Source organism: Pseudomonas sp. LBUM1660 (assembly GCF_059695935.1).
In genome coordinates this window covers 5365001-5421055 of the sequence record NZ_CP166795.1, presented here as the reverse complement: position 1 = coordinate 5421055, position 56055 = coordinate 5365001, and the positions used below count along the sequence as shown (strand labels likewise).

The 56055-nt window shown below is 59.4% G+C and carries 54 protein-coding genes and 4 tRNA genes (2 of these 58 only partly in view); 26 read left to right on the top strand and 32 right to left on the bottom strand.

What is annotated here, in order from left to right:
* Nucleotides 1-424: the 5' end (the start) of an outer membrane protein assembly factor BamD gene (locus ACA068_RS25155; RefSeq protein ID WP_497305544.1), read on the bottom strand. Its footprint begins 599 nt before the window's first position; the window shows 424 of its 1023 coding nt (coding positions 1-424); it begins with the start codon at nt 422-424; its stop codon lies off the left edge, out of view.
* Between the two features lie 151 nt (nt 425-575).
* Here ACA068_RS25155 and rluD point away from each other — a divergent pair, with 151 nt between their 5' ends.
* The 7 genes from rluD to ACA068_RS25120 all read left to right on the top strand — a co-directional run bounded on the left by rluD (nt 576) and on the right by ACA068_RS25120 (nt 5669).
* Nucleotides 576-1538: a 23S rRNA pseudouridine(1911/1915/1917) synthase RluD gene (gene rluD / locus ACA068_RS25150; protein ID WP_007942311.1), complete on the top strand. Its 963-nt coding sequence runs from the start codon at nt 576-578 to the stop codon at nt 1536-1538.
* Entirely contained in the window at nt 1535-2260 is a 726-nt protein-coding gene (pgeF, locus tag ACA068_RS25145) for a peptidoglycan editing factor PgeF (protein ID WP_497305542.1), read from the top strand. Before rluD ends, pgeF begins: the two co-directional genes overlap by 4 nt.
* Before the next feature lie 131 nt (nt 2261-2391).
* Complete coding sequence (clpB, locus tag ACA068_RS25140; protein WP_497305540.1) at nt 2392-4956, top strand: ATP-dependent chaperone ClpB; 2565 nt, start codon at nt 2392-2394, stop codon at nt 4954-4956.
* A gap of 298 nt (nt 4957-5254) precedes the next feature.
* Nucleotides 5255-5330 (top strand) — tRNA-Asn (locus tag ACA068_RS25135).
* Nucleotides 5331-5339: 9 nt separating this feature from the next.
* Nucleotides 5340-5416 (top strand) — tRNA-Pro (locus ACA068_RS25130).
* A gap of 5 nt (nt 5417-5421) precedes the next feature.
* Nucleotides 5422-5497: transfer RNA gene (locus ACA068_RS25125), tRNA-Lys, on the top strand.
* A gap of 95 nt (nt 5498-5592) precedes the next feature.
* Nucleotides 5593-5669: transfer RNA gene (locus tag ACA068_RS25120), tRNA-Pro, on the top strand.
* A gap of 163 nt (nt 5670-5832) precedes the next feature.
* Here the strand turns inward: ACA068_RS25120 and ACA068_RS25115 are convergent.
* From ACA068_RS25115 to ACA068_RS25095, 5 genes are all read right to left on the bottom strand, one after another.
* A complete protein-coding gene (locus ACA068_RS25115) occupies nt 5833-6228 on the bottom strand; it encodes an HvfA family oxazolone/thioamide-modified RiPP metallophore (protein ID WP_497305538.1) in 396 nt (131 codons plus the stop codon).
* Between the two features lie 313 nt (nt 6229-6541).
* Nucleotides 6542-7840 (bottom strand): NAD(P)/FAD-dependent oxidoreductase, encoded by a 1299-nt coding sequence (locus ACA068_RS25110; protein ID WP_497305537.1) that lies wholly within the window; start codon nt 7838-7840, stop codon nt 6542-6544.
* 60 nt (nt 7841-7900) lie between these two features.
* Nucleotides 7901-8074: a DUF3094 domain-containing protein gene (locus ACA068_RS25105; protein WP_497305536.1), complete on the bottom strand. Its 174-nt coding sequence runs from the start codon at nt 8072-8074 to the stop codon at nt 7901-7903.
* Between the two features lie 51 nt (nt 8075-8125).
* Complete coding sequence (locus ACA068_RS25100) at nt 8126-8653, bottom strand: MOSC domain-containing protein (RefSeq protein ID WP_497305534.1); 528 nt, start codon at nt 8651-8653, stop codon at nt 8126-8128.
* A complete protein-coding gene (locus ACA068_RS25095; RefSeq protein WP_007970534.1) occupies nt 8650-9276 on the bottom strand; it encodes a DUF1780 domain-containing protein in 627 nt (208 codons plus the stop codon). The genes ACA068_RS25100 and ACA068_RS25095 overlap by 4 nt, the downstream gene beginning before the upstream one ends.
* Before the next feature lie 130 nt (nt 9277-9406).
* On the opposite strand from ACA068_RS25095, the gene ACA068_RS25090 reads away from it, so the two are divergent.
* The 3 genes from ACA068_RS25090 to ACA068_RS25080 all read left to right on the top strand — a co-directional run bounded on the left by ACA068_RS25090 (nt 9407) and on the right by ACA068_RS25080 (nt 10838).
* The gene (locus ACA068_RS25090; protein WP_497305532.1) at nt 9407-9874 is read left to right on the top strand and encodes an FAD/FMN-containing dehydrogenase; all 468 of its coding nucleotides are present in this window, start codon (nt 9407-9409) and stop codon (nt 9872-9874) included.
* The gene (locus tag ACA068_RS25085; protein ID WP_497305531.1) at nt 9871-10560 is read left to right on the top strand and encodes an energy-coupling factor ABC transporter permease; all 690 of its coding nucleotides are present in this window, start codon (nt 9871-9873) and stop codon (nt 10558-10560) included. The genes ACA068_RS25090 and ACA068_RS25085 overlap by 4 nt, the downstream gene beginning before the upstream one ends.
* Before the next feature lie 62 nt (nt 10561-10622).
* Entirely contained in the window at nt 10623-10838 is a 216-nt protein-coding gene (locus ACA068_RS25080) for a hypothetical protein (protein ID WP_497305529.1), read from the top strand.
* Between the two features lie 3 nt (nt 10839-10841).
* Here the strand turns inward: ACA068_RS25080 and yacG are convergent, their stop codons facing one another.
* From yacG to pilB, 5 genes are read right to left on the bottom strand one after another with little or no spacing between them, the layout of a single operon-like run.
* The gene (gene yacG / locus ACA068_RS25075) at nt 10842-11042 is read right to left on the bottom strand and encodes a DNA gyrase inhibitor YacG (protein ID WP_497305527.1); all 201 of its coding nucleotides are present in this window, start codon (nt 11040-11042) and stop codon (nt 10842-10844) included.
* On the bottom strand, nt 11039-11662 hold the full coding sequence (coaE, locus tag ACA068_RS25070; RefSeq protein ID WP_282480270.1) for a dephospho-CoA kinase: 624 nt from the start codon (nt 11660-11662) through the stop codon (nt 11039-11041). The genes yacG and coaE overlap by 4 nt, the downstream gene beginning before the upstream one ends.
* Complete coding sequence (locus ACA068_RS25065) at nt 11659-12531, bottom strand: prepilin peptidase (protein WP_497305525.1); 873 nt, start codon at nt 12529-12531, stop codon at nt 11659-11661. The genes coaE and ACA068_RS25065 overlap by 4 nt, the downstream gene beginning before the upstream one ends.
* Before the next feature lies 1 nt (nt 12532).
* Nucleotides 12533-13750 carry a type II secretion system F family protein gene (locus ACA068_RS25060; protein ID WP_497305523.1) on the bottom strand — a complete coding sequence of 406 codons (1218 nt, stop codon included), beginning with the start codon at nt 13748-13750 and terminating at the stop codon, nt 12533-12535.
* A 2-nt stretch (nt 13751-13752) separates the two neighbouring features.
* A complete protein-coding gene (pilB, locus tag ACA068_RS25055) occupies nt 13753-15453 on the bottom strand; it encodes a type IV-A pilus assembly ATPase PilB (RefSeq protein WP_497305522.1) in 1701 nt (566 codons plus the stop codon).
* 225 nt (nt 15454-15678) lie between these two features.
* Here pilB and ACA068_RS25050 point away from each other — a divergent pair, with 225 nt between their 5' ends.
* Both ACA068_RS25050 and ACA068_RS25045 read left to right on the top strand, forming a co-directional pair.
* On the top strand, nt 15679-16092 hold the full coding sequence (locus ACA068_RS25050) for a pilin (protein ID WP_497305520.1): 414 nt from the start codon (nt 15679-15681) through the stop codon (nt 16090-16092).
* A gap of 314 nt (nt 16093-16406) precedes the next feature.
* Nucleotides 16407-16760, top strand: a complete 354-nt coding sequence (locus tag ACA068_RS25045) for a BON domain-containing protein (protein ID WP_497305518.1) — start codon at nt 16407-16409, stop codon at nt 16758-16760.
* Nucleotides 16761-17043: 283 nt separating this feature from the next.
* Here ACA068_RS25045 and ACA068_RS25040 read toward each other — a convergent pair whose 3' ends face one another.
* The 16 genes from ACA068_RS25040 to dksA form a co-directional block, all read right to left on the bottom strand.
* Nucleotides 17044-17340, bottom strand: coding sequence for a DUF2845 domain-containing protein (locus ACA068_RS25040; protein WP_497305517.1), 297 nt, complete (start codon nt 17338-17340; stop codon nt 17044-17046).
* Nucleotides 17340-20282, bottom strand: a complete 2943-nt coding sequence (locus ACA068_RS25035) for a DUF748 domain-containing protein (protein ID WP_497305515.1) — start codon at nt 20280-20282, stop codon at nt 17340-17342. The genes ACA068_RS25040 and ACA068_RS25035 overlap by 1 nt, the downstream gene beginning before the upstream one ends.
* A 116-nt stretch (nt 20283-20398) precedes the next feature.
* Nucleotides 20399-21415 (bottom strand): class I SAM-dependent rRNA methyltransferase, encoded by a 1017-nt coding sequence (locus ACA068_RS25030; protein WP_497305513.1) that lies wholly within the window; start codon nt 21413-21415, stop codon nt 20399-20401.
* A gap of 205 nt (nt 21416-21620) precedes the next feature.
* Entirely contained in the window at nt 21621-22493 is an 873-nt protein-coding gene (locus ACA068_RS25025; protein WP_497305512.1) for an oxygenase MpaB family protein, read from the bottom strand.
* Between the two features lie 66 nt (nt 22494-22559).
* Complete coding sequence (gene acs, locus ACA068_RS25020) at nt 22560-24497, bottom strand: acetate--CoA ligase (protein WP_497305510.1); 1938 nt, start codon at nt 24495-24497, stop codon at nt 22560-22562.
* 230 nt (nt 24498-24727) lie between these two features.
* Nucleotides 24728-26392: a glucose-6-phosphate isomerase gene (gene pgi, locus ACA068_RS25015; RefSeq protein ID WP_497305508.1), complete on the bottom strand. Its 1665-nt coding sequence runs from the start codon at nt 26390-26392 to the stop codon at nt 24728-24730.
* 224 nt (nt 26393-26616) lie between these two features.
* On the bottom strand, nt 26617-26997 hold the full coding sequence (gene panD, locus ACA068_RS25010; protein ID WP_003228271.1) for an aspartate 1-decarboxylase: 381 nt from the start codon (nt 26995-26997) through the stop codon (nt 26617-26619).
* A 187-nt stretch (nt 26998-27184) separates the two neighbouring features.
* Nucleotides 27185-28045, bottom strand: a complete 861-nt coding sequence (gene panC / locus ACA068_RS25005; protein WP_497305507.1) for a pantoate--beta-alanine ligase — start codon at nt 28043-28045, stop codon at nt 27185-27187.
* A complete protein-coding gene (gene panB, locus ACA068_RS25000) occupies nt 28042-28842 on the bottom strand; it encodes a 3-methyl-2-oxobutanoate hydroxymethyltransferase (protein WP_497305505.1) in 801 nt (266 codons plus the stop codon). Before panB ends, panC begins: the two co-directional genes overlap by 4 nt.
* Nucleotides 28843-29207: 365 nt before the next feature.
* On the bottom strand, nt 29208-29693 hold the full coding sequence (gene folK / locus ACA068_RS24995) for a 2-amino-4-hydroxy-6-hydroxymethyldihydropteridine diphosphokinase (RefSeq protein ID WP_497305503.1): 486 nt from the start codon (nt 29691-29693) through the stop codon (nt 29208-29210).
* A gap of 3 nt (nt 29694-29696) precedes the next feature.
* Complete coding sequence (locus ACA068_RS24990) at nt 29697-31097, bottom strand: polynucleotide adenylyltransferase PcnB (protein ID WP_497305501.1); 1401 nt, start codon at nt 31095-31097, stop codon at nt 29697-29699.
* Between the two features lie 800 nt (nt 31098-31897).
* Nucleotides 31898-33334 carry a sigma-54-dependent transcriptional regulator gene (locus ACA068_RS24985; RefSeq protein WP_497305499.1) on the bottom strand — a complete coding sequence of 479 codons (1437 nt, stop codon included), beginning with the start codon at nt 33332-33334 and terminating at the stop codon, nt 31898-31900.
* A gap of 22 nt (nt 33335-33356) precedes the next feature.
* Nucleotides 33357-36311 (bottom strand): sensor histidine kinase, encoded by a 2955-nt coding sequence (locus ACA068_RS24980; protein ID WP_219096111.1) that lies wholly within the window; start codon nt 36309-36311, stop codon nt 33357-33359.
* A complete protein-coding gene (locus ACA068_RS24975) occupies nt 36295-36471 on the bottom strand; it encodes a hypothetical protein (RefSeq protein WP_003176118.1) in 177 nt (58 codons plus the stop codon). The genes ACA068_RS24980 and ACA068_RS24975 overlap by 17 nt, the downstream gene beginning before the upstream one ends.
* A gap of 77 nt (nt 36472-36548) precedes the next feature.
* On the bottom strand, nt 36549-37445 hold the full coding sequence (gluQRS, locus tag ACA068_RS24970; protein ID WP_497305497.1) for a tRNA glutamyl-Q(34) synthetase GluQRS: 897 nt from the start codon (nt 37443-37445) through the stop codon (nt 36549-36551).
* A 194-nt stretch (nt 37446-37639) separates the two neighbouring features.
* Nucleotides 37640-38080, bottom strand: a complete 441-nt coding sequence (gene dksA / locus ACA068_RS24965; protein WP_007902025.1) for an RNA polymerase-binding protein DksA — start codon at nt 38078-38080, stop codon at nt 37640-37642.
* Nucleotides 38081-38413: 333 nt separating this feature from the next.
* On the opposite strand from dksA, the gene ACA068_RS24960 reads away from it, so the two are divergent.
* Entirely contained in the window at nt 38414-39586 is a 1173-nt protein-coding gene (locus ACA068_RS24960) for a pyridoxal phosphate-dependent aminotransferase (RefSeq protein WP_497305495.1), read from the top strand.
* Complete coding sequence (gene sfsA, locus ACA068_RS24955) at nt 39586-40299, top strand: DNA/RNA nuclease SfsA (RefSeq protein ID WP_497305493.1); 714 nt, start codon at nt 39586-39588, stop codon at nt 40297-40299. Before ACA068_RS24960 ends, sfsA begins: the two co-directional genes overlap by 1 nt.
* On the opposite strand, the gene ACA068_RS24950 is transcribed toward sfsA, so the two are convergent.
* Nucleotides 40296-40613, bottom strand: coding sequence for a Rieske (2Fe-2S) protein (locus ACA068_RS24950; protein ID WP_497305491.1), 318 nt, complete (start codon nt 40611-40613; stop codon nt 40296-40298). The genes sfsA and ACA068_RS24950 overlap by 4 nt on opposite strands.
* A gap of 165 nt (nt 40614-40778) precedes the next feature.
* Here ACA068_RS24950 and ACA068_RS24945 point away from each other — a divergent pair, with 165 nt between their 5' ends.
* From ACA068_RS24945 to ACA068_RS24930, 4 genes are read left to right on the top strand one after another with little or no spacing between them, the layout of a single operon-like run.
* Nucleotides 40779-41651 (top strand): heme/hemin ABC transporter substrate-binding protein, encoded by an 873-nt coding sequence (locus ACA068_RS24945; protein ID WP_497305489.1) that lies wholly within the window; start codon nt 40779-40781, stop codon nt 41649-41651.
* Complete coding sequence (locus tag ACA068_RS24940; RefSeq protein ID WP_497305488.1) at nt 41648-42685, top strand: FecCD family ABC transporter permease; 1038 nt, start codon at nt 41648-41650, stop codon at nt 42683-42685. The genes ACA068_RS24945 and ACA068_RS24940 overlap by 4 nt, the downstream gene beginning before the upstream one ends.
* Nucleotides 42685-43452, top strand: a complete 768-nt coding sequence (locus ACA068_RS24935; RefSeq protein ID WP_497305487.1) for a heme ABC transporter ATP-binding protein — start codon at nt 42685-42687, stop codon at nt 43450-43452. The genes ACA068_RS24940 and ACA068_RS24935 overlap by 1 nt, the downstream gene beginning before the upstream one ends.
* 19 nt (nt 43453-43471) lie before the next feature.
* Nucleotides 43472-44323 (top strand): ChaN family lipoprotein, encoded by an 852-nt coding sequence (locus ACA068_RS24930; RefSeq protein ID WP_497305485.1) that lies wholly within the window; start codon nt 43472-43474, stop codon nt 44321-44323.
* A 266-nt stretch (nt 44324-44589) separates the two neighbouring features.
* Here the strand turns inward: ACA068_RS24930 and ACA068_RS24925 are convergent, their stop codons facing one another.
* The 3 genes from ACA068_RS24925 to ACA068_RS24915 form a co-directional block, all read right to left on the bottom strand.
* Entirely contained in the window at nt 44590-44862 is a 273-nt protein-coding gene (locus ACA068_RS24925; protein WP_007971093.1) for a TfoX/Sxy family protein, read from the bottom strand.
* A gap of 243 nt (nt 44863-45105) precedes the next feature.
* Nucleotides 45106-45450, bottom strand: a complete 345-nt coding sequence (locus ACA068_RS24920; protein WP_497305483.1) for a pentapeptide repeat-containing protein — start codon at nt 45448-45450, stop codon at nt 45106-45108.
* Nucleotides 45451-45540: 90 nt separating this feature from the next.
* On the bottom strand, nt 45541-47097 hold the full coding sequence (locus tag ACA068_RS24915; protein WP_497305481.1) for a bifunctional aminoglycoside phosphotransferase/ATP-binding protein: 1557 nt from the start codon (nt 47095-47097) through the stop codon (nt 45541-45543).
* 118 nt (nt 47098-47215) lie between these two features.
* On the opposite strand from ACA068_RS24915, the gene mrcB reads away from it, so the two are divergent.
* From mrcB to ACA068_RS24900, 3 genes are read left to right on the top strand one after another with little or no spacing between them, the layout of a single operon-like run.
* Nucleotides 47216-49540: a penicillin-binding protein 1B gene (gene mrcB, locus ACA068_RS24910; RefSeq protein WP_497305479.1), complete on the top strand. Its 2325-nt coding sequence runs from the start codon at nt 47216-47218 to the stop codon at nt 49538-49540.
* Between the two features lie 16 nt (nt 49541-49556).
* Nucleotides 49557-50291 carry a tetratricopeptide repeat protein gene (locus ACA068_RS24905; RefSeq protein WP_497305477.1) on the top strand — a complete coding sequence of 245 codons (735 nt, stop codon included), beginning with the start codon at nt 49557-49559 and terminating at the stop codon, nt 50289-50291.
* Entirely contained in the window at nt 50291-50626 is a 336-nt protein-coding gene (locus ACA068_RS24900) for a YqcC family protein (RefSeq protein ID WP_497305476.1), read from the top strand. Before ACA068_RS24905 ends, ACA068_RS24900 begins: the two co-directional genes overlap by 1 nt.
* 18 nt (nt 50627-50644) lie before the next feature.
* On the opposite strand, the gene ACA068_RS24895 is transcribed toward ACA068_RS24900, so the two are convergent.
* On the bottom strand, nt 50645-51058 hold the full coding sequence (locus tag ACA068_RS24895; protein WP_497305475.1) for a DUF4124 domain-containing protein: 414 nt from the start codon (nt 51056-51058) through the stop codon (nt 50645-50647).
* Between the two features lie 399 nt (nt 51059-51457).
* Between ACA068_RS24895 and ACA068_RS24890 the strand changes: the two genes are divergently transcribed.
* From ACA068_RS24890 to msrP, 5 genes are all read left to right on the top strand, one after another.
* Nucleotides 51458-53182, top strand: a complete 1725-nt coding sequence (locus tag ACA068_RS24890) for an acetolactate synthase 3 large subunit (RefSeq protein WP_497305473.1) — start codon at nt 51458-51460, stop codon at nt 53180-53182.
* A gap of 2 nt (nt 53183-53184) precedes the next feature.
* Entirely contained in the window at nt 53185-53676 is a 492-nt protein-coding gene (ilvN, locus tag ACA068_RS24885; protein WP_003176102.1) for an acetolactate synthase small subunit, read from the top strand.
* A 48-nt stretch (nt 53677-53724) separates the two neighbouring features.
* Nucleotides 53725-54741, top strand: a complete 1017-nt coding sequence (gene ilvC / locus ACA068_RS24880; protein ID WP_007948647.1) for a ketol-acid reductoisomerase — start codon at nt 53725-53727, stop codon at nt 54739-54741.
* Between the two features lie 144 nt (nt 54742-54885).
* On the top strand, nt 54886-55743 hold the full coding sequence (pssA, locus tag ACA068_RS24875) for a CDP-diacylglycerol--serine O-phosphatidyltransferase (RefSeq protein WP_497305471.1): 858 nt from the start codon (nt 54886-54888) through the stop codon (nt 55741-55743).
* Nucleotides 55744-55806: 63 nt separating this feature from the next.
* A protein-coding gene (gene msrP / locus ACA068_RS24870) for a protein-methionine-sulfoxide reductase catalytic subunit MsrP (protein ID WP_497305469.1) crosses the window boundary here: on the top strand, nt 55807-56055 show its start. The gene runs 765 nt beyond the window's last position; only the first 249 of its 1014 coding nucleotides appear in the window; its start codon is at nt 55807-55809; its stop codon lies beyond the right edge, outside the window.

The window sequence follows — 56055 nt, the reverse complement described above, 5'->3', positions numbered from 1 at the left end:
AGGAGTCGCGGGCAGCACCCGGGTCACGCTTGGTCATGTCCAACGGCAGGAAGCGCGACAAGAGGCCGACGTCCTGGTCGAAAGAGGTCAGACCCTTGAGGTAGTAGGCATAGTCCACGTTCGGATGCTGAGGGTGCAAACGAATGAAACGCTCGGCGGCAGACTTGGCAGCCTCAGGCTCGGCGTTTTTGTAGTTGGCGTAAATGAGCTCGAGTTGAGCCTGATCAGCGTAGCGCCCGAACGGATAACGCGACTCCAGCGCCTTCAGCTTGGCTGTGGCGGCGGTGTAGCTATTGTTGTCCAGGTCGGTCTGAGCCTGCTGGTACAGCTCGACTTCGCTAAGGTTTTCGTCTACGACTTCCTTCGATGAGCAAGCAGCGGTCAATGCGAGGATGGCGATCAGCAGCAGGTGTTTCACTTGCATGGCGGCTTGCGTCCCTATGACGGCCGCTGTCTTGGGCGGGGCCGTCCTGTTATGATGAGCGCCCCGTTGAATAGCCTCGGGGCAAAAGACGCCGTATTTAACCACAAGCGCGCAGCCGAAACCAAAGGCTGTGCCGACGCCTAGTCTGAGCATGTCCGATAAAATTGAACTTCGCGCAGAGGTGCCGTCCGAATTGGGCGGCCAACGCCTCGATCAAGTCGCCGCACAATTATTCGCTGAGCACTCGCGCTCGCGCCTTTCCGCCTGGATCAAAGACGGCCGCCTGACTGTGGATGGGGCGGTTATCCGCCCGCGAGACATCGTTCATGGTGGCGCCATTCTTGAACTGACTGCCGAGCAGGAAGCTCAGGGCGAATGGATCGCTCAAGACATCGAGCTGGACATCGTCTATGAAGACGACGACATCCTGGTGATCAACAAACCGGCGGGCCTGGTGGTGCATCCTGCCGCCGGTCACGCTGACGGCACCTTGCTCAACGCCTTGCTGCACCACGTGCCGGACATCATCAATGTGCCCCGCGCCGGTATCGTGCATCGCCTGGACAAGGACACCACCGGTCTGATGGTGGTGGCCAAGACCATTCAGGCGCAGACACAGCTTGTCACGCAACTGCAGAGCCGCAGCGTAAGCCGGATCTACGAATGCATCGTGATCGGTGTGGTGACGGCCGGCGGCAAGATCAATGCGCCGATCGGTCGTCACGGCCAGCAACGCCAGCGCATGGCCGTGATGGAAGGGGGCAAGCAAGCCGTCAGCCATTACCGCGTGCTCGAGCGTTTCCGCTCCCACACTCACGTGCGGGTGAAGCTGGAAACCGGTCGTACTCACCAGATTCGCGTGCACATGGCTCACATCAACTACCCGTTGGTCGGAGACCCTGCCTACGGTGGTCGCTTCCGCATTCCACCGGCAGCCAGTGTGACCATGGTCGAATCGTTGAAGGCATTCCCGCGTCAGGCCCTGCATGCGCGGTTCCTGGAGCTGGATCACCCGACCACCGGAAAACGCATGAGCTGGGAATCGCCACTGCCGGACGATTTCGTCTGGTTGCTGACCCTGCTCAAGCAAGACCGTGAGGCGTTCATCGGATGAGTGACTGGCTGATTCCCGACTGGCCTGCGCCTGCCGGGGTGAAAGCCTGTGTAACCACCCGTGCGGGCGGCGTCAGTCTGGCGCCGTTCGACAGCCTCAACCTTGGCGATCACGTCGACGACAGCCCCGAAGCGGTTGCCGAAAACCGCCGTCGCCTCACCGATCATTTCTCTATTCGGCCGGCCTGGTTAAAGCAGGTTCACGGCGTTGTCGTGGCTCAAGCCGATCCAAGCCTTGTGGCCACTGCCGACGCAAGTTGGACCGCAACACCTGGTATTGCCTGCGCGGCAATGACCGCCGATTGCCTGCCGGCCTTGTTTTGCGACCGTGCGGGCACTCGCGTTGCAGCGGCCCATGCCGGTTGGCGTGGGTTGGCGGCGGGTGTGCTCGAAGCCACCCTCGATAGCCTCGATGTGCCACCAGAAGACGTGCTGGTCTGGCTCGGCCCGGCCATTGGCCCGCAAGCCTTTGAAGTCGGCCCCGAAGTACGCGAAACCTTCGTCGAACAATTGTCCGAAGCCGCCAAAGCCTTTGTCCCGAGCCAGAATGACGGCAAGTTCATGGCCGACATCTACGAGCTGGCGCGTTTGCGCCTGGCTGTACGCGGTGTCACCGCTGTGTATGGTGGCGGTTTCTGCACCGTAACCGATCCTCGCTTCTTTTCTTACCGCCGTAATCCTCAAACGGGTCGGTTTGCCTCCCTGATCTGGCTCGAACGCTAGACTTCTCTGATCTACATCAACTGTACGACGCTTGAATCTCCCAGAATCGACCACATCTAATGAGGTATCTGGCAGGTTTCTTCATTCAGGATGTTTTTATAGGTCCGGCCTGCTCAAAAGGAAGGTGACCCATGCGTATAGATCGTTTAACCAGCAAGTTGCAGTTAGCTCTATCCGACGCCCAATCGCTGGCAGTCGGCCTTGACCATCCCGGCATTGAACCCGCGCATTTGATGCAAGCCATGCTCGAACAGCAGGGTGGTTCGATCAAACCCCTGCTGATGCAGGTCGGTTTCGACGTCAACAGCCTGCGTAAAGAGCTGACCAAAGAGCTCGACCAGCTGCCGAAAATCCAGAACCCGACCGGCGACGTGAACATGTCGCAAGACTTGGCGCGCCTGCTCAACCAGGCCGATCGCCTGGCCCAGCAGAAGGGCGATCAGTTCATCTCCAGCGAACTGGTGCTGCTCGCTGCCATGGACGAGAACAGCAAGCTCGGCAAGTTGCTGCTCGGCCAGGGTGTGAGCAAAAAGGCTCTGGAAAACGCGATCAATAATCTGCGCGGCGGCGAAGCAGTCAATGACGCCAACCACGAAGAGTCTCGTCAGGCGCTGGACAAGTACACCGTCGACCTGACCAAGCGTGCCGAAGAAGGCAAGCTTGATCCGGTGATCGGCCGTGACGACGAAATTCGCCGGACCATTCAGGTGCTGCAGCGCCGCACCAAGAACAACCCCGTGCTGATCGGTGAGCCTGGCGTGGGTAAAACCGCCATCGCCGAAGGCCTGGCCCAGCGCATCATCAACGGTGAAGTGCCGGATGGTCTGAAGGGCAAACGCCTGTTGTCCCTGGATATGGGGGCGCTGATTGCCGGTGCCAAGTACCGCGGAGAGTTCGAAGAGCGCCTGAAATCGCTGCTCAACGAGCTGTCGAAGCAGGAAGGGCAGATCATTCTGTTCATCGACGAACTGCACACCATGGTTGGCGCCGGCAAAGGCGAAGGCTCGATGGACGCGGGCAACATGCTCAAGCCTGCGTTGGCGCGCGGTGAACTGCACTGCGTTGGCGCGACGACACTCAACGAGTACCGCCAATATATAGAGAAGGATGCGGCCCTCGAACGGCGCTTCCAGAAGGTCCTGGTGGACGAGCCGAGCGAAGAAGACACCATCGCGATTCTGCGTGGCCTCAAAGAGCGTTATGAGGTTCACCACAAAGTCGCGATCACCGACGGCGCCATCATCGCTGCCGCCAAGCTCAGCCATCGCTACATTACTGACCGTCAGCTGCCGGACAAGGCTATCGACCTGATCGACGAAGCGGCTAGCCGCATCCGCATGGAGATCGACTCCAAGCCGGAAGTCCTGGATCGTCTGGAGCGCCGTCTTATTCAGCTGAAGGTGGAATCCCAGGCGCTGAAAAAAGAAAGCGACGAAGCCGCGATAAAACGTCTGGAAAAACTCAAGGAAGAAATCGTCCGCCTTGAGCGTGAGTACTCGGACCTCGAAGAAATCTGGAATTCGGAAAAAGCCGAAGTACAGGGTTCTGCGCAGATCCAGCAGAAAATCGAACAGTCCCGTCAGGAGCTGGAAGCCGCGCGCCGCAAAGGCGACTTGAACCGTATGGCCGAGTTGCAGTACGGGATCATCCCGGACCTGGAACGAAGCCTGCAAATGGTCGATCAGCACGGTAAAAGCGAAAACCAGTTACTGCGCAGCAAGGTGACCGAAGAAGAGATCGCCGAAGTCGTCTCCAAGTGGACCGGTATTCCGGTGTCGAAAATGCTCGAAGGCGAGCGCGACAAGCTGATGAAGATGGAAAGCCTGTTGCACCAACGTGTGATCGGCCAGGACGAAGCGGTGATTGCCGTTTCCAACGCGGTGCGGCGTTCCCGTGCCGGGTTGTCCGACCCGAATCGCCCGAGCGGTTCGTTCATGTTCCTCGGCCCGACCGGTGTCGGTAAAACCGAGCTGTGCAAGGCGCTGGCCGAGTTCCTCTTTGATACGGAAGAGGCGATGGTGCGGATCGACATGTCCGAGTTCATGGAGAAACATTCCGTGGCCCGACTGATTGGTGCGCCACCGGGCTACGTGGGCTATGAAGAGGGCGGTTACCTGACCGAGGCGGTGCGTCGCAAGCCTTACTCGGTGATCCTCCTGGACGAGGTCGAGAAGGCCCACCCGGATGTGTTCAACATCTTGCTGCAAGTACTGGAAGATGGCCGACTGACCGACAGTCATGGCCGCACGGTGGATTTCAAAAATACCGTGATTGTCATGACCTCCAACCTGGGCTCGGTACAGATCCAGGAACTGGTCGGTGATCGCGAAGCGCAGCGTGCGGCGGTGATGGATGCGATTTCCACGCACTTCCGGCCGGAGTTCATTAACCGGGTCGACGAAGTGGTGATCTTCGAGCCATTGGCGCGGGATCAGATCGCGGGCATTACCGAGATCCAGTTGGGTCGACTGCGCAGTCGTCTGACTGAGCGCGAGTTGAAACTGGAGCTGAGTCCAGAGGCCATGGACAAGCTGATCGCGGTGGGTTACGACCCGGTGTATGGCGCACGGCCGCTCAAACGAGCGATTCAGCGCTGGATCGAGAACCCGTTGGCGCAGCTGATTTTGTCCGGTCGTTTCATGCCAGGCGACACGGCTGTCGGCACGGTGGAGAACGACGAAATCGTATTTGCCTGACCCGCCACGACAGTGAAATAAACAAGGCCTCGCATCGCGAGGCCTTTTTTTCGTCAGGTTGTTGAACTGAAAGGAAAAGGCTTGTAAAGTGCGCCCCGCAGCAAGTCACCCGTAAGGGTTTCTGCTCCCCAAGCAGAAATCTGAAATAAGTTGCAAATCATTAACTTGAATGCAATTTAAGGGGTTGACAGAGGTGCTTAAGATTGTAGAATAGCGCGCCTCAGACACACGAACGCAGCGATGCGAACGGGTCGAAGAGGTGAAGCAAGCTTCACAGTTGTAAATTGAAATATGTAGTTCCGTGATAGCTCAGTCGGTAGAGCAAATGACTGTTAATCATTGGGTCCCAGGTTCGAGTCCTGGTCACGGAGCCAATTTCAAACCGGGGTATAGCGCAGTCCGGTAGCGCGCCTGCTTTGGGAGCAGGATGTCAGGAGTTCGAATCCCCTTACCCCGACCATTTTTGGGTCGTTAGCTCAGTTGGTAGAGCAGTTGGCTTTTAACCAATTGGTCGTAGGTTCGAATCCCACACGACCCACCATTTTTGAAACCAGTTAACGCTGGAATCAGATCTTAAGATCAGACGCCAAAAGCTCTGTTCGCAGAAGGCGCCTTTAACGGGTGCCTTTTTTTTACCGGGGTATAGCGCAGTCCGGTAGCGCGCCTGCTTTGGGAGCAGGATGTCAGGAGTTCGAATCCCCTTACCCCGACCATATTAAAAATCCTCGTATCGAAAGATACGGGGATTTTTTTTGGTTTCGAAAAACAACGCTTCAGTCATCGTATAACTCCTGGGCAGCGCTTCCAGGTGTAAATCGCCAGACGAAAAAAAACCGCGCTTCCCCAAGTAAAAGCGCGGTTTTGATTCCTGAAGGCTTAGGCGCCGTCTTGGTCTTTCAAATGTTCGAACAGACCTTTTGGCATTTTCTTGCCATTGGCTTCGAAGTTGGCTTTTACGTTGTCGTAAGCCTCTTGCTCGTCGATGAAGCCGTCATAGTTGGTGTCGATCTTGTCGAAGTTGGACTTTGGCGCGACTTTCTGGAATTCGGCGCGGGATACCTTGCCGTCGCCATCGGTATCGGTCTTCGCCATCGACGCATCGCCACACTTGCCTTCGCCACATTTGCCTTCAGGGGTTTTTACCACCTGTTCGGCCGAGGCCAGCAGGTAGCCCTGAGTCAGAGGCTGCGAGGCGAATACGGAACCGGACAACATCATGCCACCGGCCAGAACAGCGCCGAGCAGACTAATAGTGTTTTTAGTACGGGACATTTCAATACTCCAGGGTTGTACGACACAACCGTTCGATAAAGGACGCCACGTGAGTGCGGCGATAACCGTAGCGGGCGAGTTGCCTTGCTCGGATGTGGCCATTTAAAGGGCGGGGTGTATCGCTACTGTGTCGCGCATGGGGGCGTTTGTAAGCGAAGGGGTGGAATTGCGGGGGGAGATACAGTGAGACACAGATCTACAGATCGATGGAGAGCAAATGTGGGAGCGAGCCTGCTCGCGATTGGCATTTACGTTCAATAGATAAGCTGAATGTAACGCCGCTATCGCGAGCAGGCTCGCTCCCACAGGGGGGTTAGTGCAGTTTGAGTCGCGGCTCAGTCCCGCGCCCGATTTTGCTACCGAGCATCAGCATCGCCGTGCGAAACGCGCCATACAGCGCCATCTGGTGCATGCGATACAGCGACACGTAAAACATCCGCGCCAGCCAGCCTTCGAGCATCACGCTACCGGTCAGGTTGCCCATCAAGTTACCCACAGCCGAAAAACGTGACAGCGAGATCAGCGAGCCGTAGTCGGTGTACTTGTACTCCGGCAACGCCTTGCCTTCGATCCGCAGTTTCAGCGATTTGGCCAGCAACGAAGCCTGCTGGTGCGCAGCCTGGGCGCGCGGCGGTACGTTGCGGTCGGTGCCTGGTTGCGGGCAGGCCGCGCAGTCACCGAAGGCGAAGATGTTTTCGTCGCGGGTGGTTTGCAGGGTCGGCAGCACTTGCAGTTGGTTGATGCGGTTGGTTTCCAGGCCATCGATGTCCTTGAGGAAACCTGGTGCACGAATACCGGCGGCCCAGACTTTCAGGCTCGCGCTGATCACTTTGCCGTCGGCGGTGATCAAGCTGTCAGCGGTCACTTCGCTGACGGCGGCATTGGTCATCACATTGACCCCGAGTTTCTCCAGGGTTTTATGCACAGGCCCGCCGATGCGCTCCGGCAGGGCTGGCAACACCCGTGGGCCGGCTTCGATCAGGGTGATGTGCATGTTTTCCGGTTTGATCCGGTCCAGGCCATAAGCCGCCAGTTCGTGGGCGGCGTTGTGCAGTTCTGCGGCCAGTTCGACACCGGTGGCACCCGCGCCGACGATGGCGACGCTGATCTGCTCGACCTTGTCGGTCTGCCCGGCATGAGCGCGCAGGTAGTGATTGAGCAGTTGCTGATGGAAACGCTCGGCCTGCTTGCGGGTGTCGAGAAACAGGCAATGCTGCGCCGCGCCCTGCGTACCGAAATCGTTGGTGGTACTGCCGACGGCAATCACCAGCGAGTCGTAAGCCACTTCACGCGCCGGCACCAGTTCCAGGCCTGCCTCGTCGTAGGTGGCGGCCAGCTGGATTTTCTTCTGTTCGCGATCGAGCCCGCTCATGCGCCCCAGCTGGAACTCGAAGTGGTTCCATTTCGCCTGGGCAACATAGTTGAGTTCGTCTTCGGAAGAGTTCAGCGACCCGGCCGCCACTTCGTGCAACAACGGCTTCCAGATGTGGGTCAGGTTCGCGTCGACCAGCATCACACTGGCCGTGCCACGTTTGCCCAGAGTCTTACCCAGACGGGTAGCCAACTCCAGACCGCCGGCGCCGCCGCCAACGATGACAATACGATGAGTCATAGGGATATCTCGCAAGGCTAAAAGAAATCGGTGCAATTACCCGAGCGAGCGCGAAGCTGCTCATAGCGTCAGGTAACTGATAAATCGGCTCAACAGGCCTAAACCAATGGTCACTGCCAACACCACCACCAGGAGCATCCACGGCCGGAAAGGCCGGCGCTCGACTCGGTGCTGGGACAGGTGCAGGTACTCTTCGACATGCTTCTGGTCGTCGGGGTTCAGGTGGCTGGTCATATTGGGCCTCGTCAGGTAGACGTTGCTGAAGGTGTAGAAGCTACAGGCTGATTAACGAACGTTGAACGGAGCATAGCCGCTGTCGGGGATGGGCTCGACGCTCACCCTGTCGTCCAGGCGAATGATTCCACCTTGTAGCACTCGGGCTGTGATTCCGCCATGTCCGCGAACGGCCTGAAACGTCCCGGGGCCCAGGTTGTTCTGCAGGCGCGCGCAAGGCTGGCACCAGCCGGTGGTTTCGAAAATGGCCTGGCCGATGCGGAAACGACGACCCTTGAGGCTGAACAGGTTGATACCGCTGATAACGAGGTTGCGCCGCAACTCTTCAGGCAAGACCGGTTGGTCGTGCGGGCGGCCCATCAGCGAGCTGATTACCGGCAGGTGCTCCCATTGAATCAGTGTCACTTGCCGTGCGTTACGTACACCGGGGCGGGCTCGGTCGCCGGTCAGGCCGGCTTCAAGTCGTGCCTCCACGGCATCCAGTTCGATCATCGGCACGTGAGGTTCCGGGCGCACGCCGATCCAGCGCACGCGGCCCATTTGTGGGACTTCGGCGATTAATGCCTGCAACGGGCTCACAGGCTGATCCCGACGTCGAAAACGATGCTGCGGCCAAGGTTACTGCGCAGGAAATCCGGGGCGTCCGGGTGGGCGAACAGCACTCGGGCGAAGGTCGGGCCGACCAGCGACAGTGATCGCCATCCCTGACGCAGGTATTCGGTCGGCGGCGGGAAATGGCTGTTGAGGTCGAGCACTTCACGCTTGAGGCTGGCGAAGGCGATGATGTCCAGCTCCCCCAGGTCCATGCCGCGCTCTTTGTAGTTGTGGGCTTTTTTACGCAAGGTCGGCGCCAGTCTCAGCAGGAATTCATTGGCGGGAATGCGCCGGGGCTTGGCCTCGCGACGCACGAGCTGGCTTAGGGAAAACGCGCTGCGCCGGCGTTGCAGTTCATCGCGCCATTCGTCATTGAGGCGCCGGCCTTCGTCGAGGACGAAAAACACCTCGAAGCTGGCGTCACGAAACAGTACGTCCGGCGGCTCCCCGGCAGGGGCGAACTCGTCGGCGCGATAGGGAATGTTCAGGCCTTGCAGCAGGCGTTGGCAGACCCAACGCTCACGCTCCCATTTGCGGGCATTGGACAGAAAGGCGTTGGCTTGCTCGGCCGCGATGGTCAGCAGGCGTAAATAATCTGAGTCATCCATAGGCCCAAGCTTAGCGTTCAAATGCGACAAGCTGAAAGCGTTTACCGGCAAAGGACGTCACTGGGCAGTCGGAACGGGCGGTGTAGACTGATGGCCAGTATGGGTAATTGATCTGACAAGGGGGGTTAACGTGAAATATTGGCCGGTGTTACTGTTGAGTCTTCTGCCCTTATGGGCCCATGCACTGGAGGTGGGCGAGCGACTGGCGCCCTGGACCTTGCTCGATCAGTTCGACCAGGCCTACACGCTCGATAATCAGACTCAGACGCTGCTGGTGGCGCGAAGCATGGACGCCGCGAAACTGGTTGACGCTGCGCTGCAAGGCCAGCCCAAGGGTTATCTGGAGGCGCGACACGTCGTGTTTTTAGCGGACATCCAGCGCATGCCACGGCTGATCGCGAAGATGTTTGCCGTTCCGGCCATGCGCGATTATGCCTACCGGGTCATGCTGGACCGAGAGGGCCGTGTGGCGCCGCGCTATCCCGGGGCTGTGGATAAAGTGCTGTGGCTGCAACTCAAAGACGGTCAATTGGTTGCGCAACACGAATATGCCACGGCTGCGCAGCTGCATGAGGCGCTGGAGAAGGTTCGACCATGATCGGTGCCGAGCTGCTGTCCCTGCAAACGCTGACAGTCGGCTGGCTGATTTATGTGCCCGTGCTGCTCTGGGCCATCTGGCGTGTGCCGTGGGTTGAGCTGTTCACCGACAGCCGCCGTCAGCATTTGCTGTTTGGCACGGTGTTCGCGCTGTTCATGCTGTGGCTGGTCCGACGTGATTTCGATACGGGCGTGTCGTATCACTTCATTGGCATGACGGCCGTGACGTTGCTGCTGGACTGGCCGCTGGCGATCGTCGGCGCCTTGGTGGCGCAATGCGGGCTGGTGCTGCTCGGGCGTCAGGACCTGGCGGCCGTCGGGGTAAACGGGGCACTGCTGATTGTGCTGCCGGTGCTGGTGACCGAGTGCTGTGCCCTCCTGGTCGAGCGCGCGCAGCCGCGTAATCCCTTTGTGTATATCTTCGTGTCCGGCTTCTTCGCAGCGGCGCTGTCAGCCCTGCTGTGTCTATTGCTGGCGCTGTGGCTGTTGTGGTTCAACGAACGTTTCGAGATGCCGTATTGGCTGGAAGATTTTGTCGGTTATCTGTGGCTGCTGATTTTTCCGGAAGCCTTCATCAACGGCATGATTGTCAGCGCGCTGGTCGTGTTCAGCCCGGAATGGCTGGAGACCTTCAATCGCACACGCTACCTTTCGGCACCCTGGAAAGACGACGACCCCAAGTCTTGATCCACATCAAATCGATAAAACGCTGACGCTTTCATGCTCCACAAAACCTCAGGAGCATCGAAATGAGTGTGTACGAATGGGCAAGGCAGGAGTTGCGTCAGAGCCTGGATAGCGCGCAGGAAGTGGGGTTTGATCCGGGATTGAGCCTGCGCGCCTTGCTCAGCGCGGTGGTGCAGCAGAGCAAGACAGTGCGCAGCGCCGAAGACCTGGCCGACGAGTTGCGTTTTCTCGCGGAAAACCTCGATGAAGACCAGGACTACGGCTTTATGCGGCCTTGAGTGTCAGTGACGCGGTTCGAAGTCTTCGCTGAACATATCGTCTTCGGCGTCCGGGCTGACCGGAATCTTGTGTTCTTCCGACGCCCAGGCGCCCAGGTCGATCAGTTTGCAACGGTCCGAACAGAACGGCCGGAATTTGCTCTCCGGGCTAAATTCAACGGGGGCGCCGCAAGTTGGGCATTCGACGATTGGGATCTGGCTCATGACTGGCCTCCACGCAAAGTAAGGTAAAAGTGATGCAGGCGTTCGACCTCGCTGTGCAGCCAGGCGAGGTCGCGGTCGTTGACCACCACATCGTCGGCGTGGCTCACGCGGTCCTGGCGGCTGGATTGCGCCTTGAGGATCGCCTGGACCTGTTGCTCGCTGGTCTGGTCACGCTGCAAGGTGCGTTCGATCTGTAGCTGTTCCGGGGCGTCGATCACCAGCACCCGCTGGGTCATTGCGTACTGCCCGGACTCGATCAGCAATGGCGAAACCAGAATCGCGTAAGGCGATTGTGCCTTGGCCAGGTGATCGGCGATTTCCTTGGCGATCAGCGGATGCAACAACGCTTCGAGCCAGCGGCGCTCCTCCGGCACCTCGAAGATCAGTTTGCGCAACGCCGCGCGGTCCAGTTGTCCGTCGGCTTGCAACACGCCGGGGCCGAAATGTTCAGCGATCTTCGCCAGCGCCGGGCGTCCCGGCTCCACGACCCAACGGGCTGCGTGATCGGCGTCCACTACGTGCACGCCCAGGTCGATGAAGTGCTGGGCAGCCGCGCTTTTGCCGCTGCCGATGCCGCCGGTCAGGCCCAGAATCCAGGGTTTTTCCACAGGGGTATTCATTTCAAACCGACAAACTGCCAATAGAAGCCGGTTATTTGACCACCCCAGAGCAAGGCAATCCAGCCGGCAATTGCCAGAAAGGGTCCGAAGGGGATCGGTGTCGAGGTTTTCGCGTTGCGCAGTCGCAGCAAAATCACCCCGCTGATGGCGCCCACGAGCGATGACAGGAGGAGGGTCAGCGGCAGTATCTGCCAGCCGCCCCAGGCCCCGAGCAGGGCCAGTAACTTGAAATCGCCATGGCCGATGCCGTCCTTGCCGGTGAGCAGCTTGAACAGCCAGAACACTGACCACAACGTCATGTAACCGGCCACTGCGCCCCACAACGCTTCATGCAATGACACGAACAACCCGAAGCTGTTGACGATCAACCCCAGCCACAGCAGCGGCAGCACCAACACATCCGGCAGCAGTTGGTGCTCGGCGTCGATCAGACTCATGGCCAGCAAGCCCCAGGTCAGCACCAGCACCATGCAGGCCTGCCAGCCGAAGCCGAAATGCCAGGCGATAAACGCCGAGATCAATCCGCAGGCCAATTCGGTCAATGGATAGCGCTTGCTGATCGGCGTGGTGCAGTTCGAGCATCGCCCTCGTAGAAACAGATAACTGAGCAGCGGAATGTTTTCCCAGGCGCGGATTCGATGGTCGCACTGCGGGCAGTGGGAATGAGGCAGTATCAGGTTGTAGGCCGGGCCCGGCGCCTCGGGTGGTACGCCCAACACGTCATGGGCTTGCAGCCGCCATTCGCGGTCGAGCATTTTCGGCAGGCGCCAGACCACCACGTTGAGAAAGCTGCCGATCAGCAGGCCGACCGCCAGGGCGATGACCACGAACGCCAGCGGATAGAGGTTCAGGATTTCGTTCAAGGGCATGTCAGATCGCTGAGCCGAGTTGGAAGATGGGCAGGTACATCGCAACCACCAGGCCACCGACAATAACACCCAGCACCACCATGATGAACGGCTCCATCAGGCTGGTGAGGTTATCGACCATATTGTCCACTTCATCCTCGTAGAAGCTCGCGACCTTATCGAGCATGTCGTCCAGTGCACCGGACTCTTCGCCAATGGCGGTCAGCTGAATCGCCATGCTGGGAAAGATGCCCGAGGTGCGCATGGAGAAATTGAGCTGCATGCCGGTCGACACATCCTGCTTGATCCGCAGCACCGCTCGCTTGAACACGATGTTGCCGGTCGCGCCGGCCACCGATTCCAGAGCCTCGACCAGTGGCACGCCGGCGGCGAACGTGGTCGACAGGGTGCGGGCGTAACGGGCCACGGCAGACTTGTACATCAACGTGCCGATCAGCGGCAGTTTCAGCAGCCAGGTGTCCATCCTGTCCCGAAAGCCTTGGGATGTTTTGAACGCGTGGCGTACACCGAAGAGGGCGGCGATCAACACGCCGAGCATCATCCACCACCACGCCTGCATGAACTCCGACAAGCCGATGACCATCACGGTGAAGGCCGGCAATTCGGCGCCAAAGCCCTTGAACACCGACTCGAACTGCGGCACCACCTTCACCAGCAGAATCCCGGTGACAATGATCGCCACAAAGACCACGGCCAGCGGGTAGGTCATGGCTTTCTTGATCTTGGCCTTGAGGCTTTCGCTCTTTTCCTTATAGGTCGCCACCCGTTCCAGCAAAGTGTCCAGAGCGCCGGCCTGCTCACCCGCGTCTACGAGGTTGCAGTACAGCTCATCGAAATACTGCGGCTTTTTGCGCAGGGAAGCGGCGAAGCTGTTACCCGCCGCGACTTCCTGTTTCACCTCGTCCACCAATTTACGCATGGCCGGGTTATCGAAGCCTTCGCCGATGATGTCGAACGATTGCAGCAGAGGCACACCGGCTTTCATCATCGTTGCCATCTGCCGGGTAAACAGGGCGATTTCCTGAGCCTTGATACGTTTGCCGAAGCTGAAAATCGAGACGGATTTCTTGCGCACCTTGCCGGGGTTGATCCCCTGCTTGCGCAACTGAGCCTTGATCAACGCCGGGTTGAGACCGCTCAACTCGCCGGTCATTCTGGAACCTTTCCTGTCCGTTCCTTCCCAGGCGTAGACACTGATTTTTGCTGCTTTGACCGCCATGTTCAGTCCTTGGTGACCCGGTTGATTTCTTCAAGGCTGGTGACGCCTTGCATGGCCTTGATCAAGCCCGAGGTGCGCAAGTCATTAAAACCGTCCTTGCGCATCTGGATGTCGATTTCCAGTGAGTTGCCTTCGGCCATGATCAGCCGTTGCAGGTCCGGTGTGTTCTTCACCACTTCATAAATCCCCACTCGCCCTTTGTAACCGCGGTTGCATTGATCGCAGCCGACCGGCTCATAGATCGTGAACGAGCCGATGCGTTCCTCGGGGAAGCCTTCCTTGAGCAGCGTTTCGCGGGGAATCTCGATGGGTTTCTTGCAATGGCTGCACAGTTTTCGCGCCAGCCGCTGGGCGATGATCAGGGTGATCGAGGTGGCGATGTTGAAGCCCTGAATGCCCATGTTGTGCAGGCGGGTCAGGGTTTCCGCGGCGCTGTTGGTGTGCAGGGTGGAAAGCACCATGTGCCCGGTCTGGGCGGCCTTGATGGCGATTTCGGCGGTTTCGAGGTCGCGAATTTCGCCGACCATGATCACGTCCGGGTCCTGACGCAGGAACGAGCGCAGTGCCTGGGCGAAATCCAGCCCTTGTTTGGGATTGACGTTGACCTGGTTGATGCCTTCCATGTTGATCTCCACCGGGTCTTCGGCGGTGGAGATGTTGATGTCCACGGTGTTGAGGATATTCAGGCCGGTGTAGAGCGACACGGTTTTGCCTGAGCCGGTCGGCCCGGTGACCAGGATCATCCCCTGTGGCTGCTTCAGCGCGGCCATGTACAAGTCTTTCTGTTCAGGCTCGTAGCCGAGGGCGTCGATGCCCATTTGTGCGCTGGACGGGTCGAGGATCCGGATCACCACTTTCTCGCCCCAAAGGGTCGGCAGGGTGTTGACCCGGAAGTCGATGGACTTGGTCTTGGACAGACGCATCTTGATCCGCCCGTCCTGGGGTTTGCGCCGCTCGGAGATGTCGAGGCTGGCCATGACTTTCAGCCGCGCCGCGATGCGGTTGGCCAGTTGGCTCGGCGGCCTGGCGACTTCTCGCAGCATGCCGTCGGTGCGCATCCGCACCCGGTAGGTTTTTTCGTAGGGCTCGAAATGCAGGTCGGAAGAACCGCTTTTGATCGCATCGAGCAACATCTTGTGGACGAAGCGCACCACTGGCGCGTCATCGGCATCCTGGCCTGCGATGGAGTCCTTTTTGTTGTCATCGACCGACTCGATGTCCAGCCCGTCAAGGTCTACATCGGCCATGTCTTCGAGGCCGGTGGAATGGCTGTCGAAGAATTTCTCGATGGCGTCGCTGAGTTTGTCGTCCTCCACCAGGATGGCTTCGGTGTTCAACCCGGTGCTGAACTGGATGTCATTGATGGCTTGATGATTGGTCGGGTCGGAAATCCCCACGAACAGTTTGTTGCCACGGCGCCAGAGGGGCAGGGCGTGGTGCTGACGGATCAGCTTCTCACTGACCAGCCCTCGGGGTTGGGTTTCCTTGTCCAGGCAATTGAGGTCGAGCAGCGCCATACCGAAATGCTCCGACGCAATCTCGGCGACCTGCCGACTCTTCACCAGCTTGTTCTGCACCAGGTAACTGACCAGGGAGATTTTGCTGCGTTGGGCTTGCTGAAACGCCTGTTGCGCGCTTTGGTCGGTGAGCAGTTCGGCCAGGACCAGTTGCTTGGCCAGACCGCTTAGGGCGATGTCATTCATGGGGATACCGGACGCAGACAGTTCATGACTTATAGCCTAGTCAAGGAGCTGAGCCAAACCAGCGGCCGTCAGGTGACAAATAGTGTCAGATAGTGCGGATCCTGGGGGTAGGAAAGGTCTTTGACCTGGCTTCGAGCCCCGCCAACAAGGGGCGCTGCGCTTGGCACGGGGTGTGCTGAAGCTCATTCAGATCATGAGATTTCGACTCATGCATGGAGCCTGTCTATGAACACTCAAAAAGGTTTTACCCTGATCGAACTGCTGATCGTGGTGGCGATCATCGGGATTCTGGCGACGTTTGCGTTGCCGGCTTATTCGAAATATCAAGCACGTGCCAAAGTGACGGCCGGCCTGGCAGAGATCACGGCGTTGAAAGTGCCGTTCGAAGACCTTATGAATTCCGGCACTAATCCGGATTTGACGAAGGTCGGAGGAACAGCCACTACCTCTAACTGCACCACTACGGCTTCTGGCGTAGCGACTGATGGTACCGGTTCTATCGCTTGCACGATTCTCAATGCGCCCGGCCCGGTCTTGAGCAAGACAATCACCCTGTCGCGCACGTTGACTGGCTGGACATGCGGCACCACGGTTGCGCCTGATTACGCGCCGAAGGGTTGTAACGCCACTGGGACGTAGTTTCTCGGCGGTTTAATGAGTGCCCGGTCTGCAAAGACCGGGCATTTTTTTTGTCCGTCGTAGGGGGAAACACGTGAAAGACAGAAATTCTCGACAATTCATGGCCTTACGCCTGCGGCAAAACCCGCAACTTGCATGCAGAGAATCTCGAAGTCATGCAATTTGCATGATTCCGAAAAACAGTAAATTTCATAAGTAATTGTTTTCTAACGATTTATTGTCTGTTTTAAAGTTGGCACAGCGTTCGCAATATACCCAGTAACCCTGCTGACAAGACACGCAGCAGACTTTCTAGAAAAACAGGAGTTACTCGTATGAAGAAGTTCGCTATCGCTGCCGCTACTGCTACCGCGCTGACCCTGACCATGGCCAACGCTGCATTCGCACAGACCCAAGCGACTCAGGCACCAATGGTCCTGGCCGCCGGTGAAGTGACCCAAGCCAAAGAAGCTACCTCCGACACCTGGATCACCACCAAAGTCAAAGCAGACCTGGTAACCGAAAAAGGCATTCCTGGTACTGACATCAAGGTTGAGACCAACAAAGGTGTTGTTTCCCTGTCGTCCACTGTTGCAGTGACTGACGCTCAGAAAACCACCGCCGTGGCTATCGCCAAGAAAATCAAAGGCGTCCAGGCGGTCTCCGCTGACGGCCTGAAAGCCGAGTAACGCAAGACTTCTCGCCTGGACTGGGAGAAGGCGCGGCAGGCGGGCCGAGCAATACGCCAGCCGCATCTGGAGAGTTCATGCGAAAGGCCACAAGGATGTGGCCATTACAGGCCTCCGACATTCGTGTCGGGGGCCTGTTCTATTGTGGGCGTCGCAATAACCAATGTGGGAGTGAGCCTGCTCGCGATAGCGGTGTGTCAGCCAACATCAATGCTGAAGGACGAACCGCTATGGCGAGCAGGCTCACTCCTACATTTGTATGTGCCCACTTTGGATAGTGGGTTCAGTTACCGCGCTTGCTGGTGATCTGTTTCAGCCGATTACCTTCAAACCGCAGGTATTGATACATCCCGCCATTGGGCCCGTAGGTCCATTCCTCGACCTGAAACTCTTCCCGCCTGTTGGCGCTGCGCTTGTAGCCCAGCAGATCGCGGCTGACCGGGTCACCGCACTTCTGCAGCACTTCGCTGGACCGGTCGCCAACACTGACCAATTGACTGCCGCAACGCAGGGTATCGGCCGCCGAGGCCTGACTGGCGACCAGTGCGAGGGTCAGGCTCATTAGCAATCGTCTGATCATCACTCGGCATCCAGGTGCATCGGCGTCACCACCCGACCGTCACTTTGCGCCTCGCCCAGTTGGGCGTCGATGAAGTAGACACGGTCATCGGCCATTTGCGCCTTGTCCACCAGGTAATCCTTGATGCTGCTGGCGCGTTCCTGACCCAACTGGCGCAACAGCACATCGCTGGAGCTCCAGAATTTGATCACGTCTGCACGCATTTTTGCGCTGCGTTCTTCCTTGCCCAGATCCTTCCATTCAGCCGGTGGCTGGTTCTTCAGACGCGTGCGGTAGATCCCTTCCAGTAGCGGACCTTTCTCGCCGTCCGGCACTTGCAGCAATGAAGCCTGGGCTGGAACCTTGTCACCGCGTCGCTGGAGCATTTTGTAGTAGTTGTACTGGTATTCGCGCTCAAGCCGTTGCTCGGCAATCAGTGGGCCATCGCTGTTGGCGGCCGCGGTACCCTCGATTTCCAGGCGCAGGGCCGGACGTTCCTTGAGTGCCTGGGACAGTTTGATCAGTGAAGCCTCGGCGTCCTTGCTCAGTTCGCTTGAACCCGGCGCAAACGAGACAGTGCCCAAATCTTCGGAACCCCCGCCACTGACCAGCCCGCCAATCATTTTGAACGGCGCTGCAGCCGCCTTGACGATCAGATTGCGCAGGGTCTGCCAGACAATCGGCATGACGCTGAACTGCGGATTGTTCAAGTCGCCGGTTACCGGCAGCTCGATGGAAATCTTGCCGTCGATGTCCTTGAGCAACGCGATCGCCAGTTTCAGCGGCAGGCTTACAGCGTCCGGACTGTCGACCTTCTCACCCAGTTGCAGTTGCTCGACGACCACTTTGTTTTCGGCCTTGAGCTGACCCTTGACGATTATGTAATGCAGGTCGAGATTGAGCCGGCCCTTGCGGATGCGGTAACCGGCGAACTTGCCGGAGTAGGGCGTCAGCGTGGTCAGTTCCACGCGTTTGAAACTGGTGGCGATGTCGAGGCTGGACATCGGGTCGAACGGATTGACCGAACCCTTGATGGTCACTGGCGCGTAGCGGTCGACCTTGCCTTTGATATCGACGCTGGCCGGTTTTGCCTGACGGCTGTCGATGGTGCCGATCTGCCCGTTGAGCTGTTGCACGGCCGTGGCGAAGTTCGGGGTCAGGCTGAAGTCGGCGAAGTTCGCCGAACCGTCATTGATAGCAATGCCGCCAATGTGGATGCCCAGCGGTTTGTCCTTGCTGGCAGGTTTGGCTGCGGCGGTCTTGGCAACTGCGGTGTCGGCCGGTTGCGGGATCAGCAGGTCATCGATGTTGGTGGTGCGGTCATCGTTGATCATGAAGCGCGCGTAAGGCTGGAACAAGTTGACCTTGTCGATCGACAGGCTGTCGCCGTGTTGATAGTTCAGGCCTTCGATCACCAACTGCTGCCACTTGAGGAAGTCGCGGGTCTTGAGGGTGTCGAGGGTGTGCAGTTGATCGACCTGCGCTTTACCGGTGACGCTGAACGCCAATGGCTCGGTGCTTTTCAGATCGACCGCCAGATCACTGCCGAGCATGCCGCTGCGCAGTTCCAGGCGAATGAACGGGTTGATGTAGGACTGGGCGACACGCAGGTCGATGTCCTTGGTCTGCACGTTCATTTTGGCGCTGACCGGTGCCAGATTGACCACGCCGTCGGCCATGAGCTTGCCTTGTTTGCCCACGCCGGTGTCGAGCTTGAGGTTGAAAGGCGAGCCGTTGAGGCTGTCGAAGTTCTGCAAGTCGAGGTTCAGCGGGCCAACGTCCAATGCTACGGCGGGTTGCGCTTTACGATCGGCCAGATGCACCTGGTAATCGCGCAGTTGTACGTCTTTGAGCAGGACTTGCCACGGTTTGCTCGGTGGCGCGGGTTCTGGTTTTGGTGAGTCGGCGGCCGCCGGCGTGCTGGTCGGCTCTGCATCAGCCTTCACGGCTGCCTTGGACGGTTGGCTGGCGAACAGTTTTTGCCAGTCCAGTTGCCCATCTGCTTCGAGGGCGGCCCAGGTTTCGAGTTTCTGGCTGCGGATCTTGCCGACCACCACTTGCTGCTTGGCCAGGTCCACGGTGGTTTCGCTGACGTCCAGACGCGCAAGCTTGGCCAGCGGCCGCCCGTCCGGCGCCTTGATGTTGAACGGGGCGATGCTGAGCGCCACGTTGCTCAGCAGCAGTTCGGTTTCTTTGGACAGGTTCAGTTTGTAGTCGGTGCTCAGGTTCAAGGTGCCGTTTTCCAGGTCCAGCGGCAACGAGTCGCGCACGTACGGCCACCAGACTTTCATGTTGGCATCGGTGACTTTCAACTTACCTTCGGAGGCAATCGGGATCAGGCTGAAATTGCCGGTCCAGTCGATCTGCCCGCCTGCCGGGCCGACGGCTACCAAGGTCATGTCGGCGTTATCTTCCGGCAGCGTGCTGAGGTTCTTCAGCTCGAAGTCGAGTTTGTCGTAGAGGAATTCGATAGGCTCGCTGGGCCGTGCGTCCTGAAAGTGCACATAGCCGTCAGCCAGTTTGATCCGCTCGATGCGCAACGGAAACGGCTTGGCGTCCGGGTCAGCCGGGGTTGGTTCACTGGCGGGGATCTTGAACAGGCCCAGCAGATTGAGCTTGCCGTCCTTGCCGAAGAGGATTTCGGTCTTGGGTTTGTCGATTTCGATATCGGACAGGTGCAGCGCCTTGGTCCACAGGCTGTCGATCTGCAAGTTGGCATACAGGCGTTCAAAACCGACCTGTTCCTTGCCCGGCTCGCCGATGATCAGGCCCCAGAGGGTCACTTCCAGGCTGAAAGGGTTGAGTTCGATCCGGGAAATCGTGGCGGGCATCGTGGCGTAATTGGCCAATTGCTGATTGGCGACCCGCAACGCGATGCCCGGTAAAATCAGAAACCCCAGCAGGCTATAAAGGGCCAGAGCAGTCAACAATGCGCCAATAGCGCGAATCAATCCTTTGGGCATGTGCGGCTTCATCTGTCTGAATCGGAGTGCGTTGGAGTATGGCACGCGTTTCCGGTTCCGAAGTGATCGCACTCTTCTGGTTTTTCAGAAATTAGCGTAGGAAATTTCCTGCGTGATCAGAGTTGCAGAATCAACGTTTTCAGCGGCGGCTGTTGATCCATCGACGGGAAATCGCCGCCCGGCTTCATGACGGTCCACTCACGCACCGGACGCCCGGCCTTCTCCGCGCAACGTAAAACCTGTTCGCGCCAATCGTCCATGCTGACCTTTGCCAGGTTGTTGCAGCAGATCAGCACGCCGTTGTCGGCGGTGGTCAGCAGCGCCGGTTTGAGCAGGCTCTGGTAGTCGCGCAGCAGGTCGACCGTGCCGAACGCGCTCTTGGCCCAGGCGGGTGGATCGAGCAGCACCAGATCGTACTGACGCTGTTCAAGACGCGTGTAACTTGGCAGTTTCTGCCCGCGCCGTTGACTGATCGGCAGGCCCGCCAGTTGACGGATGGCCGGGAAGTAATCGGACTGGATGAACTCCATCGCAGGCAATTGCGGATTGAGCAGACCGTTCTGGCGACCGACCGCCAGATTGCCCTCGGCGAAATCCAGGTTGCAGACCTCGCGAGCGCCACCGGCCGCAGCGCTCAGACCGACACCGCAGGTGTAGGCGAACAGGTTGAGCACGCTTTTGTTTTTGCTGTGCTCCTTGACCCAGCCGCGCGTATTGCGCAGGTCGAGGAACAGCAGCGGGTCCTGGCCGGGATGACGGCCGCTAACCCGGTAGTTCAGGCCCCATTCGTGGCCGATCAGGTCCTGCAGGGCCGCCTCGTCGGCGCGGTAGACGGTGTCTTCGCGGTCAATCCGCGAGTTGCCACGGGAGCGGTCGTTGTAGACCAGCAGCGTCTCGAGGCCCAGGTGTTGATTGATGGTCTCGTGCAGTTGCAGCAGCGCGTCACGCTCCAGCGCCTGGTGGAAACTTTGCACCAGCAATTGCGGGCCGTAGCGGTCGATGGTCAGGCCACCGGCGCCTTCCTGGCTGCCGTGGAACAGACGATAGCAATCGGTGCCTTGCTGATGCAGCTCGGCGAGCAGGTCCTGGCGATGTTCGAGGGCGGCGCGCAGCGCCTGATTCAAGGAAGACATGCTGGCGCCTTGCAGGAGGGAATTTGGCGCGGGAGTTTAACAGCTTGGCAGGGGAGCGAGGTGCTCTGTGGCGAGGGAGCTTGCTCCCGCTGGGCTGCGCAGCGGCCCCAAAATCTCAGCCCTTATCGGGGATTTTCGCGAGCGCTTCGCACTCGAGCGGGAGCAAGCTTCCTCGCCACAGGCATATCGATGCAGGGGCGGCGGGTCAGCTCAGTAGCCCCATCCGCCGCTTGGCCCGCTGCACCGAGCCATTACGCATCGCCCAGCGCAACATCGGCGCACTGCGCCTGACGCTGGCGCGGATCAGTTGGCGTTGCAACGGGTTCTGATTGACGCCGAGCATGTCACTGGCCCAGTCCGGCAGCAGATCGATCCCGGCCTGCATCATCAAGCCGCCAAACGGTTTGGCCAGACGGCTGGGGGCGGGCGCGTTCAACAGCAGTCGCAACACCTCGCGACTGCGCTGGTCGCACAGCAGTTGCGGGCGGATTCGTTCAAGGTAATCAGCGATTTCCTTGCGGCTGCGCGGCACATCGCGGGCGCCCAAGCGTTCGGCAACCAGTGCGATTTCGCCGTAGTAACGGTCCTGATCTACCCATGAAAGGTGCGGATTGCGATAACGCAGATGCGCGGCGAGGAAGTTGCTGACCTCGGCCACGTGCACCCACGTCAGCAAGTCGGGATCGCTGGCGGCGTAAGGCCGGCCGTCTGGCGCAATGCCGACCACTTGCAGGTGAATGGTGCGGACCTTCTCGATCAGCCAGTCGGCGTCTTTGCGCGAACCGAACGTCGTTCCGGAGATGAACTGACTGGTACGGCGCAATCGGCCGATCATGTCTTCGCGAAAATTCGAGTGATCCCAGACCCCGGCCAGGGCCAGTGGATGCAGGGCTTGCAGCATCAGCGCACTGATGCCACCGATCAGCATGCTGCTGAAATCGCCATGGACTTGCCAACTCATCGAATCGGGACCGAACAGGCCAGGATCGCCTTTGGGATTTTCCAGGTCGAGCTTGCCCAAGGACAGACCGGTCAGGCTCATGAGCTGGGTTTCGATGCGGGTACGGATGAATTCCATGGCGACTCAGTGGCGAAAAAGGAGACGCGGCCATTAACGGCCGCGCAGGTTTTTGAAACAAGGAAATTATTGGTTCAGGCGTTTGTCGACCAACTCCTGAACCACACTCGGGTCGGCGAGGGTCGAGGTGTCACCGAGGCTGTCGAGTTCGTTGCAGGCGATCTTGCGCAGAATGCGCCGCATGATTTTGCCTGAACGGGTTTTCGGCAAGGCCGGGGCCCACTGGATCAAGTCCGGTTTGGCGAAGCTGCCGATTTCCTTGCTGACGTGGGCCAACAGTTCTTTCTTCAGTTCGTCATTGGGCTCGGTGCCGTTCATGGGCGTGATGAAGGCATAGATGCCTTGGCCCTTGATGTCGTGGGGATAACCGACCACGGCGGCTTCGGCGATGCTGTCGTGCAACACCAGCGCGCTTTCTACTTCCGCGGTGCCGATGCGGTGCCCGGAGACGTTGATCACGTCGTCGATGCGCCCGGTGATCCAGTAATCGCCATCCTCATCGCGCCGCGCGCCGTCACCGGTGAAGTAGTAACCGGGGTAAGGCTTGAAGTAGGTGTCGACCATTCGTTGCGGATCGCCATAGACGCTGCGGATCTGCGCCGGCCAGCTGGATTTGATCGCCAGCACGCCGCTGCCGGCGCCTTTGATTTCCTTGCCCGTTTCATCCAGCAACACCGGTTGCACGCCGAACATCGGTTGTGTGGCGCAGCCGGGTTTGATCCGTTGCGCGCTGACCAGCGGGCTGAGCATGATGCCGCCGGTTTCGGTCTGCCACCAGGTGTCGACGATCGGGCAACGCTGTTCGCCGACGACGTTAAAGTACCAATCCCACGCTTCCGGGTTGATCGGCTCGCCGACGCTGCCGAGTAATCTGAGGCTCTGGCGAGAAGTTTCCTTCAACGGCTCGGGGCCTTCACGCATCAGCGAGCGCAGCGCAGTCGGGGCGGTGTAGAAAATGTTGACGTGGTGTTTGTCGATCACCTGCCAGAAGCGCGAACTGCTCGGGTAACTCGGCACGCCTTCGAAGATCAGCGTGGTCGCGCCGTTGGCCAGCGGGCCATAGACGATGTAACTGTGGCCGGTGACCCAGCCGACGTCGGCGGTGCACCAGAAGACTTCGCCTTCGCGGTAGTCGAGCACGTACTTGAAGGTCATCGCCGCTTGCAGCAGATAGCCGCCGGTGGTGTGCAGCACGCCTTTGGGTTTGCCGGTGCTGCCGGAGGTGTAGAGGATGAACAGCGAGTCCTCGGCGTCCATCGGCTCCGGCGGGCAGTCGTCGCTGACGTCGCGCAGCGCCTGGTGATACCAGAGGTCACGACCTTCAACCCAGTTCACTTCGCCTTGGGTGCGTTCGACGACGATGACGGTGCTGACGTTCGGGCAACTTTGCAGTGCCTGGTCGACATTCTGCTTGAGCGGTACGAATTTTCCGCCGCGCACACCTTCGTCGGCGGTGATCACCGTGCGGCAGTCGGCGTCGAGAATCCGGTCGCGCACAGAGTCTGGAGAGAAGCCACCGAACACCACCGAATGCACCGCGCCGATCCGCGTGCAGGCGAGCATGGCGTAGGCCGCTTCCGGAATCATCGGCATGTAGATGCACACGCGGTCACCCTTTTTCACGCCACGGCTTTTGAGCACGTTGGCCAGGCGACAGACGTTGTGATGGAGTTTTTTGTAGGTGATCTGCACGGATTCGGCGGGATCGTCGCCTTCCCAGAGGATTGCGATCTGATCGCCGCGTGTTTCCAGATGACGGTCGATGCAGTTGTAACTGACGTTCAGTTTGCCACCGGCAAACCAGCTGGCCTCACCGGTTTTCAGGTTATAGCGCTGGACGGTGTCCCACGGCGTGCTCCAGTCGAGAAAGCGGGTGGCCTGCTCGGCCCAGAACTCACTGGGGTGCTCGATGGATTGGCGGTAGAGGCGGTGGTAGTCGTCTTGACTTAGGTTTGCAGCCCGGCGGACGGCATCGGCTTTGGGGAACGTGCTGATATCGAACATGACGGTTCCTTATTCTTGTTTTGCGACAAGATCTAAAGATGCGCCGAGTGAACAACGGGTTCAAGTCATACACAAAACAACTGTGGGAGTGAGCCTGCTCGCGATAGCGGTGGATCAGTCAACATCGATGTTGAATGACAAACCGCTATCGCGAGCAGGCTCGCTCCTACAGGGATGGGTGTTGCCCACAGCATTTGTGTTTGGCACAAACCCTGTGGGCGGGCGTCAGATCAGCCGCGGTGGCGACCGCGGAAGTAGTTGATCAGGCCTTGGGTGGAAGCATCGTCAGCCGGGGTTTCTTCGCTGCCGACCAAGCGGTTGTAGACGCCTTTGCCCAGCTCTTTACCCAGCTCCACGCCCCACTGATCGAAGGCATTGATGCCCCAGACCACGCTTTGCACGAAGACTTTGTGTTCGTACATCGCCACCAGCGCACCGAGCCGACGCGGGCTGATGCGCTCGACCACCAGGGTGTTGCTCGGACGGTTGCCCGGGATCACCTTGTGCGGCGCGATTTTATGCACGTCTTCTTCGCTCATGCCTTTGTCACGCAGCTCGGTTTCGGCTTCGGCAAGGGTCTTGCCGAGCATCAGTGCCTGGCTTTGCGACAAGCAGTTGGCGTACAGCCACTGGTGGTGGTCGGACACCGGGTTGAAGCTGACGATCGGCACGATGAAGTCAGCCGGAATCAGTTGGGTGCCCTGGTGCAGCAACTGGTGATACGCGTGCTGACCGTTGCAACCCACGCCGCCCCAGATCACCGGGCCGGTATCGGTGGACACTGGCGTGCCGTCCTGGCGCACGCTCTTGCCGTTGGATTCCATGTCCAGTTGTTGCAAATGCTTGGTGATGTTACGCAGGTAGTGGTCGTAAGGCAGGATTGCGTGGCTTTGCGCACCCCAGAAGTTGCCGTACCAGACGCCGAGCAATGCCAGCAGCACCGGCATGTTCTGGTCGAAAGGCGCGCTCTGGAAATGCTGGTCCATGGTGTAGGCGCCGGACAGCAGTTCCTTGAAGTTCGACATGCCGATGGCCAGCGCAATTGGCAAGCCGATGGCCGACCACAGCGAGTAACGGCCGCCGACCCAGTCCCACATCGGGAAGATGTTTTCTTCGCGGATACCGAACGCCACGGCCGCTGCATTGTTGCTGGAAACGGCGATGAAGTGACGATACAACTCGGCTTCCGAACCGCCCTGAGCCAGATACCAGGCGCGAGCGGCCTGGGCATTTTTCAGGGTTTCGAGGGTGTTGAAAGATTTCGACGAAACGATGAACAGCGTGGTTTCCGCGCGCAGCTTCATGGTCAGTTCGTGGAACTCGCTGCCATCGATGTTTGCCAGGTAATGGCAACGCACGCCTTTCTGGGCGTAGGACAGCAGCGCTTCAGACACCAGCTCAGGGCCGAGGAACGAGCCACCGATGCCGATGTTCACCACGTCAGTGATCGGCTTCTCGGTGTAACCACGCCACAAACCGTCGTGGATGCGGCCGACGAGGTCGGTGATCTGGTTCAGCACTTTGTGCACTTCAGGCATCACGTTGACGCCGTTCACCGACAGCTTGTCGCCGACCGGGCGGCGCAGGGCGGTGTGCAGGGCTGGACGACCTTCCGACGAGTTGACGATTTCGCCGTCGAACAGCGACTTGATCGCGCCCTTGAGGTCGACTTCATTGGCCAGGCCCACCAGCAGATTGCGGGTCTCGGCGTTGATCAGGTTCTTCGAGTAATCGAGAAACAGGCCGCAGCTGCTGAGGGTGAATTGAGTAAAACGCTGCGGATCGGCATTGAAGGCCTCGCGCATGCTGAAATCCTGCATGGCTTGGCGGTGGTCATTCAACGCTTGCCAGGCGGGCAGAGCGGTCACGTCATGAGGAGTGCGGTAGTACGCCATCGCTGCGGGTTTCCTTTTTACTTGAACGGCTTTTTGAACACAAAAAATCCCGGAGCGCTGTGGGTGGGCGTCCGGTCAACTGCGTCGACACGATTTCAATGACACAGGGCGAATACAGTAAACCTCGCGCTGCGATCTGTCTTGACTTTGTCTAACACGTTCCCGGTACTTTTTTATACACAAAGCAGAGAACGGTTCGACAAACGGGAGTGGCGTCGGTTCGATCAGGCGACCTGAACCGGAATGGCATTGCTGGTGTGGCTCAGCTCATTGCCTGGCGCCATGTAGAGCATGCGCGGCTTGAAATTGAGCAGTTCGGCTTCGCTGTAATGCGCGTAAGCGCAGATGATCACCCGGTCACCGACCTTGGCCTTGTGCGCGGCAGCACCGTTGACCGAGATCATGCGCGAGCCTTCCTCGCCACGAATCGCGTAGGTGGTGAAGCGTTCGCCGTTGTCGACGTTATAAATCTGGATCTGTTCGTATTCACGGATACCGGACAAGTCCAGCCATTCGCCATCGATGGCGCAAGAACCTTCGTAATCGAGTACTGCGTGAGTGACTTCGGCGCGATGTAGCTTGGCTTTGAGCATGATGGCGTGCATGAGTGTTTTCCCAGGTCGGAATCGAACGGCGGGCAGTTTGCCCGAAGGCATAAAGGGCAGCAATACAAGGCGCGAGGGAGCAGCCCTATGTAGGAGCCGGCTTGCTGGCGATGGCCTCACCGCGGTGCATTTGCCGGACCGAGGTGATGCTATCGCCAGCAAGCCGGCTCCTACAGGGGATTTGTGTTTAGGCGGGGGCGTCGAGGTTCAGGTGCAGGTTGTCGATCAACCGTGTGGTGCCCAGGAACGCCGCAACCAGAATCACCAGGTCCCGATCTTCCGGGGTCGCCGGGCGCAAGGTTTGCGCGTGACGAATTTCCAGGTAATCGGTGCGCAAACCCGCCGCTTCGAGCTGCTTGATCTGTGCATCGATCAACGCCGGGAAATCCCGCTCGCCCTGTTTGATCGCCTCGGCAATCTGGCTCAGGCCGCGATACACCACCGGCGCAACGGCCCGCTGCTCTTCGCTGAGGAAACCATTGCGCGACGACAACGCCAGGCCATCGGCCGCCCGCACGGTCGGCTCGCCAATGATCTGCACCGGCATGTTCAGGTCATGGACCAGGGATTTGATCACCGCCAGTTGCTGGTAGTCTTTCTGGCCGAAAATCGCCAGGTCCGGCTGGACCATGTTGAACAGCTTGCTGACGACCGTCGCGACGCCTTCGAAATGCCCGGGACGGCTGGCGCCACACAGGCCTTCGGAGAGTTGCGGGACGCTGACGCGGGTCTGGCCGGCCATGCCGTCGGGGTACATTTCTTCGACGGTTGGCGCAAACAGCAAGTGGCAACCGGCCTGGAGCAGTTTCTCCTGGTCGGCGGCCAGGGTCCGCGGGTACTTGTCGAGGTCTTCGCCGGCGCCGAATTGCAGCGGGTTGACGAAAATGCTCGCGACCACGAAATCCACCCGCTGGGTCGCTTTGGTAATCAGCGCGACATGACCGCTGTGCAGGTTGCCCATGGTCGGCACGAAGCCGATGCGCTTGCCTTCGTTGCGGGCGCGAGCCACGGCGGCTCGCAGTTCGCGTACTGTTTTTACGGTGTTCATGCAGAGAATCCGTGTTCGATCCCGGGGAAAGTAGCGGCTTTGACTTCAGTGACGTAGGCGCTCAGTGCAGCGTGAATGCTGGTCTGGCCGCTCATGAAGTTCTTTACGAATTTAGGTACGCGGCCGGTAATGGACAGGCCGAGCATGTCGTGCAGGACCAGGACCTGGCCATCGGTGTCACTGCCGGCGCCGATGCCGATCACCGGAATGCCCACTGCCTGGGTAATTTCCTGGGCCAGTTCGCTCGGTACGCACTCGAGCAACAGCATGGCTGCGCCGGCCTGTTCCAGCGCGATGGCGTCGGCGCGCATCTGCCGCGCCTGGTTCTCGCTGCGGCCCTGGACTTTGTAACCGCCCAGCATGTTCACCGATTGCGGTGTCAGGCCCATGTGCGCGCACACCGGGATGCCCCGTTCGGCCAGCAGGCGGATCGAGTCGGCGAGCCACAATGCCCCTTCAACCTTGACCATGTGCGCACCGGCCTGCATCAACAGGGCGCTGTTGGCCATGGCTTGTTCGGTGGTGGCGTAGGCCATGAACGGCAGGTCGGCGAGGATCAGCGCATCGGCGTTGCCGCGTTTGACGGCTGTCACGTGATAGGCCATTTCCGCGGTGGTCACCGGCAGGGTGCTGTCGTGACCTTGCAGAACCATGCCGAGGGAGTCGCCCACCAGCAGCACTTCGACGCCAGCCTGATTGCAGGCGTGGGCGAAGGTCGCGTCATAGCAGGTCAGCATGGTGATTTTTTCACCTTTTTGCTTGAGACCTTGCAGAGTGGTCAGGGTGATGGCTGGCATGAAAAGTTCCTCATTCAGGCGCTTGGAAACTACTGCGAGTAACGCGCGTGATTCTTCGTTAAATACAGGCGCACGCTCTGATGTCGTGCTTTTAAGGCCTGGATTGCGCCCTTCAACGCCGTGTTGGCGGCAGCGGGACGCCTATAGTCGTGAGGAGAACTCGGGAAGTCAATTGCATGTGTTACCGCATTGTTACGCGGGGGGTGTTACCGGGGTAACTGATGCGATTCAGCAGCTGCAATCTGGTGTTCAACACAAAACCAATGTGGGAGCGGGCTTGCTCGCGAATGCGGTGTGACAGTAACCATTGATGCTGAATGACACACCGCATTCGCGAGCAAGCCCGCTCCCACAGGGGTTTTTTGTCAATTTGGGGATAGGCGTTCCAGGCCGACGAACGGGCAGGCGGCGAGTAATGCCTTCAGACTGCGGCCATCGGCCAGATGCAGATCCGCAGGCGTCAGTTCGGCCAGCGGATACAGAACGAAGGCCCGTTCCTGCATATGGTAGTGCGGCACCTTGAGGCGTGGTTCGTCGATCAGGCGATCGCCAAACAGCACGATGTCGAGGTCCAGCGTGCGTGGGCCCCAGCGCTCAAGACGTTCGCGGCCCTGTTCGTTCTCGATGGCTTGCAATGCATCGAGCAGGTCCAGCGGCGGGAGTGTGCTGTCGAGGGCGGCGACCGCGTTGGTGTAGCGCGGTTGACCGGGCAGGAGCGAGTCGCTTTGATAAAACCCGGACACCCCGACCAGTTCGGTCTGCGGCAACTGCGCCAGCGCCTCGACGGCGCTGCGCAATTGTTCGGCTGGATCAGCCAGATTGCTACCCATGCCGATGTAGATGCGTTCCATGGATTACTCGCCCGTGGCACTCGGTGCGCCAGCCGCACGTTTGCGCTTGGCGCCACCGCTGCGGCGACGTTTGCGTGGAGCGCCGGTGCCTTCATCCTTGCTGCTGAGGTCGCGGATCATGTCCCGACGCTCACTGTCATTGGCGTCCTGATAGTCAGTCCACCATTCACCCAGGCCATCAGTCTGTTCGCCAGCGCTTTCGCGCAGCAGCAGGAAGTCGTAACCGGCGCGGAACCGCGGATTGTCCAGCAGCAGGTCGGCACGCTTGCCGCTGCGGCGAGGAAGTCGCTCCTGCATGTCCCAGATCTCGCGGATCGGCATGGTGAAGCGTTTCGGAATCGCGATCCGCTGGCACTGCTCGGCAATCAGCTCGTGAGCGGCTTCCTGCATCGCCGGAATCGGTGGCATGCCGCGTTCTTGCAGACGCAGTACGCGAGCCGGCAGGGCAGGCCACAGCAGTGCGGCAAACAGGAACGCTGGGGTCACCGGTTTATTCTGCTTGATCCGCAGGTCGGTGTTGATCAGCGCTTCACTGATCAGCGTGTGGGTGTACGTCGGGTTGTATTCCAGCGCCTCGGCACTCGCCGGGAACAGCGGATCGAACAGCTGCAGGTCGACCAGCATCTCGAAGGTGTCCGCGGCATGGCCGGAGAGGAACAGCTTGAGCACTTCTTCGAACAATCGGGCCGACGGGATCTCGCGCAGCATCGGCGCCAGGTCTCGGATCGGCGCGGCGCTGTGTTTTTCGATACCGAAATTCAGCTTGGCGGCAAAGCGCACGGCCCGCAGCATCCGTACCGGGTCTTCCTGGTAACGCTGCTTCGGGTCGCCGATCAGGCGGATCAGGTGATTGCGGATGTCGTGTACGCCGTTGGCGTAGTCGAGAATGCGCTCGCTGACCGGATCGTAATACAGGGCGTTGATGGTGAAGTCGCGGCGTTGCGCGTCTTCTTCCAGCGTGCCATAGACGTTATCGCGCAGGATGCGCCCGCTCTCGTTGCGGGAAGACTGGTTGCTGTCTTCTTCCTCATCGTTTTGCGGGTGATTGGCGCGGAAGGTCGCGACTTCGATGATTTCGCGGCCAAAGTGGATATGCACCAGTTTGAACCGGCGACCGATGATCCGCGCGTTACGGAATTCGGCTCGAACCTGTTCTGGCGTGGCACTGGTGGCAACGTCGAAATCCTTGGGCGTGATGCCCAGGAGCATGTCACGCACACAGCCGCCAACCAGGTAAGCCTGGTAACCGGCGTTCTGCAGGCGCTCGACGATGTTCACCGCATAACGGCTGAATTGGGCCTTTTGCAGCGAATGTTGGCCGCTGTTGAGCACTTCAGGCGTACTGCGAATGTGTTGCGTATGACGCTTGGGCGAACGGAATGACTGGAACAACTTCTTCAGCATGGGATGCACTGTTTGAAGGAATGTTCGGCCATAACGAAGAATGACCGCATGATGGGCGGGGATTCTAGCATTTAGTCGGGGGATGGTGTAGGAAGCGTGCGCACTGTGGCGAGGGGGGCTTCTCGGAACGCCGCATCGCCCCGTTGGGTTGCGAAGCAGCCCAAGCTCCTGAGCGTTTGTGAAGTCTTGCCAGCGCTACGCACTGGAACGGGGGTAAACCCCCTCGCCACAGAAACTACAAGGGGAGCCGAAGCTCCCCAAGAAAGTAGTTGCATGCTCTATTTTTATTTTTGATTCGGGCTTTTTGTTTTTATTAAGTGCCCTCGCCATGAAGTGTTTCCTTCATGACCCTCCCAATCGGGAGCCAAGAGCAAACGGATTGCTTTGGTCGCTGTGTTGCAGTGATCCTTCGATCCAACCAGTTCAGGCACTGTCTTAGGACAGTTTTTTATTATTCTCGGCCTGGTCGTGGGGCAAGCCCCAAATACAACGCCTCTCCAAAAGAATCAGTTAGCTGCGCCTCTCGCCGTCTTGTTTTTATTGTGCGTGAGTCGATTCGTCTTATTTTTATTGTCTTGTGCATTGCTTGTTATTGTTCTTGTACTAAACATATAGCAGGGTGCGTGCCAACTTTTGTGAGGTCCAGCAAAACTAGGGGGTAGGCGGGCTGGCAGGGTTTTTCGAGGTCGAAAAAAACCGGGGCTTCGTTACCGTAAGCCCCGGCTTCTGTTACGTGAAAAGACTGAGGTAACAGTTTTTTCACAAAGTCACGTGTTACCCGCACACCAGGCAGGCGGGGTTCAGCTCTCGCTGGCCACCCCGGTCTTGCGCCGCGGAATACCCAGGCGCTGACGACGTTCCCACAGGCATTTGCGACTAACCCCGAGTTTGCGGGCCAGTTCGGTTTCCGTCATGTGGTCCTGATGCTCAAGCACGAAGTGCTGGAAGTAGTCTTCCAGCGACAGGTCTTCGGTCGGCTCATGATTGCTGTTGCTGGCACCGTTGCCCTGTTGCGGAGGCAGACCGATGAAGTCGTCGTCTTCCAGGTCGCTCAGTTCGATGTCGATCCCCAGTAGCTCGGCGGAAATCTCCGGGCTCTCGCACAGGATGACAGCGCGCTCTACTGCGTTTTCCAGTTCGCGAACGTTACCCGGCCAAGAGTAATGACGGATTGCCTGTTCGGCATCCGCGGCGAACTTCAGGTCGGTGCGGTTGACTCGCGCGCTTTGTCGCGCAAGGAAGGCATTGGCGATCTCGTTGACGTCGGCACCGCGCTCGCGCAGGGCCGGCAGTTTCAGGGCGATCACGTGGAGGCGGTAATACAAGTCTTCACGGAACTGGCCGATCTTCGCCAGGCTCTTGAGGTCCCGGTGAGTCGCGGCGATCAGGCGCACATCGACTTTCTGCGACTGGACCGAGCCGACCCGGCGAATTTCTCCTTCCTGCAACACACGCAGCAAGCGGGCCTGGGCTTCCAGCGGCAGTTCGCCAATTTCGTCGAGGAACAACGTGCCGCCGTCCGCTGCTTCCACCAGACCGGCACGCCCGGCGCTGGCGCCAGTGAACGCACCTTTTTCATGTCCGAACAGTTCGGACTCGATCAGGCTTTCCGGAATGGCTGCGCAGTTCACCGAAATCATCGGCGCCTTGGCGCGTTTGGACAGGTTGTGCAGGGCGCGGGCCACCAGTTCTTTACCGGTACCGGATTCGCCCTGGATCAGGACATTGGAATCGGTCGGCGCGACTTTGCGGATCTTGCTGTACAGGTCCTGCATCGGCGGGCACGAACCAATGATGCCGATTTCGCCGTTGCTGTTATCGACACCCGGTTTTGCCGCGCCATTGGCCGCTTTGCCGGTGGCAGGTTCGCCGCCGGCCGGCAGCGATTGGCGGTCACGCAGGATACGGGCGACGGCCTGGAGCATTTCGTCGTGATCGAAAGGCTTGGCGATGTAATCCACCGCGCCCATCTTCATCGAGTCGACGGCCGAACGCAGGCTGGCGTAGCTGGTCATGATCAGCACCGGAGTGCCCTGGCCGAGTTTGATCAACTCGGTGCCCGGAGCGCCCGGAAGACGCAAGTCGCTGACGATCAGGTCGAACGTGGGAATGGTGAAGCGTTCTTGTGCTTCCTGCACTGAACCGGCTTCGCTGACCTGGTACTGGTTACGTTCCAGCAGGCGGCGCAAGGCGGAGCGGATAATTGTTTCGTCTTCGACGATCAAAATGTGCGGCATTGATTCGATACTCTCGACGGTCTCAGTTCACAGCGGACGTCGCTTCGACATGACGCGGCAAAGTCACCCGGATACGGGTACCGCGTTGGCTTTGTACATCAGCCGGGCTGTCGATGGTGATTTGTCCATAATGCTCTTCAACGATGGAATAGACCAGTGCAAGGCCCAGACCGGTGCCTTCGCCAGGATCCTTGGTGGTGAAGAAAGGTTCGAACAATCTGTCCATGATGTTCTTCGGAATACCGCTGCCTTCGTCTTCCACGATCAAGTCGACCGTGTGTTCGCCGGCTTCGCTTTTGACCCGCACTGCGCTGCCGGGAGGCGAGGCGTCGCGGGCGTTTGAAAGCAGGTTGATAAGTACTTGCGCGAGTCGCTGCGGGTCACCTTCGCACCAGTGATCGGGGTCGCACAGGTTGTAGAACTGCACTTCGAAATTGCGTCGGTTCAGGGCCAGCAAACCAATGGCATCCTGGGCCACTTCCGCCAGACAGACGGGCTCGTCACTGTGCTGATGGCTGCCCGCGTGGGCGAAGCTCATCAGCGACTGAACGATGCGGGACACGCGTTTGGTCTGCTCAAGGATCTGCCCGCTGATTTCCTTCAGTTCGCCATCGTCTTCACGCTCTTCACGCAGGTTCTGCGCCAGGCAAGCGATGCCGGTGATCGGGTTGCCGATTTCATGGGCCACACCCGCCGCGAGTCGCCCGATGCTGGCCAGGCGCTCGGAGTGCACCAGTTTGTCTTCGAGCATCTGGGTTTCAGTCAAGTCTTCCACCAGCAATACCAGGCCACTGTTACCCGGCGCGAGCGGTTCATCGATCGCCGCTTTGTGCAGGTTCAGCCAGCGGGTCTGGCCATCAAGGGCCAGGTGCTGTTTGTGCAAATGTTCGTCCGGCAGATTGATGAAGCCCTGCAGCAATTCTTTCCACGGATCGGCGATGGTGCTCAGGCGCGAACCGACCACACGTTGCGCCGCGATCCCGGTCAGTTCCTCCATGGCTTTGTTCCACATGAGGATTTCCTGATCCTTGGCCAGCGAGCAAACGCCCATCGGCAACTCCTGCAAGGTCTGGCGGTGGTAGCGGCGCAGGGCATCGAGTTCGGCGGCAAGGCCGGTGAGGCGCGAGTGGTAGTCCTCGAGGCGGCTTTCGATGAAGTGGATGTCTTCGGTGACATAGTTTTCGCCACCGGCCTTGTAGGGCAGGAAGGTCTCGACCATGTCCTGCGCCACGCTCGGGCCCATCAGGCCGGAGAGGTTGGCTTCGATTCGGTCGCGTAAGCGGCGCAAGGCATATGGCCGGCGCTCGTCGAATGGCAGATAGAGATCGCGCAGGGCTTGCTCGACTTCTTTCTGCGCGGCCTTGGCGCCCAATGGCTTGGCCAGTTGCGTGGCGAACTCCTGGGGCGAGGCGGCGTGCAATTCGCGGCGTTGCGGGCGACGCACGTTGTCCACGGCGCAGGCTTCGGCAGCGCTGGCCTCTTCGGGGCTGGCGTTGGTGAACAGCGAGATCAGGGTGAACATCAGCACGTTGGCGGCGAGGGACGCGATCGCGGCCATGTGCCAACTGGTGTCGTCCAGCACGTAGATCATGTTCAACAGCGGAATGTAGAAGCCCTGCAGGTTGCCGACCAGCGGCAACAACATGGTCACCAGCCACACCAGAATCCCTGCGAGCAAACCGGCGATGAAGCCGCGGCGGTTGGCGGTCGGCCAATACAGGACAGACAGGACCCCTGGAAGAAATTGCAGCGTGGCCACAAACGCGACGATGCCGAGGTTGGCCAGGTCCTGTTCGGCGCCCAGCAACAGGTAGAAACCGTAACCGGCCATGATGATCGCAACGATCAGCGCCCGGCGGGTCCACTTCAGCCAGCGATAGATGTTGCCTTCGGCCGGTGGTTGGTAGAGCGGCAGCACCAGATGGTTCAGCGCCATCCCGGACAGCGCCAGGGTGGTGACGATGATCAGCCCGCTGGCTGCCGACAACCCGCCGACATACGCCAGCAACGCCAGGGCTTTGCTGTTGGCGGCGATGCCGATGCCGAGGGTGAAGTATTCCGGATTGGTGGTGGCGCCGAGTTTCAGTCCGGCCCAGAGAATCAGCGGCACCGCCAGGCTCATCAACAGCAGGAACAACGGCAAACCCCAGCTGGCGCTGACCAGCGAGCGCGGGTTGAGATTCTCGGTGAAGGTCATGTGGTACATGTGCGGCATCACAATCGCCGAGGCGAAGAACACCAGCAGCAGCGTGCGCCACGGGCCTTCCTGCAAGGGTGTGTGCAAAGCGGCGAGGGCGGTCTGGTTTTGCAGTAGCCACAGTTCCAGCTGTTGCGGGCCGTCGAACACGCCATACAGGGCATAGAGGCCGACACCGCCAATGGCGATCAGCTTGATGACCGACTCAAAGGCAATCGCGAACACCAGGCCTTCGTGTTTCTCTCGTGTGGCGATGTGGCGCGAGCCGAAGAAAATCGTGAACAGGGTAATCAGCGCGCAAAAGCTCAGGGCCACGCGATGCTGCACCGGCTCGCGGGTCAGGATGCCGATGGAGTCGGCCACCGCCTGGATCTGCAACGCCAGCAATGGCAGCACGCCGATCAGCATGAAAATCGTGGTCAGCGCTCCGGCCCACGTGCTGCGGAAACGGAACGCGAACAAGTCGGCCAGCGACGACAGTTGATAGGTGCGGGTGATTTTCAGGATCGGGTACAGCAACACCGGCGCCAGCAAAAACGCTCCGGACACCCCGAGGTAACTGGACAGAAAACCGTAGCCGTACTGATAGGCCAGGCCCACCGTTCCGTAAAACGCCCAGGCACTGGCATACACGCCCAGCGACAGAGTGTAGGTCAGCGGGTGGCGAATGATCGCCCGGGGGATCATGCCCCGTTCGCTGATCCAGGCGACGCCGAACAGCACCGCCAGGTACGCGGCGCTGATCAGGATCATCTGGGTCAGGCTAAAGCTCATCGGCATCTTTTTGGCTCTGCAGGATGAAGGTCACGACGATCAGAATCAGCCAGAGCAGATAAGGGCGATACCAGGCGCCAGTGGCGTCGATCCACCAATCCATGATGGCCGGGGAGAACAGGTAAATCCCCACTACCAGGAGCAGGACCAAGCGATATATGTACATCCCGGCCTCTCTTTTTTATGCGCGTGCCCGAAAACGTGCGGCGATGGTAACGGATGGGCGCGCCACTGCAAGTGTGATCACTGTAGTTGCGCTTCGGGCAGGGTCAGTGTGCGTGGGATCTTCATGGCATCCCAGTGGACGATGCCCCAGTTCAACACTTCCCGTGGCGTGGCATAAGCCAGTTCGGCCCCCGGGTTTTGCCCCAGCGCGCGCAGTGCGCGCAGCAATAGCGGCGTTGCCTGGTCTTCGGCCAGTGGCGGCGAGCGGTAGGACTTGCCGAGCTTGTTGCCGTCAGGCTGTGTGATCAGCGGGACATGCAAGTAGCGCGGCTGCGGCAGGCCCAGCAGTTCTTGCAGGTAAAGCTGGCGCGGCGTGGAATCCAGCAAATCAGCGCCACGGACGATATCGGTGATGCCTTGCCAGGCATCGTCCAGCACCACCGCCAGTTGATAGGCGTAGAGCCCGTCGCGGCGGCGAATCACGAAATCGCCGACATCCCGACCCAGGTGCTGGCGGTATTCGCCTTGCACGCGGTCGATGAAGTGGTATTCCAGTTCCGGTACGCGTAAGCGAATCGCAGCGTCTTCGGTGCCGTGACCGGCATTGCGGCACAGGCCCGGATAAATGCCGTGATACGGCTCCAATTGTTTGCGCGAACAGGTGCAGGCGTAAGCGAGCCCCTGATGAAACAGGCGATTGACGACTTCGGCGTAGGCATCATGCCGCTCGCTCTGGCGCACCATCGCGCCATCCCACTCAAAACCGTAGCTTTCCAGGGCTTTCAAGATAGCTGCCTGGGCGCCGGGTTCTTCCCGTGGTGGATCGAGGTCTTCCATGCGCATCAGCCAGCGTCCACCGACCGAGCGCGCGTCGAGGTACGAGGCCAGTGCGGCGACCAGCGAACCGAAATGCAGATGTCCACTGGGCGTGGGGGCGAAGCGCCCGATGTAGGCGGAAGGGGTGATGGCGGTCATAAGGCGATGTCAGGCTGTCCAATCGTTTCGAGCATGGCTTGAAGCCACCTTCGCGAGCAAGCTTCGCTCCTACAGAAGATCGCGCCAGCCTTTGTAGGAGTGAAGCTTGCTCGCGAAGGCAATGCCGAAGATGCAACAAATATCAGAAACAAAAACGGAGCGTTCGCACGCTCCGTTGTTCGTTCAAGTCGAGATTACTTGCCGACTTGCTTTTCCTTGATTTCCGCCAGGGTCTTGCAGTCAACGCACATGTCGGCGGTAGGGCGGGCTTCCAGTCGCTTGACGCCGATCTCGACGCCGCAGGACTCGCACCAGCCATATTCTTCGTCTTCGATCAGCTGCAGCGTCTTGTCGATCTTCTTGATCAACTTGCGCTCGCGGTCGCGGGCACGAAGTTCAAGGCTGAACTCTTCTTCCTGGCTGGCACGGTCGGCCGGGTCAGGGAAGTTGGCCGCTTCGTCTTTCATGTGATCAACCGTGCGGTCGACTTCCTGCATCAAGTCCTGTTTCCACTTATTCAGGATCTTGGTGAAGTGAGCGCGCATGGGCTTGCCCATGTACTCCTCGCCCTTTACTTCTTTGTAGGGTTCGAAGCCGCTGATCGACTGGTTTTGCTGCTTTGCTTGGGTGGGCATGAAATGGACCGCCTCTACTCTTGTAATCCATTGCGCAGGATTGCTCCATCACCGACACCTGCCGGCCCTGCGGCTGCAAGCGGGCGAACTTACCAGATCAAATCGGGCCGCGCTACTCCCGGATGTCGAGGTAGTGGCCCAAAGGGCTTGCAAATGATTGCAAAGCCCTGTCTGGCGGCGTTGGAGACCTGATCAATTATTGATTTTAGTCAATCCTGCGGTACACGCTTGAGTCGTTTACGGCAAGGTTATAACGCCTCTGACTGCTTTAGGTTCTCGCTCGTTCCGGCGCTTGGGTAGAATCGATTCTTTTCTCCGTTGTAAGGAAGGCTAATGGCTCAGTCCTACAGTGCCCGCAGTCGCGCGATCGAACCTTTCCATGTCATGGCGCTGCTGGCGCGGGCCAATGAACTGCAAGCCGCGGGTCACGATGTGATCCACCTGGAAATCGGCGAGCCGGACTTCACCACCGCCGAACCGATCATCCAGGCCGGCCAGGCAGCGCTGACGGCGGGGAAGACCCGTTACACCGCGGCGCGTGGTATTCCCGAGTTGCGTGAGGCCATTTCGGGCTTTTATCAGCAACGTTACGGGTTGAACATCGACCCGCAGCGAATTCTCATCACGCCCGGCGGGTCCGGCGCCCTGTTGCTGGCCAGCGCTTTGCTCGTCGACCCGGGCAAGCACTGGCTGCTGGCGGACCCGGGTTATCCCTGCAACCGGCATTTCCTGCGGTTAGTCGAAGGCGCTGCGCAACTGGTGCCGGTCGGCCCGGACGTGCGTTATCAGCTGACGCCGGACCTGGTGGCGCGTCATTGGGACCAAGACAGCGTCGGCGCCTTGGTGGCCTCGCCCGCCAACCCGACAGGGACCATTCTGACTCGCGACGAACTGGCGGGCTTGTCGGCGGCGATCAAGGAGCGCCACGGTCATCTGGTGGTGGACGAGATCTACCATGGCCTGACGTATGGCACCGATGCCGCCAGTGTTCTGGAAGTCGATGACAGCGCTTTCGTCCTTAATAGTTTTTCCAAGTATTTCGGCATGACCGGCTGGCGGCTGGGATGGCTGGTCGCGCCTGAAGCGGCGGTCGGTGATCTGGAAAAGCTCGCGCAAAACCTCTACATCAGCGCCCCGAGCATGGCTCAGCACGCCGCACTGGCCTGCTTCGAACCTGCCACGATCAGCATTCTGGAAGAGCGCCGCGCCGAGTTCGGTCGTCGTCGGGATTTCCTGTTGCCGGCTTTACGAGAACTGGGCTTCGGGATCGCCGTCGAGCCGGAAGGGGCGTTCTACTTGTACGCCGATATCAGCAAGTTCGGCGGCGATGCCTTCGCGTTCTGCCGACATTTCCTCGAAACCGAGCATGTGGCAATTACCCCGGGCCTGGACTTCGGGCGCTATCAGGCCGGGCACCACGTGCGTTTTGCCTACACCCAAAGCCTGCCGCGCCTGGAAGAAGCGGTCGAACGGATTGCGCGTGGATTGCGGAGCTGGCAAGGCTGATGCGTTTTAATCCTCCCCTCGAAGAAGGTCGCCTGATCCGTCGTTACAAGCGTTTTCTCGCCGATATCGAAACCGTTGGCGGCGAATTGCTGACCATCCACTGCCCGAACACCGGCTCGATGCTCAATTGCCAGGTGGAAGGCGGGCAGGTCTGGTTCAGCCGCTCCAACGACCCGAAACGCAAATTGCCCGGCACGTGGGAAGTCGGCGAAACCCCGCAAGGTCGGTTGTTTTGCGTGAACACCGGGCGCGCCAACGGGTTGATCGAAGAGGCGTTGCGGGCGGGCGTGATTACCGAACTGAACGGCTTTACCGAGTTGAAACGCGAAGTGGCCTACGGGCAGGAAAGCAGCCGCATCGATTTCCGTCTCGATTACCCGGGTGGTCCGGCATATGTGGAAGTCAAAAGCGTGACCCTGGGCTTCGACGGGTCATCGGTTGCCGCATTTCCCGATGCGGTGACACAACGGGGGGCCAAGCATTTGCGGGAACTGGCTCACCTGGCTCGGGACGGGATTCGTGCGGTGCAGTTGTATTGCGTCAACCTGACCGGCATTGAAGCGGTGCGTCCGGCAGAAGAGATCGATTCGGCCTACGCAGCGGCATTGCGTGAGGCGGTGGCATGCGGAGTCGAGGTACTGGCTTATGGCGTGCGATTGACCCACGAAGAGATGGTGGTCGATCGACGTCTGGAGGTGCTGCTGAACGGTTAAAGACTGATCCAGATGCCTTGTTCGTCTTCGCGGCAGGTAACGGGGGTGAGGGATTGCCCGGCACAAGGGCCGGCGACGCATTCGCCGTCTTCGATCAGGAATAGTGCGCCGTGGGTGGCGCACTGGATCAGGCTGTTGCTGGGGTCGAGAAACTGGTCGGGTTTCCATTCCAGTCCGACACCCCGGTGCGGGCAGCGATTGATGTAGACGTACACCTGGCCGCACCGGCGCACGGCAAAAAGTTTCTGACTGTCGATGTCGAATCCGCGACTGCTGTTGTCAGCCAGTTCGGCACCTGTGCAAATCAACTTCATGTCTATCCTCAATTCCGGCGGCTCGTGACCGGATATGTCCGAGCTTGACGTTCAAATGCAAACAATTATCAAATGGCCGCTTCGCCCGTGGGGTGCAGGTGCCGGATGCCGAGGATACTTGGCCTGTCATCTCGATGCCTGGGAAAACTTAAAAGGAAGCTGTTTATGCGCCTGAGTACCCGCGTTGCTGCGCTGTGTGTCGGACTCCTCGCCAGCCACCACGCCGCAGCGGCCGAGTTGCCACAGCGTTGGGTCAGTGCCGGCGGCGCTCTGTCGGAGTGGGTGAGCGCGCTGGGCGGTGAGTCGAAACTGGTCGGTGTCGATACCACCAGTCAGCATCCGGAATCGCTGAAGGCGCTGCCGAGCATCGGTTATCAGCGGCAACTGTCGGCGGAGGGCATCTTGAGCTTACGCCCGCAGATTCTGGTCGGGACCGAAGAAATGGGGCCGCCGCCGGTGCTGTCGCAGATTCGTAGCGCGGGCGTGCAGATCGAGCTGTTCTCGGCCCAGCCCGATCTGCCGACGTTACAGGGCAACCTGGCGCATCTGGGCAAGTTGCTCGGCGCTGAAGGCCGGGCTGCGCAATTGCTCCAGACCTATCAGCACCGACTTGAGCAGCAGAAGGTCCGGGTCACTCGTGCGCAGTTGAAGGAAAAATCGCCGGGCGTGCTGTTGCTGCTCGGCCATGCGGGCGGCAAGCCGCTCATCGCCGGTAAAGACACCGCCGCCGATTGGCTGATCCAGCAGGCCGGTGGGCACAATCTGGCAACGCACACTGGCTACAAGCCCTTTTCTGTTGAGTCGCTGGTCAGTCTGGACCCCGACATGCTGGTGTTTGCTGACCGAGCGCTGGCCGGCGACGCCGCGCGAGCAGCGTTGTTCAAGGAAAACCCGATTCTGTCCTCGACCCGTGCGGCCAGGGACGGGCGCGTCATGGAGCTCGATCCGACCTTGTTGGTCGGCGGGTTGGGGCCGCGGTTGCCTGATGCGTTGAAAACGCTGTCTGATGGTTTCTTCCCCGGCAATACGGCCCGATGACCGTTCTGGTTAAACCCCGTGCGTTGTTCATTGGCCTGAGCGTGCTGTGTTTAGTGGCGATCTGGTTGTCGTTGGCGCTGGGGCCGGTCAGCATGCCTTTATTCGATACGCTGCGCGCGGCGTTGCGCATGATCGGTTTGCCCATTGCCCCCGATGGACTGGAGCAGGCCGAGCTGATCCTCGGGCAAATCCGCCTGCCTCGAACCTTGTTGGGCCTGGCGGTGGGTGGCGTGCTGGCGTTGTCCGGCGTGGCGATGCAGGGATTGTTTCGTAACCCTCTCGCTGATCCGGGGTTGGTCGGGGTGTCCAGCGGTGCTGCGTTGGGCGCCGCTATCGCGATTGTCGGTGGTTCGGTGTTTGGCGGTCTGCCTGAATCGTTCGGACCTTATCTGTTGTCGGTGTGCGCATTTCTCGGCGGGTTGGGTGTGACGGCGCTGGTGTATCGCCTGGGTCGGCGCAATGGGCAGACGAATGTTGCGACCATGCTGCTGGCCGGTATTGCGCTAACTGCATTGGCGGGTTCAGCGGTCGGTTTGTTCACCTATCTGGCCGACGACGCGACCTTGCGCACACTCACGTTCTGGAACCTGGGCAGCCTCAACGGCGCCAGCTATTCGCGGCTCTGGCCGTTGCTGCTGGTGAGCGCCGGTGTGGCGCTCTGGTTGCCGCGCCGGGCCAAGGCCTTGAATGCGTTGCTGCTGGGCGAATCGGAGGCCGGTCACCTGGGCATCGACGTCGAAGGGCTCAAGCGCGAATTGGTGTTCTGCACTGCACTGGGGGTTGGCGCGGCCGTGGCGGCAGCGGGAATGATCGGCTTTGTCGGTCTGGTGGTGCCGCATCTGGTGCGCCTGTTGGCCGGTCCTGATCATCGGGTGTTGTTGCCGGCCTCGGTGCTGGCGGGTGCGAGTCTTCTGTTGTTTGCCGACCTGGTGGCGCGGCTTGCTCTGGCGCCGGCAGAGTTGCCGATCGGGATTGTCACGGCCTTCATCGGTGCGCCTTTCTTTTTGTATTTACTGCTCAGAGGGCGTGCCTGATGTTGCGAACCCAGAGCCTGCAAATCCGCCGAGGCGCAAAGATCGTTCTGACGGACATCACGCTTGAGCTCAAGCCAGGCGAAGTGCTCGGTGTGTTGGGCCCTAACGGTGCTGGCAAAAGCACCTTGCTCGGTGCCTTATGCGGCGAATTGAAGGCTGATCATGGCAGCGTCTGGCTCGATGAGCGCGAGTTGAGCCATTGGGCCGGCGCGCAGCGAGCCCAGCGACTGGCGGTCTTGCCGCAGGTGTCGACCCTGGACTTCGCCTTCCGTGTCGAAGAAGTGGTCGGCATGGGGCGTTTGCCTTATCAAAGCGGGCGGGTCCGGGATGACGAGATCGTCGCCGCCGCCTTGCACGCTGCCGATGCGGGACACCTGAGTGGCCGAAGCTATCTGGCGCTGTCCGGCGGCGAGCGTCAGCGGGTACATCTGGCTCGGGTGCTGGCGCAGCTCTGGCCGGGCGAAGCGGGGCAGACGCTGTTGCTCGATGAACCGACCTCGATGCTCGACCCGCTGCACCAGCACACCACCCTGCAAGCGGTGCGCGAATTCGCCGATCACGGCGCTGCGGTGCTGGTGATCCTGCATGATCTGAACCTGGCGGCGCGCTATTGTGATCGCCTGTTACTGCTCGAGGGTGGGCGGCCCGTGGCGCTGGATACCCCAGAGCACGTCTTGCGCCCGGAACCACTCAAAGCGGTGTTCGGGCTGGAAGTCCTGGTGCAGCAGCATCCGGAGCGTGGTCATCCGCTGATCATCGCCCGCTGAGAATGACATCGAGGTGAGCATGCGAGGAATTTTGCTACTGGCGGTCGTGTTGTTGAGTGCCTGCCAGCACGTTTCGGTACCGCCTCCGGTCGTCGGTGAGATTCAGGACCTGCGCAGCGGCCAAGTCCTGACTCCCCAGGCGTTGGTCGAACGGCTGGCCAGGCCTTCGCGGCTGATCGTCGGCGAGCAGCACGACAATCCTGATCACCATCAACTGCAATTGTGGTTGCTACAGGCGTTGGGCGAACGTCGACCCCAGGGCAGTCTGTTGCTGGAAATGCTCACGCCGGATCAACAATCGCGCGTCGATGACATTCGCCGTGCCTCGACGCTACCCGCAGATCTTCCCGGCGCGTTGAACTGGCAGCCGGGGTGGGACTGGAATCTGTACGGGCCGATTGTGCGCTTTGTGCTGACTCAACCCTACCCGCTGCTGGCGGCCAACCTGGACAGTCTTGAAGTCCGTACCGTTTATGCCAAGCCGCCGACATTAAACGGTCGGCTTTCCAATGCTCCGACGGTCAAGGATGAGTTGCTGGCGCAGATCAACGACTCCCATTGCGGACTGCTGCCCACATCGCAAATGCCCGCGATGCTGGCGGTCCAGCAGCAACGTGATCGACGGATGGCCGAGCGCTTGCTGTCGGCACCGATGCCTTCGCTGCTGTTTGCCGGCGCCTATCACGCGCGCAAGGATGTTGGTGTGCCGATCCACGTGCTCGATCTTGGCGAGCCTGAAGCACCGACGGTTTTGATGCTGGCGGAGCAGGGGGGCGAGGTCACGCCGGCCATGGCTGATTACGTCTGGTACACGCCTGCCACGCCGGGCCAGGATTACTGTGCGCAAATGCGAAAGCAGTTCGGGAAGTAAACGGACGACTTTTCCACAGGCAAAAAAAGACCCGGCAAGAGCCGGGTCAAATAACCGTGATTAGCCTGATGAGGAGATATCTGAGAGTCCGAACCAAGGGCTTTTCAAATATCGACCAGTCTCGCGACCAGTTGTGGTAATCATAGCGATTCTCATTACCAAGTCAATCGCTGTTTTTTGATTTCTTTGAAAACCTCTGTCTTCTGGCGGAGAAGCCCCGTAATCGTTGGGCCTCAGGTGGTAATCCTGAGGCGCAATACGCCTGTTCAATTCTTGTGGCGGGATGAGATGGCTTCCAGTTGTTTGTTCAAGGCTTCTTTGCGTTCGGCTGGAATGTCATTCCAATGCACGTCCATCAGTGCGCCTTCGATCGCATACAACAACACCTTGGATGCCCGGAACCCGCGTGTGCGCACGGCTCGATAAGCATCCACCGCCCCGAGGCGACGCAAGTCCGACGCGCTGTGGATGCCCACGGCATGCAGCCACTGTGCCGACGTCTTGCCAAGATTTTTCAGGTGTTGCAGTTCATCATTCATCAAGCCTCCTTGCGACGGCCGAACGGTGCGTGGGCGAGCTTCTCAGGAGTGTAGCCATCAGTAGGAAAAGCGTGATTGTTTGGTCGGTTTCGACGCAAAAGCTTCTAAGAGCAAGACTCAAATAGCTGAGAGAAGGACGGAGGGAGCAGGGGGAGGAGGCGCGGAGGGGGCAAGGTTCCCGGCAAAAAATCCGGCGTCCAGCGCGAAGCGGGGGCGCCGGACTTGTCAGGTAGAACGTCGTTTTTAGCGGGTGCGATAACGCAGGCGAGTACCGAAATTCATCGACATCAGGATCTCGTCAGCACTCAGTTCTGGCGGAAAGTAGGCGCCGGAGATCTGTGCGTGAGCCAGGCTCGCGCCTTCCAGGCAGGCGTCGCGGAAGTCAATGCCGCGCAAATCGGCGGAGCGGAAATAGGCATCGGTGAAATCGACGCCATCGGCGTTCAGCTCACGCAGGTCCAGGCCGCGGAAATCGCCGCCGACCATGTCGACAGAGGCATGACTGGCGCGCTCGGCATTGAAGCCTGCGATGTCGTCTTTGTGCAGCAAGGCATAAAGCGGGGTGTCGAGAAGTTTTGGCTGGCTCATGTCGCATCACCTGATGGTTTTATGACGCCAGTATAGTGCCACTATTTGACAGCCGTGAAGCCGGCGATGGCTTCACGGCTGAAATAGTTTTTACAGGCCCGGCATGCGCTGGCGAATCTGCGCAACGACGGTATCGAGCGTCCCGCTTTCATTGGTCTGGACGCGTTTGCTGCACAGAATCTCGGCAGGTGTCAGCGCTTCGCGGCTGGCTTGCTGGGCGGCGATAACGGCGAGGTTGGCGTCGGACGGGTCCTTCTGGTCTGCCTGACGCAAGGCCAGCCAGCTCTCGATGACGGCTTGTGGTGCATTGCAATCGAGGATCAGGAACGGTGCCCCGGTGGCTTCGGCGATTTTCGCCGCGCCGTCGCGCTGCTCGCGCTTGAGGTACGTCGCATCGATGACCACCGGGAACCCGGCGCGCAGGATGACCGCGGCAATGTCATGCAGTCGGCTGTAGGTGGCGGCGCTCGCATCGGCACTATAGATGCCGGCCTGCGGGTCATTCGGTACCGTTTGCTCGCCGAACAGACGCTTGCGCTCAACATCCGAACGCAGGCGAATGGCGCCCAGCGCTTCCACCAGGCGCATGGCGACGTGGCTTTTGCCGACAGCGGAAACACCGTGGGTAATCGCCATGAACCGCGAAGGAATGGTGCTGTAGCTTTCTGCCAGGTTGGCGTAGTTGCGGTACTGACGCAGGGTGGTGGCGCGCTGCACCGGGTCGGCCTCGGCCGGCATGCTGAACAAGCTGACCTTGGCGCGAACCAGTGCGCGGTAGGCTTTATAGAAGTTCAGCAGTTCAAGGCCCTGATAGTCGCCGGTCAGTTCCAGATACTGGCTGATGAAACGGCGCGCCAGGCTCTTCAGGCCGCGATCTTCCAGGTCCATGGCCAGGAAGCCGGTGTCGGCATAAACGTCGGTGAAGCGGAACGGTTCGTTGAACTCGATGCAGTCGAAGATCACGACCTTGCCGTCGATCACGGTGGCGTTGCCCAGGTGGATGTCGCCGTGGCATTCGCGGATGAAGCCTTCAGCCTTGCGCTGGGCGAACAGCGGCTTCAGGCGTTCGAAGCTGCTTTCGGCCCAGGCTTGCAACGCATCAAGTTGCAGCAGATCGGCCTTGTCGCTGAGGAACGGGCGGATCTGTTCGAAGTTTTGGCGTACCGGTGCCATCACGCTGTCCGGGGTGCCGGCTTCGTGTTCGCCAGGCACTTTCGGCGCAGTGAGGTGGAATTGGGCGATCTGCGCGGCCATCTCGTCGATGTGCGCAGTGGTCAACTCGCCGTTGGCTTGCAGGGTGCTGAGCAGCTGGCTTTGTGGGAATTGACGCATTTTCAGTGCGAAATCGACAAGCGGACCTTCGCCGCCCAGTTGTGGCGCAGCTTCGCTGCCGGTGATCGGCAACACTTCCAGGTACAAATCGTTGGTCAGGCGCTGGTTAAGGCGCAGCTCTTCGCCGCAGAAATGCTCGCGAGCGTCGAGGCTGGTGAAGTCGAGGAAGCCGAAATTCACTGGCTTCTTCACTTTATAAGCAAAGGGGCCTGTGAGAATGACCCAGGAAATATGGGTCTCGATGACCTGGAACCCGTCGACAGGATGCGGGTAGAGGGCCGGGTTTTGCAGGGCGGCGATCAGGGACTGGCTCACAGGCGATCCTTCAGAGTCTGGGGAAAATTCACGGCCGCCATTATGGCTGCAAGTCCGCCTGACGCAAACCTCGGAGGGCGCCTGTTGAGTATGAATAAAGTGCGTATAATCCGCCGCCATGACTCGTACTCGATCCCCCCGTACCCCCAAAAAACCACCTTCCAGGGGCTTGAGCCCCTGGCTGGGCTGGGCCCTTAAACTCAGTCTGGTCGGCCTCGTGGTGCTCGCCGGGTTCGCGGTTTACCTCGACGCCGTGGTCCAGGAGAAGTTCTCCGGCAAGCGCTGGACCATCCCGGCCAAGGTGTATGCACGCCCGCTCGAGCTGTTCACTGGCCAGAAGCTGAGCAAGGAAGACTTCCTTACCGAGCTCGACGCTTTGGGTTATCGCCGAGAAGCCGTGAGCAACGGCCCCGGCGCTGCGGCGGTCAACGGCAACACCGTCGACCTGAATACCCGTGGTTTCCAGTTCTATGAAGGCCTGGAGAAAGCCCAACCCGTGCGCGTGCGCTTCTCCGGCGATTACGTGGCCGACCTTTCGGCGACCAACGGTTCAAAGCTTTCTGTCGTGCGACTGGAGCCGCTGCTGATCGGCGGGATTTACCCGAAAAATCTCGAAGATCGCATTCTGATCAAAATCGATCAGGTCCCGCCGTACCTGCTGGAAACCCTGGTGGCCGTGGAAGACCGGGATTTCTATAACCATTGGGGCGTGTCGCCCAAGTCGATTGCCCGCGCCGTCTACGTCAACACCTCCGGCGGCAAGATGACCCAGGGCGGCAGTACGCTGACACAACAGTTGGTGAAGAATTTCTACCTGACCAGCGAACGCAGCCTGACCCGCAAACTCACCGAAGCCATGATGGCGATGCTGCTTGAGTTGCATTACGACAAACGGGAAATTCTTGAGGCGTACCTCAATGAAGTGTTCGTCGGTCAGGATGGCCAGCGCGCGGTGCACGGTTTCGGTCTCGCCAGCCAGTTCTTCTTCGGGCAGCCATTGTCCGAGCTGAAACTGCATCAAGTCGCAATGCTGGTGGGGATGGTCAAGGGGCCGTCTTACTACAATCCGCGTCGCAACCCGGAGCGGGCGCTGGAGCGGCGCAATCTGGTGCTCGATGTGCTTGAGCAGCAGGGTGTCGCCACCGCTGAGCAGGTCACAGCGGCGAAGAATATGCCACTGGGTGTGACGACTCGCGGCAAGCTGGCGGACAGTTCTTTCCCAGGCTTCCTCGATCTGGTTAAACGCCAATTGCGCGAAGACTACCGCGACGAAGATTTGACCGAAGAAGGCCTGCGGATTTTCACCAGTTTCGATCCGATCCTGCAGATGAAAGCCGAGGCGTCGGTCAACGACACCTTCAAGCGTCTATCCGGGCGCAAAGGTTCCGATGAGGTCGAAGCGGCGATGGTCGTGACCAACCCGGAAACCGGTGAAGTCCAGGCCATGATCGGCAGCCGTCAGGCGAGTTTTGCCGGCTTCAACCGGGCGCTGGATGCGGTGCGACCGATCGGTTCGTTGATCAAGCCCGCGGTTTATCTGACAGCCCTTGAGAAGCCGAGCCAGTACACGCTGACCAGTTGGCTGTCGGACGACTACTTCTCGGTCAAAGGCGCGGACGGTCAGGTCTGGAAACCCCAGAACTACGATCGCCGTTCCCACGGTACGGTTTTCCTGTACCAGGGCCTGGCCCATTCCTACAACCTGTCGACGGCGCGTCTCGGGTTGGCGGTGGGCGTCCCGAATGTTCTGAAGACATTGGCGCGCCTGGGTGTCAGTCGCGAGTTCCCGGCGTTCCCTTCGATGTTGCTGGGGGCCGGTGGTTTGACGCCGATTGAAGTGGCGACCATGTACCAGACGCTGGCCAACGGTGGTTTCAATACGCCGATGCGCGGGATTCGTAGCGTACTGACCGCCGAAGGCGAGCCACTCAAGCGTTATCCGTTCCAGATTGAGCAGCGTTTCGACCCAGCCTCCATTTACCTGATCCAGAGCGCCATGCAGCGGGTCATGCGTGAAGGTACCGGCAGTTCGGTTTACAACGTGCTGCCGAAAACCCTGACCCTGGCGGGTAAAACCGGTACCAGTAACGACTCGCGAGACAGCTGGTTCGCCGGTTTCAGCCAGGACTTGCTGGCGGTGGTGTGGCTGGGGCGCGATGACAACGGCAAGACCCCGTTCACCGGTGCCACCGGTGCATTGCAGGTCTGGACCAGTTTCATGCGCAAGGCCGATCCGCTGCCACTGGACATGCCGCAGCCGGACAACATTGTTCAGGCCTGGGTCGATTCGCGTACCGGGCAAGGTTCCGAAGGCAGCTGCCCAGGTGCCGTGCAGATGCCGTATATTCGCGGCAGCGAACCGCCACCCGGCGCCGCTTGCGGTGGCGAAAGCCCTGCATCCGGCGAAAAGGTGATGGATTGGGTCAAGGGCTGGCTGAATTAAGCAAAGAGGGTTTCAAGTGAACAAGTGGTTGATTCCAGCGATTACCGCCGTGGCTTTGCTCAGCGGTTGCTCCACCGTACAGCGTGGTTCGATCCCGGTTGTGGATTCCGGCAGCGCCGTTTCGAACAGTGAACGGGTTTCGGCGAATGGCGGTTTCCGTCAGACGACGTCTAAACGTCCTGTGCAAGCCCAGCCTCAGGCGATTCCACAAGGTGACACCGGAGTCGTCGTGATGGTGCCTGGTGGCGGCGCAGTGGCGTCGGCACCGATCAGCACCGGTCCGATTACGCCTGGTCCGATTACCCCCGGGCCGATAGACACCTCGCCGGTACAGTCGGCACCGATCAATCAGGGCAGCTACAGCATGCCGTCGACGCCGAGCGGGATTCCTTCGGCGAACTCCGGTGGCTTGTCTGCCGATGAGCAGTTGGACGGTCCGGTGCTGGCGCTGTTGACCACTGCTCAGCAACAACAGGCCGGCGGTGATCTCAACGGTGCGTCCTCCAGTCTTGAGCGCGCCCAGCGTGTTGCGCCACGTGAGCCGCAAGTGCTTTATCGCCTGGCTCAGGTGCGCATGGCCCAAGGCGATGCGGCACAGGCTGAACAGTTCGCCCGTCGTGGCCTGACGTTCGCCAATGGTCGTCCGGCGCTTCAGGCCAGTCTGTGGGAATTGATCGGCCAGTCGCGTGAGAAGCAGGGTGATTCCGCAGGTGCGGCACTGGCCCGTCAGAAGGCCAAGGTTTCGCTGTGATGGACGCACGTTTCCCCAAGATTGCCGAGCAACTGCTGTTGATCGAACGCGAGCTGCGGATTCAAGGCTGGTGGGACGACGTTTCGCCCTCCGCTGAAGCGTTATCCAGCGTCGAGCCGTTTTCGGTGGATACGCTGGATTTCGAGCAGTGGCTGCAATGGATCTTCCTGCCTCGGATGAAGGTCATCCTCGAACAGGATATGCCGCTGCCCAACGCGTCGGGCATTCAGGAGATGGCCGAGATGGTCTTTGCCGCTCGCAATGTTCAGGGTAAGGATCGCTATTTGCAGGTCTTGCTCAAAGAGTTCGATCTGCTGATCACCGCCTCTCGCTGAATCGGAGACTGCCAGTGCCTACTGGCAGTTATCCCCAATCTGTTTTTGTGCTTCGGTGATGCGTTCCTGACGCTGCTCGTCATCGAGGCGACGCATCTCACCGTCGATCTTCTCCCGCAATCGCGGATTATTCTGCAGTTGGGCCAGGTTCGTTCGCGCCTGCTCGCAGAACACCTTTAGCTGGGCTTGCTGCTCGGCGACCTGCTTTTTCACTGTGTTGTCGATGGCCTGTTGATCGCCAATCGCCGTGCTGCGCGTTGGTGTGGCGGGTTTTCCGGGAGGCGGGGAGGGCGTCACCACGGTGGTGGCCTCCTGGCCTTGCGGCGGTTGCGCGTCGAAGTGGGTAACGCCTTGGGCGTCGACCCATTTATAGATCTGACCGGCCATACACAATGGGCTGATCAGCAAAGTGACCATGAAGAACGTTCGCATGCCATTTCCTTGCCAGAGTTGCGCAATTGAAGCTAACACAGTTGCGGTTTAGCGGTTTTTTCTTGCTTTCTCATGTGCTTACTTCAATAAAGCACATAGACGGCTTGACTTGCAGAGGACGAAACAGAAGAATCCAAAGTCCGCTGTAGAGGGACTGCCAGAAGCAGACCCACTCAGCAGATCATGAGGCGCACATCCGCGCCGACCTGTTACACCCGCAACGCGTTACCTCGCGCTGGGTGGGAAAGGCCCGCAACACTTGGGACGATCCCAATACTTGCTCAGTCAGTGCTGACGTAGTCGGCGACCACCGTCGCTCATGCTCTGCTGAGAAGTAAACCTATTAAGACCCGTCCCCTTTTATGTGGGCGGTATTCTGGCGTTTTAGAGGTGAACAACGTGGAGCTTTTATCTGGCGGTGAGATGCTCGTCCGCTTTTTGCGTGACGAAGGCGTCAAGTACATCTACGGGTACCCGGGTGGTGCTCTTCTTCATGTTTACGATGCCCTGTTCAAAGAACCGGAAGTGACCCACATTCTGGTTCGTCACGAACAGGCTGCGACCCATATGGCTGACGGCTACGCTCGTGCCACCGGTAAAGCCGGTGTGGTACTGGTGACCTCCGGTCCGGGCGCAACCAACGCCATCACGGGTATTGCCACGGCCTACATGGACTCCATTCCGATGGTGGTCATTTCCGGCCAGGTGCCTAGCACCATGGTGGGCACCGATGCGTTCCAGGAAACCGACATGATCGGTATCTCCCGGCCGATCGTGAAGCACAGCTTCATGATCAAGCACGCGTCGGAAATCCCGGAAATCATGAAGAAAGCGTTCTACCTGGCGCAATCCGGTCGTCCTGGTCCGGTCGTTGTCGATATCCCGAAAGACATGACCAACCCGGCCGAGAAGTTCGAATACATCTTCCCGAAAAAAGCCAAGCTGCGTTCCTACAGCCCAGCCGTTCGCGGTCACTCCGGACAAATCCGCAAGGCAGCCGAAATGCTCCTGGCGGCCAAGCGCCCGGTGATGTATGCGGGTGGCGGCGTGATTCTCGGTGGTGGCTCCGCGCCGCTGACCGAGTTGGCGAAGATGCTCAACCTGCCGGTGACCAATACGCTGATGGGCCTGGGTGCCTACCCTGGCACCGACCGTCAGTTCATCGGCATGCTCGGCATGCACGGCAGCTACACGGCTAACTTGGCGATGCACCATGCCGACGTGATCCTCGCGGTCGGTGCGCGTTTCGATGACCGCGTGATCAACGGCCCGGCGAAGTTCTGCCCGAACGCCAAGATCATTCACATCGACATCGACCCGGCGTCGATCTCCAAGACCATCAAGGCCGACGTGCCTATCGTTGGTCCGGTGGAAAGTGTCCTGACCGAAATGGTCGCGATCCTCAAGGAAATCGGCGAGACCCCGAACAAGGAGTCTGTTGCCAGTTGGTGGAAGCAAGTTGATGAATGGCGCGGTGATCGCGGCCTGTTCCCGTACGACAAGGGCGACGGCAGCGTCATCAAGCCGCAGACCGTGATCGAAACCCTGTGCGAAGTAACCAAGGGCGATGCCTTTGTTGCCTCCGATGTGGGTCAGCACCAAATGTTCGCGGCGCAGTATTACAAGTTCAACAAGCCAAACCGCTGGATCAACTCCGGTGGCCTGGGCACCATGGGCTTCGGTTTCCCGGCGGCCATGGGCATCAAGTTGAGCTTTCCGGATGCCGACGTCGCCTGCGTAACGGGCGAGGGCAGTATCCAGATGAACATTCAGGAACTGTCCACCTGCCTGCAATATGGCTTGCCGGTCAAAATCGTCATCCTGAACAACGGCGTTCTGGGTATGGTTCGCCAGTGGCAAGACATGAGCTACGGTAGCCGTCACTCGCACTCTTACATGGAGTCGCTGCCTGACTTCGTCAAGTTGGCTGAGGCTTATGGTCACGTCGGCGTGCGCATCACCGAATCGAAAGATTTGAAGACGAAGATGGAAGAGGCGTTCGCCATGAAAGATCGCCTGGTGATCATCGATGTTTCGGTCGACACCAGCGAGCACGTCTACCCGATGCAGATCAAAGACGGCTCCATGCGCGATATGTGGCTGAGCAAGACGGAGCGTACTTAATCATGCGGCACATTATTTCCTTGCTTCTGGAAAACGAACCTGGCGCTCTGTCTCGTGTAGTCGGCCTGTTCTCGCAGCGCAACTACAACATCGAAAGCCTGACCGTGGCGCCAACCGAAGACCCGACTTTGTCGCGTCTGACGCTGACCACCGTTGGCCACGATGAGGTCATCGAGCAGATCACCAAGAACCTGAACAAGCTGATCGAAGTGGTCAAGCTGGTCGACCTGTCGGAAAGTGCTCACATCGAGCGCGAACTGATGCTGGTCAAGGTCAAGGCCACCGGCGCCCAGCGCGCCGAGATCAAGCGCACCACCGATATTTACCGTGGGCAGATCGTTGATGTCAGCGCTAGCGTGTATACCGTTCAATTGACCGGCACCAGCGACAAGCTCGACAGCTTCATTCAGTCCATTGGCACCGCCTCGATCCTGGAAACCGTCCGTAGCGGCGTAACCGGTATCGCTCGCGGCGACAAAGTACTCAGCATTTAAACCAAATTAGCGAACGGCCTGAACGGCCCGGATATATAGGGGAATTTCATGAAAGTTTATTACGAAAAAGACTGCGACCTGTCGATCATCCAGGGCAAGAAAGTTGCCATCATCGGTTACGGTTCCCAGGGCCATGCTCAAGCGTGCAACCTGAAAGACTCCGGCGTTGACGTTACTGTCGGTCTGCGCAAAGGTTCGGCCACTGTTGCCAAAGCCGAAGCTCACGGCCTGAAAGTGACCGACGTAGCTTCTGCTGTTGCGGCTGCCGACTTGGTCATGATCCTGACCCCGGACGAGTTCCAGTCTGCCCTGTACAAGAACGAAATCGAGCCGAATATCAAGAAAGGCGCCACTCTGGCCTTCTCCCACGGCTTCGCGATCCACTACAACCAGGTTGTTCCGCGCGCTGACCTCGACGTGATCATGATCGCGCCGAAAGCACCGGGCCACACCGTGCGTTCCGAGTTCGTCAAAGGCGGCGGTATCCCTGACCTGATCGCTATCTATCAGGATGCTTCGGGCAATGCCAAAAACGTTGCACTGTCCTACGCCGCAGGCGTCGGTGGCGGTCGTACCGGCATCATCGAAACCACTTTCAAGGACGAGACCGAAACCGACCTGTTCGGCGAACAAGCCGTTCTGTGCGGCGGTACCGTTGAGTTGGTGAAAGCCGGTTTCGAAACCTTGGTTGAAGCTGGCTACGCGCCGGAAATGGCCTACTTCGAATGCCTGCACGAACTGAAGCTGATCGTTGACCTCATGTACGAAGGCGGCATCGCCAACATGAACTACTCGATTTCCAACAACGCTGAGTACGGCGAGTACGTGACCGGTCCGGAAGTGATCAACGCCGAGTCCCGTCAGGCCATGCGCAACGCCCTGAAACGTATTCAGGACGGCGAATACGCCAAAATGTTCATCAGCGAAGGCGCGACCGGCTATCCTTCGATGACCGCCAAGCGTCGTAACAATGCCGCTCACGGTATCGAAATCATCGGCGAGCAACTTCGCTCCATGATGCCGTGGATCGGTGCCAACAAGATCGTCGACAAAGCTAAAAACTAAGTCGCGCACTTGTACGAAAAACGCGGCTTAGGCCGCGTTTTTTCGTTTGGGTGATCGGTTCTGGTATAAAGCTGCATCGTTTGTGGCCGAACCGTCGTCCCAGACACCTGTCGAAACTTTCCACCCCGTTGCAAGGTAATGTCCATGAGCGAACGTCCCGAAGAGCCAAACAAGGCTTCTGACGCCGAAAGCCTGCTGCCCATCGATGAACACATCGAGGAAGGGCATGACGCTGAAGGTCGTAAAGTCCGGCATCGTGGTATCTATCTTCTGCCGAATCTGTTCACCACCGCGAACTTGTTCGCAGGGTTTTATTCCATCATCAACTCGATGAGCGCCCAGAGCGCCTTGAGTGCCGGTGATTCGATTGGCGCGAGCAAGTATTTCGCGTTTGCCGCCATCGCGATTTTCGTCGCCATGGTCCTTGATGGTCTCGATGGTCGCGTTGCCCGCATGACCAATACCCAGAGCGCCTTCGGCGCCGAGTACGACTCGCTGTCGGACATGGTCGCCTTTGGTGTCGCGCCGGCGTTGCTGGCGTTTGGCTGGGCTTTGGGCGACATGGGCAAGGTCGGCTGGATGGTTGCCTTCATCTATGTCGCGGGTGCGGCGCTGCGTCTGGCGCGCTTCAATACGCAAGTCGGCACCGCGGACAAACGCTACTTCATCGGTCTCGCCAGCCCGGCGGCTGCAGGTGTGGTGGCAGGGATTGTCTGGGCGTTCAGCGACTACGGCATTCAGGGGTCCAAGATGTCGTTCCTGGTTGCGCTGATGGTGGCCGCCGCCGGCATGCTGATGGTCAGCAACATCAAGTACAACAGCTTCAAGGAGCTGGACTTGAAGGGGCGCGTACCTTTTGTCGCGATCCTCGCGGTAGTGCTGGTGTTTGCCGTGGTCTTCAGTGATCCGCCGCGCATTCTGCTGCTGGTTTTCCTCGCTTACGCGGCGTCTGGTCCGGTGCAATACCTGTTGCATCTTCGTCGGCACAAAAACGCCGAGTGATGTAATTTCCCTCATACTCCGCAGTCTATTGGTGCATCTGTCCTCCAATGCTGCGGAGTTGCCATGCTGATCAAAGTCCCCAAAGCGTCTGACTGCCATGAGTCGGATGTCACGCCTGAATCCTTCTACCTTTCTCGACGCAATCTGCTGGGTGCAGCCGTTGCCGGTCTGGCGGTGAGCAGTCTGCCGCGCTGGGCCAGTGCTGACGAAGCCGCTCGTTACGCAGATGTCGAACCTGGCAAGGCGCCATCCTGGTTTGCCGAAAAGCTTCCTTCTACTAAATGGGGGGCAGTCAACGTCAAGGATGAGGCG

Coding starts and splice junctions, on each gene's coding strand:
- ACA068_RS24945 (WP_497305489.1), top strand. CDS start 40,779: ATGCGCCTGAGTACCCGCGTTGCTGCGCTGTGTGTCGGACTCCTCGCC.
- ACA068_RS25045 (WP_497305518.1), top strand. CDS start 16,407: ATGAAGAAGTTCGCTATCGCTGCCGCTACTGCTACCGCGCTGACCCTG.
- coaE (WP_282480270.1), bottom strand. CDS start 11,662: ATGAATACCCCTGTGGAAAAACCCTGGATTCTGGGCCTGACCGGCGGC.
- yacG (WP_497305527.1), bottom strand. CDS start 11,042: ATGAGCCAGATCCCAATCGTCGAATGCCCAACTTGCGGCGCCCCCGTT.
- ACA068_RS24950 (WP_497305491.1), bottom strand. CDS start 40,613: ATGAAGTTGATTTGCACAGGTGCCGAACTGGCTGACAACAGCAGTCGC.
- ACA068_RS25110 (WP_497305537.1), bottom strand. CDS start 7,840: ATGACTCATCGTATTGTCATCGTTGGCGGCGGCGCCGGCGGTCTGGAG.
- ACA068_RS25065 (WP_497305525.1), bottom strand. CDS start 12,531: ATGCCCTTGAACGAAATCCTGAACCTCTATCCGCTGGCGTTCGTGGTC.
- ilvN (WP_003176102.1), top strand. CDS start 53,185: ATGCGGCACATTATTTCCTTGCTTCTGGAAAACGAACCTGGCGCTCTG.
- ACA068_RS25050 (WP_497305520.1), top strand. CDS start 15,679: ATGAACACTCAAAAAGGTTTTACCCTGATCGAACTGCTGATCGTGGTG.
- ACA068_RS24920 (WP_497305483.1), bottom strand. CDS start 45,450: ATGAGCCAGCCAAAACTTCTCGACACCCCGCTTTATGCCTTGCTGCAC.
- ACA068_RS25105 (WP_497305536.1), bottom strand. CDS start 8,074: ATGACCAGCCACCTGAACCCCGACGACCAGAAGCATGTCGAAGAGTAC.
- mrcB (WP_497305479.1), top strand. CDS start 47,216: ATGACTCGTACTCGATCCCCCCGTACCCCCAAAAAACCACCTTCCAGG.
- ACA068_RS24940 (WP_497305488.1), top strand. CDS start 41,648: ATGACCGTTCTGGTTAAACCCCGTGCGTTGTTCATTGGCCTGAGCGTG.
- gluQRS (WP_497305497.1), bottom strand. CDS start 37,445: ATGACCGCCATCACCCCTTCCGCCTACATCGGGCGCTTCGCCCCCACG.
- ACA068_RS24895 (WP_497305475.1), bottom strand. CDS start 51,058: ATGCGAACGTTCTTCATGGTCACTTTGCTGATCAGCCCATTGTGTATG.
- ACA068_RS25085 (WP_497305531.1), top strand. CDS start 9,871: ATGATCGGTGCCGAGCTGCTGTCCCTGCAAACGCTGACAGTCGGCTGG.
- ACA068_RS25115 (WP_497305538.1), bottom strand. CDS start 6,228: ATGTCCCGTACTAAAAACACTATTAGTCTGCTCGGCGCTGTTCTGGCC.
- ACA068_RS24975 (WP_003176118.1), bottom strand. CDS start 36,471: ATGTACATATATCGCTTGGTCCTGCTCCTGGTAGTGGGGATTTACCTG.
- ACA068_RS25035 (WP_497305515.1), bottom strand. CDS start 20,282: ATGCCCAAAGGATTGATTCGCGCTATTGGCGCATTGTTGACTGCTCTG.
- ACA068_RS25095 (WP_007970534.1), bottom strand. CDS start 9,276: ATGGATGACTCAGATTATTTACGCCTGCTGACCATCGCGGCCGAGCAA.
- ACA068_RS24900 (WP_497305476.1), top strand. CDS start 50,291: ATGGACGCACGTTTCCCCAAGATTGCCGAGCAACTGCTGTTGATCGAA.
- pssA (WP_497305471.1), top strand. CDS start 54,886: ATGAGCGAACGTCCCGAAGAGCCAAACAAGGCTTCTGACGCCGAAAGC.
- ACA068_RS25080 (WP_497305529.1), top strand. CDS start 10,623: ATGAGTGTGTACGAATGGGCAAGGCAGGAGTTGCGTCAGAGCCTGGAT.
- sfsA (WP_497305493.1), top strand. CDS start 39,586: ATGCGTTTTAATCCTCCCCTCGAAGAAGGTCGCCTGATCCGTCGTTAC.
- pgeF (WP_497305542.1), top strand. CDS start 1,535: ATGAGTGACTGGCTGATTCCCGACTGGCCTGCGCCTGCCGGGGTGAAA.
- ACA068_RS25040 (WP_497305517.1), bottom strand. CDS start 17,340: ATGATCAGACGATTGCTAATGAGCCTGACCCTCGCACTGGTCGCCAGT.
- folK (WP_497305503.1), bottom strand. CDS start 29,693: ATGGAACGCATCTACATCGGCATGGGTAGCAATCTGGCTGATCCAGCC.
- ACA068_RS24925 (WP_007971093.1), bottom strand. CDS start 44,862: ATGAATGATGAACTGCAACACCTGAAAAATCTTGGCAAGACGTCGGCA.
- ACA068_RS25060 (WP_497305523.1), bottom strand. CDS start 13,750: ATGGCGGTCAAAGCAGCAAAAATCAGTGTCTACGCCTGGGAAGGAACG.
- dksA (WP_007902025.1), bottom strand. CDS start 38,080: ATGCCCACCCAAGCAAAGCAGCAAAACCAGTCGATCAGCGGCTTCGAA.
- ACA068_RS24935 (WP_497305487.1), top strand. CDS start 42,685: ATGTTGCGAACCCAGAGCCTGCAAATCCGCCGAGGCGCAAAGATCGTT.
- ACA068_RS24960 (WP_497305495.1), top strand. CDS start 38,414: ATGGCTCAGTCCTACAGTGCCCGCAGTCGCGCGATCGAACCTTTCCAT.
- pilB (WP_497305522.1), bottom strand. CDS start 15,453: ATGAATGACATCGCCCTAAGCGGTCTGGCCAAGCAACTGGTCCTGGCC.
- ACA068_RS25030 (WP_497305513.1), bottom strand. CDS start 21,415: ATGTCTTCCTTGAATCAGGCGCTGCGCGCCGCCCTCGAACATCGCCAG.
- rluD (WP_007942311.1), top strand. CDS start 576: ATGTCCGATAAAATTGAACTTCGCGCAGAGGTGCCGTCCGAATTGGGC.
- panC (WP_497305507.1), bottom strand. CDS start 28,045: ATGAACACCGTAAAAACAGTACGCGAACTGCGAGCCGCCGTGGCTCGC.
- pgi (WP_497305508.1), bottom strand. CDS start 26,392: ATGGCGTACTACCGCACTCCTCATGACGTGACCGCTCTGCCCGCCTGG.
- panD (WP_003228271.1), bottom strand. CDS start 26,997: ATGCACGCCATCATGCTCAAAGCCAAGCTACATCGCGCCGAAGTCACT.
- panB (WP_497305505.1), bottom strand. CDS start 28,842: ATGCCAGCCATCACCCTGACCACTCTGCAAGGTCTCAAGCAAAAAGGT.
- acs (WP_497305510.1), bottom strand. CDS start 24,497: ATGTTCGATATCAGCACGTTCCCCAAAGCCGATGCCGTCCGCCGGGCT.
- ACA068_RS24980 (WP_219096111.1), bottom strand. CDS start 36,311: ATGCCGATGAGCTTTAGCCTGACCCAGATGATCCTGATCAGCGCCGCG.
- ACA068_RS24990 (WP_497305501.1), bottom strand. CDS start 31,097: ATGCTGAAGAAGTTGTTCCAGTCATTCCGTTCGCCCAAGCGTCATACG.
- ACA068_RS25025 (WP_497305512.1), bottom strand. CDS start 22,493: ATGGAATTCATCCGTACCCGCATCGAAACCCAGCTCATGAGCCTGACC.
- ilvC (WP_007948647.1), top strand. CDS start 53,725: ATGAAAGTTTATTACGAAAAAGACTGCGACCTGTCGATCATCCAGGGC.
- clpB (WP_497305540.1), top strand. CDS start 2,392: ATGCGTATAGATCGTTTAACCAGCAAGTTGCAGTTAGCTCTATCCGAC.
- ACA068_RS24930 (WP_497305485.1), top strand. CDS start 43,472: ATGCGAGGAATTTTGCTACTGGCGGTCGTGTTGTTGAGTGCCTGCCAG.
- ACA068_RS24985 (WP_497305499.1), bottom strand. CDS start 33,334: ATGCCGCACATTTTGATCGTCGAAGACGAAACAATTATCCGCTCCGCC.